We start from the raw sequence: 56501 nt of genomic DNA, 5'->3' as shown, positions 1-56501 counted from the left end.
GCGACCACAACGCAGCGTTTGTCGCGCCCGGCCAGCACCCATGCGTTTTGCTCAATCGCCAGCAGGTCGATGCGGCGTTGCGCGGCAGGATGCGCGGCAATCGGGGCAGCCGTGTCGCCCGTTCCGACGCAAAGGATCAGCGGCAGACCCTGGCCCTCAAGCCGGTCCAAGACGCCGCCGAGGTCATCGCTGACGCAGATGTCATTGCCGAGATAGGCCACCAGCGGCTGCACCTCATCTTCCGGCTCCACCAGCGAGACCATGTCGCGGTCGCGCACGATTTCGACGCCCAAGGCCCCGGGGCCGCGATCCAGCTTTTCGATACGCACGAAGACGCGGGCCGCGCGCGGGTCAATCAAGATATCCTCGGCAACGCGTTCCGCCAGCGTTTCGAGCAGGTTCAACCGCTCGGACGACAATTCGCGGTCGATGGCTTCGGTGATCGTGTCGTAGCTCATGATGCGGTCTACATCATCATCCAACCCATCGGGCAGCCGCACCTCGACCACGATGTTGAAGCAGATGCGCTGCGTGGTGCCGCGTTCGGCCTGAAACGCCCCGATTTCCACCTCGCGGATATGATCACGCAAAGAGATGCGGTCGCGGGGCTCATCGGCCATGGCCTCGGACCGTTCGGAGGGGTGGGCAAAGGCCAGTCTGATTTCGGATGTCATGTGCCTTGGCCTCGCTCAGTGTCTGTGCGGCATCTGTAGCGCTCTCGGCGCCCTATGTCGCCGAGAAAGCCGGTCTGAAAGCTGCCAAAAGCGACGTTACGCCGGTTTGTAGAACAGGTGCACACCCATCTTCGCGGTGCGGCGGAATTTGCGGGCCCAGGAGGGGCGCACGGCGGTCGTGTGGTAGTAAAGCGCCCCACCCGCCAGCTTGCGCGGCGCGCCGTCCAGCATCATGCGGGCGATCTTGCCGACGCGGGCGAAGGCCGCTGGCTCGCTAACCGTCTCTGGACGCCCGTCGCAGGTATAGGTGAATTGGCAGGCGTATTTGCGCCCGGTTCCTTGATTGATCACGGCGCAAACACTGTTTGGGAAACGCGAAGAGCTGACCCGGTTGAGGATCACCTCAGCCACGGCGATCTGGCCTTTCAGGGATTCGCCACGCGCCTCGAAATACAGCGCCTCTGACAGGCACCGCCATTGCGCATCGCCCGTGGCCCGGGGCCGCGCATTCAATTCCGACAATTGGTAGGTCAACGCCCCTGATCCGCGTGGCGCCGCGCCTTCAATTGGCGTCGCGATCTTGGCCACCCGCGCGCTGCGCAACCTGGTTTTTCCGGTGCGATCCGCATTGATCAATTTCAGGAAAGCCGGGCTGATCACCGTGTCTTCCTGGACCGCCGACACATTCGGGTTGGCCGAGGTCGAGCCGACGCCGCTCAGAATTTCATCGGCAAAGGCTGGCATCGCGCCAAAAGCCGCGACCGCAAGGGCCGCCATCACAGAGGTCTTGGTACTCATCACACCGTCCTAATCTTTGTGGTCAGCGCCAAGTTGCGCCGACCTGCAGCCCCCCAAACGGGTGCAATTCACACATAATTAAGGTCTCGGGGGATATAGGGGCCTCGGCGGCAGGCGTCTAGCCACAGGGCCAAAACGCCGCACTTCATGGACAAAGCTCCACCATATCTGGTGGCTGTCACCTATTCAGGAACAAATGACCCGTCTTCGGGGAATTCAAAATCCTCTTCGACGGCTTTGGGATCGCGAATCGCCAGATGGGCCGCCGCCAATCGGGCAATCGGCACCCGGTAAGGCGAACAAGACACGTAATCGAGCCCCAAGCTGCGGCAGAACGCGATGCTGTCGGGGTCACCGCCATGCTCCCCGCAAACCGACAGCGTCACCTTGGAACGCACCTTGCGCCCCCGCTCAACCGCCAATTCCAGCAGCTCGCCAACTCCGTCGCGGTCCAAAGCGTGGAACGGATCTTCGGGGAACACGCCTTTCTTGACGTAGTCCGACATGAACCGCCCCGCATCATCGCGCGACAGCCCATATGTCATCTGGGTCATGTCGTTGGTGCCAAAGCTCAGGAACCCGGCATGGGTGGCAATGTCACCTGCCCGCAGCGCGGCGCGCGGCGTTTCAACCATGACACCCAAGCGGTAATCCAACGTCTCGCCGGTTTTCGTCATGATGTCAGCGGCAACCGCGTCAATGCGCGACTTCACCAGTTCCACCTCACGCTTGGCGGAGACCAGCGGGATCATGATCTCTGGCACCACCTTCGGGTTGTCGTCGGTTTGCGCCTGCAAGGCGGCCTCAAAAATGGCACGTGCCTGCATGTCGTAAATTTCGGGCACTGTGATGCCCAGACGGACGCCGCGCATCCCCAGCATGGGATTGAATTCCTTAAGCCCGTCAATACGTTGCTGGACTTCCTTCGCACTCAGCCCCATCGCCTCTGCCATCTCGCGGATGCCACCACGGCTGGAGGGCAGGAATTCGTGCAATGGCGGATCGAACAGGCGCAGGCAGACGGGGCGATGCGACATGATCGTAAACAATTCCGCAAAATCGTCGCGCTGCATGGGCAAAAGCCGCGCAAGCGCAGCGGTGCGATCTGACCCGTCTTCGGCAAAAATGGCCTCGCGCAGGACGGTCAGGCGGTCTTCGGCAAAGAACATGTGCTCTGTCCGGGTCAGTCCAATGCCTTCGGCCTCAAACTTGCGGGCCACAGCGGCTTCGGTCGGCGTATCCGCATTTGCGCGCACGCCGATGTCGCGATGCTCATCTGCCCAGCTCAGCAGCGTTTCCAGCGGCCCGCCGATACCAGCCTCAACCAGCTGCACCTGCCCCGCAAGCGCCTGCCCTGCAGTCCCGTCCAGCGTGATGATATCGCCGGCCGCAAAGACGCGGCCATCCTTGGTGGTGAGCATTTTCGCCTTGGGATCAATGTCCAGGTCAGACGCGCCGGACACGCAAGGCAGCCCCAATCCGCGAGCAATAACAGCGGCATGGCTGGTTTGCCCGCCGCGTTCCGTCAGGATGCCACGGGCCGCGTGCATGCCGCGAATATCCTCGGGCGAGGTTTCGCGACGCACCAGGATACAAGCCTCCCCCTGCGCGGCGGAGGCTTGTGCGGCGAGCGTGTCGAACACAAGCTTGCCGGTCGCAGCGCCGGGGCTGGCGGCGATGCCTTGCGAGATCACGTCCCGTTTGGCGTCCACATGCACCTGTTGGTGCAACAAATCGGGGATCGCTTTCGGCTCAATGCGCAGCACCGCGTCGGCTTCGCTGATGATGTCGTCTTTTGCCAAGGCCACGGCGGTCGCCACCGATGCGCGCGCGCTGCGCGGGGCGACCACGGCGTCCAGAATGCTCAGCTTGCCGCCTTCCAGCGTGAATTCGATCTGCATTTCTTCGCGCAAACCTGTGCGAGAAACACCCCCCAAGCGCTTGAGTTCCTGATATATTTCCGGCTGGTTGTCCTGCAGGCTTTCGCCGCGCGGATCGGAGGTCAGGTACATCGCCCGCCCCTCACCGCTCAGCGCATCGCGGCCCTGCGATTGCGGCAAATACCGCCCCATCCGCTTGGGCGCGCCGTCTTCGGGGTTGATGAACTGGATGACGCCGGAGCCGCTTTCGCCTTTGCCCAGACCGAAGGCCATGCGTTGCACAACGAGGCCCAGGCCGGCGTCTTCGGGGGCGCCTTTGGACATGCGCAGCAATCGGGCGGAGGTGCCCTCCCACGCGCGGGCCATGGATTTCAGCACCTCGAACAGCTGCACTTCGATGTCCTGGGGGAACTCCTCCTCCATTTCGTGCTCATAGGCCTCGTAAGCTTTTTCTACTGTTAAATCAGGGACATCGAACATGTCCTCGTCCAGACGGGAGACCTCGATCGCGTAGGATTGGATGAATTTCAGGTGCAGTTTCCGGGCCGCATCTGCGCCCAAACGGGAGGCGAAAAAGGCCTCGTTGGTGCGGTTCATGCCGATGTTGAGCACGGTGGACGGGCCACCCCATTCGGGTTTTTCCGTTGAGGCACGGACACTTAGCACGGGCCAGCTGCCGAAATGATCCAGCAGCTGCTTCAGATCAGGGCGCTGCCCAGAGGCGATTTTGCGCACCAAGGGGATGGACAGCGCCACCGTGTCGGGGACCGGCATGCCCAATCTTATCAATCTTTGCAGACACTTAGCACGCGTTCCGTGCAGGCGGCGGCTGATGCCGGCCGTCTGGGTGATCAGCTCAAAATTGATCGAGTCTAGCATCACACACGTCCTTATACTGCGGTGCAGCATAGACGCATAAATGTGTCAATCAACCGTTACATTGCGGAAAGTGGGACTGTGTGTCCCAATGCGCAAAGCGCGTTTTGGGGCATTTTGGGACAAAACATTTTGGCCGTTTCCCCAAAATGGGACAAAACTTTTTTGTTAAAGGTGGGTTAATATTTGGTGGTCGGCGCGTGACCTCGGGGTCCCCGCTTTCGCGGGGATGACAAGGGAGAGGGGCAAGGCGGGGTTAACCCCGCCCTACGGTCCGGTTCAGCCTTCCAGCTTCGTCAGGTCCGCCACGCCGCCGCAGATGACGCGGATGCGGTTGAGCAGGCAGAGGCGATTGCGGCGGACGATCTCCGCATCGGCATTGATTTTGACGGCCTCGAAGAAGGCGTCGATTGGCGCGCGCAGGTCGGCCATGGCGGTCATGGCGGTGGTGAAATCCTCCGCCTCCATCGCGGGGGTGATTTTGGCCTCCGCCGCATCGAGGGCTGCGAAGAGGGTTTTTTCTTCGTCGGTTTCGGCCAGTTCGACTTTGGGATCGAGCTCGTAGCTGACGCCGTCTTTTTCTTCCTCTTTGGACAGGATGTTGTTGGCGCGTTTGAAGCCTTGGATCAGGTTCGCGCCGTCCTCGGTTTTAAGCGTTTCCGACAGGGCCTCGGCGCGTTTGACCAAGAGGGTTAGGTTGTCGTTGCGGGGCGTCGCGCCTTCCGGCGCGCTATCTGAAGTAGAGATGCAGGCGTCGATGACATCATGGCGGATGCCTTTATCCTTTAGAAAGACTTTGAGTCTATCGTGGAAGAAAGAAAGGAGGTCATGACCCTTTTGAACAATAGCATCAGTCGCTTGTTCATATTCAGCGGGAGTATTTTCTTCGTCAACCGAACCCCACGGAATTTCTGAAAGCGCATCAGTTAGCGCAACTAGGAATTCCACATTAGAGCCTGTTAAATCCAATGCGCGTTTGAGAATTGCATTACACGTTTCATCGCTGACCGGAGTAACTTTGGTGAGTATGATCCCGCCCAGATGTTTTTCCGCTACTGGAAGCAAACGAAAAGAGTTTTCATTTTCGAAAATCAGCCGAATGACACCGAGCGCAGCGCGGCGTAGTGCAAAGGGGTCTTTCGAGCCCGTCGGTTTCTCGTCAATCGCCCAGAAACCCGTCAGTGTGTCGATCTTGTCGGCGAGCGCAACCGCGACCGAAACGGGTGCAGTTGGGACGTCATCGGATGGGCCAAGCGGGGAATAATGTTCTTCGGCGGCGTTGGCGACCTCTGCTGGCAGGCCAGCGGCCTCGGCGTAGTAGCGGCCCATGAGGCCTTGGAGTTCGGGGAACTCGTAGATCATCTCGGAGCTGAGGTCGGCTTTGGCAACTTTCGCCGCCTGTTCGGCCAGGTCGGGATCAGCGCCGACGACAGGCGCGATTTTGCGGGCGAGGGCTGCGATGCGGTCAATACGCTCTTTCTGGCTGCCAAGCTTATTGTGGAAGGTGACATTCTCCAACGCGTCGAGCCATGGTTGCATCTTCTCGCCCTTGGCGATGCGCAGGTCGTTTTCCCAGAAGAATTTGGCATCCGACAGCCGCGCGAACAGCACCTTTTGGTTGCCCGCAAGGATGGTCGCGCCGTTGTCTTCTGTTTCGACATTGGCGACGGTGACGAATTTCTCGATCCGGCCCGTCTTGGGATTGCGGACGGAGAAGAATTTTTGGTGCTCTTTCATTGAGGTTTGCAGGACCTCGGGGGGGAGGCCCAGGAAGGTCTCGTCAATATCGCCCATCAAGACGACGGGCCATTCGACAAGGCCCGCGACCTCGGCCAGCAGGCCCTTGTCTTCGACGATCTCCAGACCTTGCGCGAAGGCGGCGGAGGTGGCATCGGCCCAGATGTGGTCGGCACGTTCTTGCGGGTCGAGCACCACGTGGGCGCGTTTGAGTTTGGTGGAGTAATCCTCGAACGAAGAGACAGAAAATGGCTGCGGGGCCATGAAACGGTGGCCCTCGGTCTTGTCGGCGGATTGGATGCCGTCCACGTCGAGCGGCACGATTTCCGCGCCCGCCTCGTCGGTGAGGATGCACAGGATGCGGTGAAGGGGGCGGACCCATTTCAGGTTGCCGGAACCCCATTTCATGGATTTGGGCCATGGGAAATTGCGGATTGCAGCTTCCAACACCTCGGCCACGATATCGGCGGCGGGGCGGCCCGGCTTTTCGATGATGGCGAAGAAGACTTCGCCTTTTTTGCCGAGGTCGCGCCGCTCCAACTGGTCTTGCGAAAGACCTGTGGAGCGTAAGAAGCCTTCCAAGGCTTTTTCCGGGGCGTCCGTCCTTGGGCCTTTGCGCTCCTCACGGACGGCTTTGGACTCGGACGTCAGGTCCTCGACCGTCAGGGCCAAGCGGCGTGGGGTCGAAAAGCTGCCTGCGGAGGCGTAGGTGAGACCTGCCTCGACCAGCCCGTCGGTGACCAGCTTTTTCAGATCCGCCGCGGCACGGGCCTGCATGCGGGCGGGGATTTCTTCGGAGAAGAGTTCGATCAGCAGATCAGGCATATCAGTTGCTTTCTTGCGAAGCTTGGTCAGGGAGGGCGGGACATTCGGGGCCAGTGGGCGTGCCGTCATAGCGTTTGCGGCCACAATCATTCAGCTGGTGCCACACGAAGCCGCGCCCGTCCTCCATGATGGCGACGATGCGATCGACGCCGTACTCAAAATTTTCCGCGCCGAGGAACGCGAGGGCGGTTCCGGCCTCAAGGGCCTCGCCGATTTCGGTGGCATCAAAACAGTCGAACCAGTCGGGGGCGACCAAGGGGATCGCGCCATCCGCCAGCTGGTAGGTTTCGGTCAGCAGGCTGTGCGACATGGGCGTCGTGAAGCAGGCGCGGTAGCGGATGGGGGAGGACGACGCGTCGATGGAGGTGACGTTGTCGGCGATGATCTCCTCCGGCGCGCCGGTGGCCACGGAGGTGAGTTCCACCGTGTCGCCCGTGCGCGGCTCCTCGTAGAAGTGGTAGACCTGCAGGTAATAGAGCGAGATGGCTGTGATGATGGCGACCATGAGAAATCCGATCCCTACGATTTTTCCGCTCATGCTGCTTCCGGCGTCCAGCCACCGGCCTCCGACTGCACGAAGGCGTCGGCGCAGGCTTTGGACAGCGCGCGGACGCGGCCGATATAGGCCTGCCGCTCGGTGACGGAGATGACGCCGCGGGCGTCCAAGAGGTTGAACAGGTGGGACGCCTTGATGGCCTGGTCATAGGCGGGGTGCGCCATGACGATGCGTTTGCCGGTTTTGGGGTCGTCGTATGGCTCTGCCAGGATGCGGGTGCATTCGGCCTCAGCGTCCTTGAAATGCTGCAGCAGCGTGTCGGTGTCGGCCACGTCGAAGTTCCAGCGGGAGTATTCCTCCTCCGTCTGGCGGAACACGTCGCCATAGGTCAGCGCAATCGGGGATTGCGGGTCGTTATAGGGCATGTCCATCACGTGATCGACGCCCAGGATGTACATGGCGAGGCGCTCGAGGCCGTAGGTCAGCTCGCCTGACACGGGTTTGCAGTCGTGGCCGCCGACCTGCTGGAAATAGGTGAATTGGGAGACCTCCATGCCGTCGCACCAGACCTCCCAGCCGAGGCCCCATGCGCCAAGGGTGGGGCTTTCCCAGTCGTCTTCGACGAAGCGGATGTCGTGCACGGTGAAGTCGATGCCGATGGCTTTGAGGGAGCCGAGATACAGGTCCTGCATCTGCGGCGGGCTGGGTTTGATCAGCACCTGATACTGGTAGTAGTGCTGCAGCCGGTTGGGGTTCTCGCCATACCGGCCATCGGTGGGGCGGCGGGACGGCTGCACATAGGCCGCGGCCCATGGCTGTGAGCCCAGCGAGCGCAGGGTTGTGGCGGGGTGGAACGTGCCCGCGCCGACCTCCATGTCATAGGGCTGCATCACCGCGCAGCCTTGCGCCGCCCAGTAGGTTTGCAGGCGCAGGATGATCTCCTGAAAGGAGGTCGGTGTGGTGGTGTCGGCCATGACGGGTCGCCCTTCATTACGTTGGGGCTTCAATAGGCAAACCGCGGGGGGCGGTCAACGCGGCAACATGTGCGTTATCCTTGGCTTTTCGGGGGTGCGCTTGGCGGCGCAGATGATAACTTACGGCTCAAGATTCGCGACCAGCTGCTTGCGTGCGCGGACGTCACAGGGATTTGGGTATGTTTCGAGCAATTATTGCGTCTTTTTTTCTATGCGTGACCGCCAGCGCCGTCTGGGCGCAGCAGACCTGGGTGCAGGTTGAGGCGCATCCCTCGCTGCGCACCGCCGAGGACCGCGCCCGCGCCTACACCACCGCCTTTTCTGAAGTTGTGGGCTACCGACTGCCCGGCGGCTGGTACGCCCTGGCGCTTGGCCCCTACCCGACCCCCAACGAGGCGCGCTCCCGCCTGCTGGAGCTGCGCCGCGGCGGGGTGATCCCGCAAGACAGCTACATCTCGGACGGTGCGACCTATCGCAACCAGTTCTGGCCCGTGGGCGCGGCCATTGGGTCCGTGACCCCTGAAGCGCCTTCCGCGACACCTGAAGAGCCCGCCGTGCAAGACCCCGTGGCCGAAGCGGAACCGGCCGCACCGGTAGAGCTGGACGAAACCCCGCGCGAGGCCCGCGTCAGCGAACGCACGCTTGACCGCGGCCAGCGCGAAGCGCTGCAGGTCGCCCTGAAATGGTTCGGCTTCTACACCTCCGGCATTGACGGCGCGTTTGGGCGCGGCACCCGCGCCTCCATGGGCCGCTGGCAGGAAAGCAAGGGCTTTGACGTCACCGGCATCCTGACCACCAAGCAGCGCGCGGTGCTGCTGCAGGATTATGAGAGCGCCCTGGCCGCGTTGGGGTTGGGCACCGTGGACGAGCAAAAGGCCGGCATCCAGATCACCATGCCCGCGGGCCTGGTGGAATTTGACGGCTACGAATACCCGTTCGTGCAATACCGCGAAAAGGACGGCAGCGGCGTGCAGGTGCTGCTGATCAGCCAGGCGGGCGACGAGGGCACGCTGGCGGGCCTTTACGAGATCATGCAGACGCTGGAAATTGTGCCGCTGGAGGGCGAGCGCCGCAAGCGCCGGTCCGACTTCACCCTGCGCGGCGTCAGCGACACCATCCAAAGCTACACCTACGCCAAACTGTCCGGCGGCTACGTCAAGGGGTTCACCCTAGTCTACCCCGCCGCCAAGGCCGGCGACATGGAGCGGGTGATCAAGATCATGCAAGACAGCTTTGCCACCAGCGAAGGCACCCTGGAGCCCACGGATGGCGACGAAGAGGCGCAATCGGTTGACCTGCTGTCAGGGCTGGAGCTGCGCAAACCCAAGCTGTCGCGATCCGGCTTCTACGTGGACGGCCGGGGCCGCGTGTTGACCGTGGCCGACGCCGTTCAAAGCTGCGAGCGCATTACCCTGGACGACACCTATGAGGCCGAACTGCAAACCACCGCCGACGGGCTGGCGCTGCTGACCCCGAAGGACAACCTGGTGCCGCTGAACTTTGCGCGTTTCGCCACCGGGCTTGGCCGGTTGCGATCCTCGGTCGCCGTGTCGGGCTATTCGTTCGAGGGCGCCTTGAGCGCGCCCACGGTGACCTACGGCACGCTGGAGGACATCCGCGGGCTGACCGGCGACGACCGCGTGCAACGTCTGGACGTGGGCACGTTGGACGGCGACATTGGCGGCCCGGTTCTGAACATGTCAGGCGCCGTGACCGGCATCCTGCAACCTGTCGAGGCCGGCGGCCGCGCCCTGCCCGAGGGCACCATGTTTGCCACCAAATCCACCGAGGTGGCCCGGTTCCTGTCCGAGAACGGCGTGACGGCGGCGGCCTCCGACGACCAACCCCGGCTGGCGGCGGAAGAGCTGCTGGTGGCGGCTGCGGATATGACGGTTCTGGTGAGCTGCTGGTGAGGGCGCGCCGGACCGCTGGTTTGCGTCCAGGCCCGAGATAAGCCGGGACCGTCGCTGACCCGAGGGGATGCGATGCAACATCCATGTCCGGGCACTTTATCCCCGCCATGGTAGCGAGACGTTCCATCGTTTGGCGCGGTTTGCCAAATCGCTTCCCCGTGGGGCGGGTCAGCGATGGGCCCGGCGCCTACGGCTTGAATCCGGGCCTGCCTGCGCGTCGATCAAATGGCGGCTTGTCCGCTATAGCTGACGTTGGGAGCGCTAGTCGCCACTATGGATATCAGGTGTCACCCTAATCAGCGTCGGTCGGTCGGCCTTGAGCGCAGTTTGCAGGTCTTCCTGAAACGCTTTGATTGTTTGCGGGGCCTTTGCATACGCCCCGAAGGCCTCGGCCAGCTTCAGGAAGTCGGGGTTTTGCTGGATCACCGCATTTGGCGCGATTTGGGCGCGGACCATGGAGGCCTCGATCTCGCCCAGCTTGCCATTGTCCCACAAGATGATCGGCAGCGGCAGCGTCAGCTCGACCGCCGTGGCCAGCTCCATCATCGTGTATTGGAAGCCGTAATCGCCGATGATGCAGACCGTGGGCAGACCAGGACGCGCAATCGCCCCGCCAATGGCGGCCGGCAGCGCGTAGCCCAACGTGCCGAACCCGTAAGGGTGATGCCAGTGGTGGGGGCGGTCCATGGGCGTAACCTCCTTCGCCACATAGGCAAATTGGGTCATGTCGGAATAATACATCGTGTCGGCCGGGACCGCGTCCTTCAGCGCGTCGCAGAGCGGCACGATGCCCGGGCGTTCGGCGTCGGTTTGCGCGCGCCAGCGGGCTTTGGCTTTGGCGACCTCCTCCGCGGTCCACGTGGTGTTGAGCGGCCCGTTCGGCAGCCCTTGGGCCAATCCGGCAGCATCACCGCAGACAAAGATGTCGCCGCGTTGAGCGTCGCTTAACACTTCTGGGTCAATATCGATTCTGATGAGTTCAGCACGGTGACCCAAATGATCACGCCACAAATCGACCTCGCTGAGGGATGTCCCCACAGCCACCACCAGATCGGCGCTGCCGATCACCTCGGCGCTTTCCGGTCGCGCCAGATACGACCCAAAATGCAGCGGGTCATCAGCGGGGATGACCCCGCGCCCGGCATAGGTGGCGAAGGAGGCCCCACCGAGCGCGCGGAAGGCTTCCAGCCAATCGGGCTTTTGGTCGGCCGCCATCTGGTCGCGCTGGGGCGCGGCACCACCGCCGAAGATGAAGATCGGGCGGCGGGACGCGGCAAGACGATTTCGCAGCGTTTCCCAGACTGCCGGTTCACCTTGAGCGGGTAGCGCCCGCGCGGGCGGTCTTGCGGGGGCGGCTTCGGCCAACCCCTCCAATTGCCGGATCGGCACCTGAATGTGTTTGGGCCGTTTGCGGGCGGTCTGAAACTCGGTGAAGGCGCGGTCGACCAGCTGGTAGGCCGCCTGGGCACTCAGCGCAGTGTGGGACCAGTCGCAAACCGTACCGGCAGCGATTTCCTGATCCTTCATCTGATGCAGCTGGCCTTGCTTGGCCGCCACCTCGTCCAGACATGACGAGATCACCAGCATCGACACGCTGTCGCTATAGCCCTGCCCCATCGGCGTCATGATGTTGCACAGGCCCGGGCCGGTGATGACATAGCAGACCCCCGGCCGCCCGCTGGCGCGCGCATAGCCGTCGGCCATGAACCCCGCGCCCTGCTCGTGACGGGCGAGCACGTGGATCAGCCCGGCCTCCTCGATCCCGCGATACATTTCCTGATTGTGGACGCCGGGGATGCCAAAAATGTGGGTCACCCCGCGATCTTTGAGCATGTGGGAGATTTGAGCACCGAGGGGGCGCGTTTGCTGCGCCGCCGGGTTGGATGTTTGAGAAGGGGTGGCGGTCATGCGGGCGATCTCTTTGCTGTCGGGTGTGTTCGCGGTGTTGCGTCGATCAAGAACGGAGCGGGGCCGCAATTCAAGCGGTTTCGACGGGCCGCCTGCAAACAGGGCGCGCTTTCCATGCCTTCGTGATTGCTTTGGATCACGAGACCCCGCTCAGATGGCTTTGCGGATCCCGGTCGGTGTCACCCTCCCCCGATTGGCACATGGCCCAACGATGGGTTGCCTTTGGTGCATGATAGCGGGGACGCGGAGGTGTCGCAAAGAGCGGTGCTCATTCGCGCTTGTGTGGGCGAAAAGCCCGGTCATGGCCGCCAGAAATTGGCGGTGAACAGCACGTAGACGGCGAGCAATTCCAGCCGCCCGATCAACATGCCCGCGCATAGCAGCCATTTGGCCGTGTCGTTCAGCGTCGAAAAATTGCCGGCGGGGCCAATGATGTCGCCCAACCCGGGGCCGATATTGGCCAGCGACGTGGCGGCGCCGGACACGGAGGTGATGAAATCAAGGCCGGTCATGCCCAGCAAGATCGCCAGCACCCCCAGCGACACCACAAAGAGCACGAAAAAGGTCATCACCGATGAGATGACGTCGTCAGGCACCGCGCGGCCCTGATACCGCGGGTTGAAGATGCCGTGGGGCGTGTGGATGCGCCTGATCTGCGCCTTGATCGAGGAAAAGAGCAGCTGGAACCGGAACACTTTGATGGAACATGACGTCGACCCCGCACAGCCGCCGATCAGCCCCATCAGGAAGAACAACGCCACGGCGAAAGAGCCCCAAACCTCGTAATTGGCGGAGGCATAGCCGGTGCCCGTCAGGATGGAGACGGCGTTGAACATGGCTTTGCGCCAGGCCCGCTCCCCCTCGGCGTAGCCGGTTGCGATTTGCCACAGCGCCAGCATCACCACCAACACCAGCGCGATTGCGAAGAAGGTCTGGATCTGGCTGTCGCGAAACAGCGGCTTGGCGGTGCCCGCCAGCAGCTGCACGTAACGCACGAACGGCAGCGCTGCGAGCATCATGAACACCGCGCCCACATATTCGGCATTGGCCCCATAGGCCCCGAATGACGCGTCCGAATTGGCAAACCCGCCGGTGGCAATCGTGGTCATCGCATGGGTGACCGCATCCAGCACCACCATGCCCGCCGCGAGATAGGCCAACATGCAGGCCACGGTCAGCCCCAGATAGATAACGGAGATGTTGCGCGCGATCTCCCCCGCGCGGGGGAGAATTTTCCCGAATGTGTCAAAGCCCTCGGACCGGAAGATTTGCATGCCCCCGACCCGGAGTTCCGGCAAAAACACCATGGCCACGATGATGATCCCGATGCCGCCAAACCATTGCATCAACCCGCGCCACAGCTTCAGCCCCTCGGGCAGGTTGGCAAGGCCGGTAAACACCGTTGACCCGGTGGTGGTCATGCCCGACATCGCCTCGAAAAACGCGTCGATGAAGCGGGCATCGGTCGCGCCCATCACGAAGGGCAGCGCCCCAAATAGGGGCAGCGCCAGCCAGACGCCGGTGGTCAAAAGGAAGGTCTGCTGAATGGTCAGCCCCGCCCCCATGCCGTTTGACGTGGAAATGGCCAGCAATGCCCCCGTCACCGTGGTGATGATCGCCGCCTGCGCAAACGCGGGCCAATGCCCGTTGGCGGCGGCCATATCCACCACCATTGGCACCAGCATCGAGACGCCAAGGCAGGCCACCAAGAGGCCGATCACATAGCCCACCGGGCGCAGGTCAAACATGGGGCAAGGGTTGGCGCGGTCGGGCTTTGCTGTCAACGCCAGCCGCCCCTTCAGGACAGATTAATTTCCCCCCGAAAATCGCATTTCCGCCGCAAAAACGCCCCGTCGGGGGGCGATGCTTGCCAAATTGACACAAAGTGAGGGCAGTATGAGTGAATCGGATTATGTAGCGTCAAACGACTTTCAGGCGCGGCTGGCGCGGATCAGCAACGGTGAGGTGCACAGCGCCGACGGGCTGATTGTCCCCGAACGCCGCGAGGTGAAGGACGTCAAACTGACCGGCGGCCTGCTGGGAAACGCACTCTACCCGCTCAGCATTGTTGGGGCCTTCCTGCTTGGCATTCTGGCGGTTTTCTTCAGCCGCTTCGCCCGCATTCACCTACTGGGGACGGCCGATCCTGACACCGACATCATGCTGGCCTTCGCCGCCGACGGCGCCATGGCGCTTGCCATCGGCTTCATGTTCAAACAGGCGTTCCGCATGAAAGGCGCGGAATGGATCAGCGCGCAGACCATGGGCGTCACGGTGATGGTGGCCAGCATGCACAACCTCATTCACCTGCAACCAAAGCTGTTTTCGCAGATATTCACCCCCGACTACGTGGACGCGATCCTATCCTACACCGAATTCCGCACCTTGATGGCGGCCGGATACGTCCTGCCTTTCTAGCAAATTGAAGAAAACTTTATTTTAGGGTTTCGTTATTTAACAAATGTGCTAAATAAAGTGGCATGAGCATGTTACCGCCCCTCTTTGCCGCGCTGAGCGACCCCTACCGGTTCGAGATCATCGAACGGCTGATGAAAGACGGCGAAACGCCCGCAGGCGCGATCAGCGACATGTTTGACATATCCGGCCCCGCCATTTCCCGGCACCTGTCGGTGCTGCACAAGGCCGGGCTGGTGACGCGCCGCATCAACGGCCAGCAGCGGCTGTATTCCGTGCGCCCCGAAGCAATCCGCGAAGTGTCGGATTGGACCATGAACCACCGCGCATTTTGGGAAGCCAGCATGGACCGGCTTGAACAAGCGCTACTGGAGGACAAGATATGACCGACGCCGTCACGTTGCAGCGGGTGATGCCCGCCTCCGCCACCCGGGTGTTTGAAATGATCAGCCAGCCGCAAAACATGGTGCGCTGGTGGGGTCATGACGGGATGATCATCCCCGAACATGACCTGAATTTCTCGCGCCCAGGCCCGTGGCATTCGGTGATGGAGCTGCCGGATGGCACCCGCAAGATGGTGTCGGGCGAGGTCACGGAAGTCGACCCGCCGCGCTTCATCGCCTTCACCTGGGCCTGGCATGACGGCGGCCCGGGCGGGCCGCGCGGCACCGAGACCCGCGTGACAATCGAAATTTCTGAGGCAGGCGACGACAGGGCCAACATGATCCTGAGCCATTACGGACTGACCACCGACACCGCCCGCGCGGGTCACACAAAAGGCTGGCTGTCCATTTACGACAAACTGGAAAAAGGGCTGGCCTGAGCGCCGCCCGCAACTTGGAGGATTTTATATGCCCAATTTTGTTTTCGCCTTTCACGGCGGCCACACCCCCGAAGGCGAGGAAGAACAGGCCAAGATGATGGCCGAATGGGGCGCATGGTACGGCGAACTTGGCCCCAACATCGTCGACCCCGGCAACCCGGTGGGCATGTCGAAAACCGTGTCAAAAGACGGCGTGGCCGACAATGGCGGCGCGAACCCGCTTTCGGGCTACTCGGTGATTTCGGCCGACAGCATCGACGCCGCCACCGAATTGGCCAAAGGCTGCCCGATGGTCAAACACGGCAACGGCTCGGTCGAGGTGGCCGAGGTGCACCACATCGAGATGTAGCGCGCGCTACCCATTGCCGGGGCGCAACCGCCGCCCCGGCCCTTTTTTTGTTTTGATCTATTCAGGCCTCGTCCAAGGACAGTTAAACATGCGAAAATTAGCGATTTTGACCTTCGTCACCCTTGATGGGGTGATGCAAGGCCCTAGCACTGCGGAGGAGGACAGGTCAGACGGGTTCGCGCTTGGCGGATGGGCAAAGCCCTATTGGGACGAGGTGATGGCACAGGTTCAAACCCACGCCATGGCCGAGCCTTACGACTTTCTGTTTGGCGGCAACACGTTTGACATGTTCTCCGCCCATTGGCCGAAGGAAGACCAATCGGACCCTGCGGCAAAGGCCATCAACGGCTCGCAGAAATACGTGGTGACATCGCGCGAAGAGCCGTTGGGCTGGTCCTACGCCCACAAGGTGCAGGGCGACGATATTCCAGGTGAGATCGCCAAGCTGAAGGCCGAAGACGGAAAGCTGTTGCAGGTGCATGGCAGCTGCGCCCTGATCCAGCTGCTTTTGAAACACGATCTGGTGGATGAGCTGCGGCTGTGGACCTTCCCCACCATCCTTGGGTCCGGCCGCCAATTGTTCAGCGGCGGCACCGTGCCCGCCCAATTTGAGCTGACGAGGGCCGAGCCCACCCCAAACGGCGTCCTCATGAGCCTCTACAAGCGCGCACGGTAGCGGTTCGGGATTTCCTGCGAACGGTGCTCAGACCATCTTGACCAAGCTGGGCGAGAGGCGTATTCCCCCTTTTGTGGCGATTTGTTACCGGATTGCGGGCCACGTTAAACATGCCGCTAAAGAGGACGGACCGCCGCGCTAGACGCATAAGCCTCCCCCTTTTCCCGGTGGAGGCTTTTTGTTTTGGGGCTTGAGACCCCATTGAAGGATACGAACTATGACTGACTGGTCCCCCCGCACCAAGGCCGTTCACGCTGGCGTAAGGCGTTCGCAATATGGTGAGGTCTCGGAAGCGATCTACCTGACGCAAGGCTTTGTCTACGACACCGCCGAACAGGCCGAGGCGCGCTTCATCGAAACCGGCGACGACGAATATATCTACGCCCGTTACGGCAACCCGACCGTGCGCATGTTCGAGGACCGCATTGCGGCATTGGAGGGCACGGAGGACGCGTTTGCCACGGCGTCCGGCATGGCTGCGGTGAACGGCGCGCTATGTTCGATGCTGAAGGCAGGCGACCACGTGGTGAGCGCGCGCGCCTTGTTTGGGTCCTGTCTGTACATTCTCGAAGACATCCTGCCGCGTTACGGCGTTGACGTGACATTTGTGGACGGCACCGACCTGGACGCGTGGCGCGACGCGGTGCGCGACGACACGAGGGCGGTGTTTTTGGAAACCGTCGCCAACCCGACATTGGAGGTCATAGACCTCAAAGCCGTCGCCGAGATTGCGCATGCCAAAGACGCGTTGGTCATTGTGGACAACGTCTTTGCCACGCCGGTGTTCGGCCACGCGGTGCGCGACGGGGCGGATGTGGTTGTCTATTCGGCCACCAAACATATTGACGGGCAAGGCCGCTGTCTGGGCGGGGTGATCTGCGGCACCAAGGACTTCATCCGCAAGGTGGCGGAGCCCTATCTAAAGCACACCGGCGGCGCGCTGTCGCCGTTCAACGCCTGGGTGATGCTGAAAGGTCTGGAGACCGTGCATCTGCGCTGCGGCGCACAGGCGCAAACTGCGCTGAAAATTGCCACGGCTTTGGAAGGCCATGAAAAGCTGGCAAATGTCGCCTATCCGCATCTGCCGTCACACCCGCAATTTGGCGCCGCCAAACGGCAGATGGAACAGGGCGGCACGGTCATCGCGCTGGACATCAAAGGCGGCAAGGCGGAAGCGTTCCGCTTCCTGAACGCGTTGCAAATCGTGACCATTTCCAACAACTTGGGCGACAGCAAATCGCTGGTGACCCATCCGACCACCACCACGCACCAGCGGTTGAGCGACGCGCAACGGGCCTCGCTGGGGATCACCGACGGGCTGGTGCGGCTGTCCATCGGGCTGGAGGACACGGATGACCTTTTGGCCGACATAAAAGCCGCCTTGGACATGATCTGACAGGCGGGTAACGTCGTATAAATATTTTATGAGTTGGAAATCGGGCGTCGAGGCCCCATGTTTCTAAATGCGCGAACCAAAGGGGGGACTTCGATGAACGTCCACACGCCGGAAATTGACCGCTTGCCCACACGGGAAGAAGCAGAAGCAGCCTTGAAACTTCTCCGCCTGTGGGCCGAGAAGTCTTCTGACATTGAAGTTGCGGATCTAGACCCGCTTGTTGGCCGTCTGGTCCCTGGTCAGGAACTGCCCAACTACCCTGCCCTTGCGCGCGCCTACCCCGAAGAATTTGAGGTGGATGACGCCTATAAAGCGTCCATGCCCGACTTGCAAAACGGGCCGTCCTCGCTGATCCGCGGGGCCAAGCAGCATATTGAACATGTGGGCATTTCCAATTTCCGCCTGCCCATTCAGTTTCAGACCCGCGACACGTCTGAAAATGGGGGCCCGTTGCGGCTGGAAACGTCGGTCACCGGCACCGTGTCTTTGGAGGCCGAGAAGAAGGGCATCAACATGTCCCGCATCATGCGCAGCTTCTACAAGCAGGCGGATGAGACGTTTTCGTTCGGGGTGATCGAGAAGACGCTGGACGCCTACAAATCCGACCTTGAAAGCTTTGACGCCCGCATTCAGATGCGGTTCTCCTTCCCGATGAAGGTGCAGTCGCTGCGCTCGGGCCTTGAGGGGTATCAATATTACGACATCGCCTTGGAAGTGGTGGATGTTGCCGGGGTTCGGAAAAAGTTCATGCATTTGGACTATGTCTATTCGTCCACCTGCCCCTGCTCTTTGGAATTGAGCGAGCATGCGCGGCAGTTTCGCGGGCAATTGGCCACGCCGCATTCGCAGCGGTCGGTGGCGCGCGTCTCGGTCGAGATCATGTGCGACAAGGACTGCCTGTGGTTTGAGGATCTGATCGACCATTGCCGCGCGGCGGTGCCCACGGAAACGCAGGTGATGGTGAAGCGCGAGGACGAGCAGGCCTTTGCGGAATTGAACGCCGCCAACCCGATCTTTGTCGAAGACGCGGCGCGGTCCTTCTGCGAGCAGCTGCAATCTGACGACCGCATCGGCGACTTCCGCGTGATCGCGTCGCATCAGGAATCGCTGCATTCCCATGACGCCGTGTCCGTACTGACCGAAGGGGAGACCTTCGCCGCGGAAAGCATTGATCCCAAACTGTTTTCCACCCTGTTCCATGTGGGGTAGCACGATTGCTCACACGGACGGCAGCAGACTTTCCCCGAAAGTCTGACTTCAAATCCTCTTCGAGGATTTGGGCCGGAAGCAGACGCTACGCGTCGTGCTCTTCCGGCTCATCGGCGTATTTCTGGAACAGCCAGCTTTGGCTCATGAAGAACACGAACAGAGCGGCGGGGAAGCCGAAGGTTTCGATCTTCACCCAGGCATCTGTGGACATGGTGCGCCAGACAAACTCATTGGCCACGGCCAGAGCCGCGAAGGCCGCCGTCAGGCGTTTGGTAAAGATCATCCAACCCTCATTGGTGAGCGGCAGAAAATCATCCATCACATATTCCAGCCACGACTTCTTCAACAGCAGCCCGATGCCCAGCATCGTGGCGAAAAAGCCGTAGACGATGGTGGTCTTGATTTTGAAGAACTTCTCGTCGTTGAACCACACGGTCAGCCCGCCAAAGAAGATCACCATGACCGCGGTCATCACCTGCATGCGACTGATCTTGCCGGTCAGCTTCCACAGAATTGCGATGGAGGCCAGCAGCAGCGGCACGAAGGCGGCGGTGACCACGATGAAGCCGTCATATTCCGTGCCGCCGATGGTGTAGGTTTCGTCCTTCAGCCGCGTGTAGGCCACGAAGAACAGCAGCACGGGGCCAAGGTCGAGGGCGGTTTTCAGCCCCTGCGATATTTTCTTTTCTGCCATGTCTGCCTTCTAACCTGCAAATTCCACGACCACCGCGCCGGCGGCGACCAATGCCATCAATGCCAACCTTCTGGGGCCGACCTTTTCACCTAAGATAAGCCATCCGATCAGCGCTGCAAACACCACAGATGTCTCACGCAGCACCGCCGCCTCCCCCACCTTGTCGAGCCGCGTGGCCAGCATGATGGACCCAAAGGAGAAGAACGCCACGAAGGCCCCGATCAGCCCGCGGGCCATCAAAGGCCCCAGCGCCGGGCGGTTGGGGTCTTTCAACCACAGATAGCCCGCCAGCGGCGGCATGAAGAACAACCCGTCGATGAAAAAGAACCACGCCAGAAAGGTGAACGGGTCCGCCGTCGCCCGGATGCCGTAGGCGTCATAGGTGGTGTAAAGCGCCACCGTCAGCCCGGTGGCGACCGCCAGCCACAAGGCCGGGACCAGCGTATCGCGGTCGACCGTGATTGTGCGCAGATTGTAGGCCGCCAGCCCGTAAATCCCGCCGAGCAGCAGCAACACCCCCGCCCATTGGCCCAGAGTGAAGGTCTCCCCGAAGATCAGATAGGCGCCAATGACGGCAAAGAGCGGCCCCGTGCCGCGCACCACCGGGTAGACCACCATGTAGGCCCCTTTGGTATAGGCCCAGGCCTGCAGCAGCTTGTAGGCCACGTGGATAACGTAGGCGCCCGCAAAGATCGGCCACATATGCGGTTCGGGCCAGGGCACGACGAACAGCGCGAAGGGGGCGGCGATCACGCCGTAGCTGAAGTCAATCGCACCGCGCGACAGCCACGGATCATGTGTGCCCTTTTGCAGCGCGCCGAAAACCGCATGAAGAAGCGCCGCCATAACGGCGAGAACAAGGGCCGCCTGATGGCCCGCCGCCGAGCCTTCGAGGGAGGTGATCCAGGAGCTCACTATTCAGGACTTCGCGCGGGTGGCGCGGTTGGATTTTGCATATTTTTGGCAGAAAGAAGCCGGATGCGGCGCGCGCTGCCTTTGAAGGGCGCGCGTTAACCTTAATGTCGGGTTAATGTGTTGTGGCACCGGTCAGGGCCTGCGCGAATTCTTCGGGGTCAAAGGCGGCAAGGTCGTCGATCTGTTCCCCCACCCCGATGGCGTGGATCGGCAGCCCGAATTTGTCGGCCAAGGCAACCAGAACCCCGCCCTTGGCGGTGCCATCAAGCTTGGTCATCACCAGACCGGAGACATCCGAGATGTTCTGGAACACCTCCACCTGATTGAGCGCGTTCTGCCCCGTGGTCGCATCCAGCACCAGCAGCGTGTTATGCGGCGCGGTGTCGTCTTTCTTGCGGATGACGCGCACGATCTTGGCGAGTTCTTCCATCAGGTCGGCGCGGTTTTGCAGCCGGCCCGCCGTGTCGATCATCAGCAAGTCCGCGCCATCGGCTTCGGCCTTGGTCATGGCATCAAAGGCGAGGCTGGCCGGGTCCGATCCTTCCGGCGCGGTCAGCACAGGAACCCCTGCCCTGTCCCCCCAGACCTGCAACTGCTCCACGGCCGCGGCCCGGAACGTGTCACCGGCGGCGATCACCACCTTCTTGCCGGCTTGCTGGAACTGGCTGGCCAGCTTGCCGATGGTCGTGGTTTTGCCCGACCCGTTGACGCCCACCACCAGCACCACCTGCGGGCGTTTGGGGTAGAGCGGCATCGGTTTGGCCACGGGCTCCATGATCTTGGCGATTTCCTGGGCTAAAAGCTGCTTGATCTCATCGGTGGACAGCTTCTTGCCAAAGCGTCCCTCGGCCATGTTGGCCGTGACGCGCAACGCGGTCTCGACCCCCATGTCGGCGGAGATCAGCAGCTCTTCGAGCGCTTCCAACATGTCATCATCAAGCTCCCGCCGGATGACGGTTTTCTTCTCCGTGCGCCCCAGAAGCCGGCCAATGAGGCCGGGTTTTTTGGCGGGTTCCTGCGGCGCGTCCGGGGTTTGCAGCAACGCGGCGGCTTCGGGTGCATCAAGGGCTGCGGCCACATTTGCCTTGGCGTCTTTCAGCGCCTGATCCTCGGCGGCGGCTTTTTCTTCCGCCAACTTGGCCTCTTCCGCCAGACGCGCGGCTTCGGCTTCTGCGCGCGCGGCGTCTTCGGCGGCTTCCTTTTCGGCGCGGGCCTTTGCGGCGGCCTCCTCGGCCTGCTGCGCCTTTTCGCGTTCGGCGGCCTGGCGGGCTTCTTCGGCCAGGCGTTCCGCTTCTGCGGCTGCTTTGGCTTCCTCTGCCTCCCGCGCGGCGCGTTCCTCGGCGATGCGGGCTTCTTCGGCTTCGCGGGCCTGGCGGGCGGCCTCTTCTGCCGCGCGCGCCGCTTCGGCGAGACGGGCTTGTTCGGCGTCTTGCGCGTCTTTCGCCTCTTTCGCCAGGCGCGCGGCTTCGGCGGCGGCTTGCGCTTCGCGCTCAGTGGCTTCGGCCAGGCGTTTGGCTTCGGCTTCCTGTGCGAGGCGGGCCTCTTCTGCTTCTTGAACGCGGCGGGCTTCCAGGGCGGCGGCTTCTTTGGCCAAACGGGCCTGTTCCGCCTCTGCGGCGGCTTGTGCCTCGCGGGCTGCCGTCTCGGCTTCTTCAGCAAGGCGCGCTTCCTCGGCCAAACGAGCTTCTTCGGCTCGCTGTGCCTCTTCCGCCAAACGGGCCGCCTCTGCCGCACGCGCTTCTTCGGCGGCGCGGGCCTCTTCGGCGGCGCGCGCTTCTTGTTCGGCCTGTTGTTGGGCAAGGCGGGCGTCTTCGGCGACGAGGACGTCTTCTGCCGCCGTGTCAGCTTCGACAGTGACCTCGACCTCTTCCTCCACACCGCCATCGGCGACAATGGCATCAAGCCCCTCATCCAGCTTCTTGGAGGATTTGAAGAGCTTGTTTTTCAGCTTTTTGAAGAAGGACATGGCCACCCGGAAATCTTGCGTCCCTTCCACCTAATACGCAGGCGACCCGGTGAAAAGGTGTTGGTTGACAGTTTCACCGCTGCGACCCAAGCGTTGGGGTTGTGAAATATTTGGTTTTTCTGTTCTGGGCGCTCTGTGCTGGCCCGGCTTTGGCGGAGGCGCACCGGACCGACGCGCCCGGGCGGCTGTGCAGTGACGGCAGCTTTGGGCCAGTGCAATGCATCCGCGCGGCGCATTTCGTGTTTGACACCTGCCAGATGCTGGAAACCTCCGCCCGGCGGCATTTTCTGGACCCGGGCTTCTTTGCGCGGCTGATCTGGCAGGAGAGCCGGTTTGACCCCAACGCGCTGAGCCCGGCCAATGCGCGCGGGATTGCGCAATTCATTGACAGCACCGCCAAGCTGCGCGGGCTGCAAGACAGCTACAACCCGGCGGAAAGCCTAGAAAGATCAGCGCAGTATCTGGCGTTCCTCACCCAAGAATTTGGCAATTTTGGCATGGCGGCTGTGGCCTATAATGGCGGGGAGGCCCGCGCGGCGGGCTTTCTGGCGGGCACCGGCGGCCTGGCGCAGGAGACGGTGGACTACGTGCAGATTATTACCGGACTGCCCGCCGAAACCTGGCGGGATATGCCGCCCAAAGCGCATGATTTTCGACTGAACAAGGACCTCAGCTTTATGGAGGCCTGTTTCGATCTGGCGCGCAACCGGCGGCTGACCAAGTTCAAAGCCCCCGCCCCCCGCTTCGCGCCTTGGGGGGTGCAGGTGGGGTTCGGGCAGACCAAAGCGGCGTCTGAAGCCTCCGTGACGCGGTTGACGGGGAGCTGCCGCGCGCTTGTTTCAAGCGAAAAGTTGGAGTTTGTGCCGGTCAAAAACCGCGTGTCGGGGCGCAAAGGGTTCCTGATGGCGCGGATTGGGCGATCCACCCGCGACAAGGCGGTTGCGCTGTGCCGTCAGATGCGGCGACAAAATTGCGTGTGCCGGGTGTACAAGAACCCTTAGATTTCCTCCTTGAAGTGCTGCATCACCAGCCGGATCGGGTTGGGCGCCGCCTGCCCCAAGCCACAGATCGAGGCGTCGGCCATGGCGGTGCAGACCTCCTCCAGAAGCGGCTGATCCCAGCTGTCGGCCTGCATCAGCTTGACCGCCTTTTCGCAGCCGACCCGGCAGGGCGTGCATTGCCCGCAACTTTCATCCTCGAAAAACCTCAGCATGTTGAGCGCAGCCGCCTTGGCGCTGTCCTTATCCGACAGGACGACCACCGCAGCCGAGCCGATGAAGGTTCCAAGCGGTTGGAGCGTGTCAAAGTCGAGCGGTACATCATTGATACTGCTTGGCAAAATGCCAGATGAGGGTCCGCCGGGCTGGTAGGCTTTGAAGCTGTGACCCTCGGCCATACCGCCGCAGGCCTCGATGATATCAGTGATGGTTGAACCAGCGGGCAGCAAGTGAACACCGGGGTTTTTGACGCGGCCCGACACGGAGTAGCTGCGCAGGCCCTTGCGGCCGTTTTTCTCGGTGCTGTTCAGCACCTCCGGCCCTTCGCGACAGATGCGGGCGATCCAATGCAGGGTTTCGACGTTATGCACCAGCGTGGGGCGGTCAAAGATGCCGACTTGCGCCACGTAGGGCGGGCGGTGACGCGGGATGCCGCGCTTGCCCTCAATGCTTTCGATCATCGCGGATTCTTCGCCGCAGATGTATGCCCCGGCCCCGCGGCGCAGGTCGATATAGCCTTCTTTGACGAGACCCGCCTCTTCCAAGGCTTTGATTTCGCGCGCCAAAATATGCAGCACGGCGGGGTATTCGTCGCGCATGTAGATGAAGCAGGTTTCGGCCTCCACCGCCCAGGCGGCGATCAACATGCCTTCGAGGAACAGGTGCGGGGTGCGTTCCAGATAGTATCGGTCTTTGAAGGTGCCGGGCTCGCCCTCGTCACCGTTGACGGCCAGATAGCGGGGCCCGGCATTGCCGCGCACGAAGCCCCATTTGGTCCCAGATGGGAAGCCCGCGCCACCAAGCCCGCGCAGCCCGCTTTCCTTGATCTTGGCCTGCACGTCTTCCCAATTGCCATTGGCCCGCAAGTCTTTCAGTGCGGCATAGCCACCGCTTGAGCTATAGGTCGTAAGGTCTTGATAATCTGGGATAGTTGGGTGGGTGTGGTCAGAGGAAATCGCCTCCTGAACCTTCTCAACCGTGGCGTGGTCGATATGGGCGTGGCCCAGTTCCAGCGTGGGCGCGGTGTCGCAACGGCCCATGCAGGGCGCGCGCAAGACGCGGACTTCGGACGCATCCAGCCCGTCTTCCAAAGCGGCTTTCAGCTGCTGCGCCCCGGCCAATTCGCATGACAGCGAGTCGCAGACGCGGATGGTCAGAGCGGGCGGCTTGGCCTCGCCTTCTTTGACCACGTCAAAATGGGCATAGAAGCTGGCGACTTCGTAAACCTCGGCCTGAGACAGGCGCATTTCTTCGGCCAGAGCGCGCAGATGCGCGGCGGACAGGCAGCCATATTTGTCCTGGATCAGGTGCAAATGCTCGATCAGCAGGTCGCGGCGGCGGGGCAGATCGCCCAACAGCGCCTTGACCTCGTCCCACGCGGCATCGTCCAGCTGGCGACCCTTGGGGTGGGACCGGCCCTTGCCTTTGCCCGATTTCCAGACGCCCTTTTTGTCGTCCGATTTGTGATCCAAAGCCATTGGCCGCACCTCTCCCGTCAGGTTTGGCACAAAATAGCCGCGCGCGGGCTTTTCTGACCACGGCAAAAACGACCTAATAGGCGGCCTTCGCGCAGCTTGAGCCCCGCCCGTGCCGCGCAGGTTCCATCATTTTGGCACAATCGTAGGGCAAAAGGCACGTAACGTAATGATCTGAGTGGTTTAGTCGCTGATGCCCCGTTCCTTTCTGGCTTTCGCCGTGGTGACACTATTGCCCCTGCCCCTGCTGTTGGCAGGCGCGTTGTTTGGCGGCTGGGCGCCGTGGTTGGCTTTGGCCTATGTGACGCTTGTCATGGCGGGTATCGACGAGTTTCAGCCCGCGCTGTCCTATGACGGCGAGGCGGCAGAGCAGGACGAGGCCGATTTGCTGTCTCAAATGCTGGCCGGGACCCATCTTGTGTTGCTGCTGATCACCATCTGGTCGCTCGCAGGCGGCGGCCCGGGGCTGTTCAGCCTGTCCGGCATCGCGCTGTTCTTGGGCGCGGGGCTGTTTTTCGGGCAGGTTAGCGCGTCAAATGCCGCAAGCCTTGTGCACCGCCAAGAGCCGCAGATGCGGATGCTGGGCACCGCGCTTTACATCTCTCTCCTCTCAGGGCACCGCGCCACGGTGGAGCCTTACGTGCATCACGTCTATGTCGGCACCAAACATGACCCGATGACCTCCCACGAGGGGGAGAGCCTGTGGCAATACCTGCCCCGCGCCCTGCTTGGCGGATTGCGCACCGCCGTGAAGGTGGAAAAGCACCGCCGCGCCAGCAGCGATTTGCCGATCTGGCACCTGTCCAACCCGCTGCTTCAATACGCAGGTGGCGCGGTCGCCATGCTGCTGGCCGCCCTGCTTGTTGCGGGCCCGGGCGGGCTGGTCGTGTTCATCCTGCTCTGTGCATTCGCCCAGCTGCAGATGACCATCCGCGACTATGTACAACACCACGGGCTGACCCGCGCATTGGACGCCAACGGGCAGTATGTTGCTGTAAACGCAACACATTCATGGAACGCGCCACATTGGCTGTCGGCGCTTTGGATGCTGAATGCGACCCGCCATTCCGACCATCACGCCAACCCCGCAGGCCCCTACACCCAGCGCGCCGCACCGCCGCGCGGGGAAGTGCCAACCCTTCCCCATTCCCTGCCGGTCATGGCCGGGATTGCCCTGCATCCGCCGACATGGCGCAAAGTGATGGAGCCGCATCTGGAGGCCTGGCGCGACGCTTAGGCGCGAGCGACCCGCACGGGGTTTTCAAAGCCGCCCCAGTTTGCAAAGCTGGCCCCATGTTGACCCACGCCTTGTCCCGCCTCGCCCTGATTGCAACCCTTGCCCTGACCGCCGCACCCGTCATGGCGCAGGACGGCGGCAACAAGTCCACGCCGCAATCCGAAAACATCATGAGCGCCGAGACCTTTGAGAGCTTCGTCAAAGGCACCACGCTCTATTTCAACCGGGGCGGGCAGCCATACGGCGCCGAGCAATACAAAAGCGACCGTCGTGTGATCTGGACCTTCCTTGACGGGCGGTGCGAGCGCGGGGCGTGGTACAACGACGGCGCCACCATCTGCTTTGTCTACGAGACCCAGTCAGAGGCGCAATGCTGGAATTTTCTGGAATCCGGTGGCCAGAAACGCGCCCGCGTGATCGGAGCTGATCCCGCCGACGATCTGTTTGTTGTGGGCCAGGACAAGCGCGACCTCAGCTGCCCCGGACCCGGCGTTGGGGTCAGTTACAGCCCCGCTGATTGAGTATTTTTGCCAAAACGAAGCCGGTTAGTCTTCAAATAGCGATGTCTGTTCTGGCGGCTGCGGCTTAGGTTTCTTGGGCTTTGCGGGCGTCGCCCCCATTGCGAACCTACCGTCTTTGAACTGCACCTCGAGCGCATCCGCCGATTTCGCGGCCTTCTTGCTGGTCACAATCGCCTCTCCATCCCAAACGACAGCGTAGCCGCGATCAAGCGTGGCCTGATAGCCGAGCGTTTCGCGCAAGCGGTCGAGGCGGGCCAATTCGTCGTGCCACGCCCCCATCTGGCGTGTAGCGGCATTAGAGGCCGCCCTTGTGGCGCGGGTCAGGCGATCACGCTGGCCGGATATTTCACGCGACAGCCCGGCCGGTTGCAGCCGCAGCTGATCGAGTTTTGCGCGCGCCTGCGCGGCGCGGCGTTGCAAAGCGCTTCCCAACCGGTCCGAGGCGCGGTCGAGCTGCGCTTTCATGCGGTCGGTTTTTTGCGTCAGGATTGACGGGCGCAGCGGCGCGGCGCGGCGTTCGAACTCCACACGTTTGACCTGCGACGCCCCTTTCAGGGCCGCAGGTAGACGGGCCGCGACCGCATCAAGGCGCTGCTCTGCGCGGGCGGTCAATTCGTCGGCACGCGGCAACGCGCGGGACAGGTCGCGCAAACGGTCGCCGCGCCGCCCAATCTGGGTGCTCAGCGCCCGGGTCAGGCGGCTGTCATAGCCGTCCAGTGCCGCCATCAGATCAAGCCGCACCGGCACGGCCATCTCGGCCGCCGCCGTCGGCGTGGGTGCACGGCGATCTGACACGAAGTCGATCAGCGTCGTGTCGGTCTCATGCCCGACGGCCGAGATAAGCGGAATGTCAGATGCCGCCGCCGCGCGGGCGACGATCTCTTCGTTGAAGCCCCACAAATCCTCGATCGAGCCGCCGCCGCGTGCGACGATCAGCAGGTCCGGGCGCGGCAAAGCGCCACCCGGCGTCAGGGCATTGAAGCCGTTGATCGCCGCTGTCACCTGCGGCGCGCTGTCCTTGCCCTGCACCGCCACGGGCCAGATCAGCACCTTGCGCGGGAAGCGGTCGCGCAGCCGGTGCAGGATGTCGCGGATCACGGCCCCTTGGGGCGAGGTCACTACGCCGATGATCTCGGGCAGGTAGGGCAGCGGCTTTTTGCGTTCCTCGGCGAACAGACCTTCGGCCTGCATCGCCTTCTTGCGCTTTTCCAGCAACGCCATCAGCGCGCCTTCGCCCGCGACCTCGATCGTGTCGACATTGATGTTGTAGCGCGACTGACCGCCGAAGGAGGAGACCTTGCCGGTGACGATCACCTCCAACCCCTCTTCGGGCAAGGTGCCGAGGCCTGCGACCTGCCCTTTCCAGGTGTTGCAGGAGATGACGTTCCGGTCGTCCTTCAGGTCGTAATACATGTGGCCGGAGCCCGCCTTCATAACCCTGCCAATCTCACCTCGGACGCGGATGCGGCCAAAGGCCCCTTCCAGTGTTTTCTTCACCGCGCCGGAAATTTCCGAGACGGTGAATTCGGGGGCGTTGGGGCTGGGGCTGTCGTCGTCGAGAAGGTCCATGCGGGTCGCTCTTGTGGTGGCGTTTGGCAAAGCTTAGAACGTGCGCAAACTGAGGGGAAGCGGCGATGAACATTCTAATTCTGGGCTCCGGCGGGCGCGAACATTCATTGGCCTGGGCGGTGAAGCAGAACCCCAAATGCGACCGGCTGATCGTGGCCCCGGGCAATGCCGGGATCGCGGGCGTGGCGGAATGCGCGCAGCTCGACATCATGGACGGCGCGGCGGTTGTCGAATTTGCCGCCGCCCAATCGGTGGATTTTGTCATCATTGGCCCTGAGGCGCCATTGGCCGCGGGCGTGGCTGACGCGTTGCGCGCAGCCGGCGTTTTATGTTTTGGCCCTTCGGCGGCGGCGGCTCAGTTGGAAGCCTCCAAGGCCTTTACCAAAGAGATTTGCGACGCCTCCGGCGCGCCCACGGCGGGCTACGCCAGGTTCACCAACGCCACCGAGGCCCGCGCCTATGTCGAGGCGCAAGGCGCGCCGATTGTGATCAAGGCGGACGGGTTGGCCGCCGGCAAGGGCGTGGTTGTGGCGATGACACTGCAAGAGGCCGTCGCCGCCGTGGATGACATGCTGGGCGGCGCCTTTGGCGAGGCGGGCGCGGAAGTGGTGATTGAAGAGTTCATGGACGGCGAAGAAGCGTCGTTCTTCATTCTCTCGGACGGCACCAACATCCTGCCCATTGGCACCGCACAGGACCACAAGCGCGCCTTTGACGGCGACGCGGGCCCCAACACAGGCGGCATGGGGGCCTATTCCCCCGCCCCGGTGATGACGGATGGCGTTGTGCAAAAGGCGTTGGACGAGATTGTGCAGCCCACCGTTGATGAGATGGCGCGGCGCGGTACGCCCTATCAGGGCGTGCTTTACGCGGGCTTCATGATCAAGGACGGCCAGCCCCGGCTGGTGGAATATAATGTGCGGTTCGGCGATCCGGAATGCCAGGTGCTGATGATGCGGCTTGGCGCGCAGGCGTTGGACCTGATGCTGGCCTGCGGCGAGGCGCGGTTGGGGGAGGCGCAGGTGCATTGGGCCGATGACCACGCGCTGACCGTGGTGATGGCGGCGGATGGCTACCCGGGCAGCTATGACAAAGGCGCGCGGATTGGTGGTCTGGATGCCTTGCCGGAGGACAGCATGAACATGGTGTTTCATGCGGGCACCGCATTCAAGGACGACCACGTCGTGGCCAGCGGCGGGCGGGTCTTGAACGTCACCGCGCGCGGCGACACATTGGCCGAGGCGCGCGAAAGCGCGTACGCGATGGTGGACAAGATTGACTGGCCGGAGGGCTTCAACCGCACCGACATCGGCTGGCGGGCGCTAGGATAGCGGCGCGCCTTCGCAGATCACCGGGTCCTGGCTGATATCGGTGATCGTCTGAACCTGGAAGGATTGGGTCGACATGACCATCAGCTGACCGTCCATATCAAAGGGCATCCAGCAATTGTCGGGGTTCGGAAAATCCTCGTAGAGAAAGCACATCAGCTCCCCCTTGATGGAGATATCCCCGTAGGAGCATCGCCCGTCTGATTGGGCCCAGACCGACTGTTTGGGACTGAGGAATTGCTCAACCCACGCGACGGAGCCAGATCTTTGATGGAAGAAGGTCAGGGTGTTGCCGTTGGCCCGGTCCAGAAATTCCTGCGGGGTGATCTTGTCTTGCGCAGCGGCGCTTGTGGTGACCAGTGCGCCCGCAAGCAGTGCCGCCCCGCGCGTCACTGGCAGGCCAAGGCCGCTTTGAAGCTTGCGGGGCCAGCGAATGGCCCGATGTCGTCGGCTGACAGCTCTGATCCGTCAAACCGGATGGCCGCAAGTCGCTGCCAATTGGCGGTCGCCACCACCATCTCGGGCCGCCCTGCGCAGTCGCGCACCCCGCCGGAGATGAAGTCTTCCCCGATGCGGTGATTGGTGAGCCCGCCCAGCGCTGCCACCTCGCTGAGTGCGCCGTCTTGGAACCGCCACAGCCGCAACGTCTTGGCCAGATGCGGGCGGTCGATATAGCCCAGCTCAATATGGCCATCCCCGTCAAAATCGGCAGCGCCGATGGGCGCGAGCCACCGGTTGCGGGTGCCGATATGCGGGGTGGAGGCGATCTTGCCAGTGTCGTCATATATGGCGAGCGCCGCGCCGGTGTTGGCCTGGCTTTCGACCACCACCACTTCGACATCGCCGTCGCCGTCCACGTCCACCAAACGGGGCGCAAGGTCTTCAAACACCCGGTCCTGGGGCAGCGCCATCTTGAACGTCAGCCCGTCCATCCGATCCGTGTGGATCAACAACGAGCCGTATTCAATCGCATCGCCCAGCACGCCATGCGCGTAACGCGTGGTTGGGTCGGCATATTCTGCTCCCAGAATGTCGGCTTTGGCGCCTGCGCCGCTGGCAACCAGTGCTGCGGCCAGCACCGCGCGGCGGGCGGATGGGACCAACAAGCACCGCGCCAGACGCCGCGCCTTGTCCGGAAGAGATGCGATCAAATCTGCTTCTCGGGCATCTGCACCACAAGACCGTCCAGCGCGTCAGACACTTTCAGCTGGCAGGTCAGCCGGGATTTGGTCGCGTCTGGCTCGTAGGCGAAGTCCAGCATGTCCTCTTCCATCGCCTCTTTGGCGGGCAGCTTTTCGACCCAGGCCGCGTCCACATAGACGTGGCAGGTGGAGCAGGCGCAGGCGCCGCCGCAATCGGCCTCGATGCCGGGGATGTTGTTGTCGCGCGCGCCTTCCATCACGGTCAGACCGTTGGCGACGTCCACGATATGCTCTTTGCCGCCATGTTCGATATAGGTGATTTTTGCCATTACGTATGGTTCCTCGATGCAAAACTGTTGGCTGCGATTTAGGGCAGTTCTTGCGGGTTTGCCAACCCCTGATGCGGTCCGGCCTGCGGCGCGAAAGTCGCACCTTTGCGTGAGGCCGTGTTATGAGGCTTTGTAGACGCGCCCGCAGATGCTAGAAAATGCGGCGAAACCGGCGCTTAGACCGGCAAGTTGAGAGCAGTATGATCCGGACCATCACCCTTACCGGCGCTTTGGCGCTCTTGGTTGGCTGTCAGACCACTGGCGGGCCGGATGTGACCCGTTTCATCAAGCCAACCGTGATCCAGCCCACCGACATGACCCCGCCCTCTTCCGAGCCGGGGGTATGCTGGGGCCATGAACCCGGCCCGAAGGTCACCGAAATCGTGAGCCAGACCATTTTGGTGCAAGAGGCCATCTATGACCACGCTGGCAAGGAAATTTCACCCGCCATCTACCGCAAGGTGCGCGCGCCCAAGACCATCAATGACGGCACCGGCCGCTGGTTTGAACGGGTCTGCGACGCGCAGGCCACGCCGGCGCTGATCGAAACGCTGCAGCGCGCGCTTGCCGCGCGGGGGCATTACCGCGGTGATGTGACCGGCGTTCTGGATGGCTCAACCCGCCGGGCGGTCCGCGCCTACCAGCGCGTGCAAGGCCTCGACAGCGACGTGCTGAGCCTGTCCGCCGCCCAGCAGCTTGGCCTGATCGAGATCGAATTGGATCCGGAGGTTGTCGAGGGCTAAGCCACGGCCCCGGCGACACAAAAAAAGGGGCGCCCGCAGGCGCCCCCATTTATGGAATTGGCCGATATCAGTCTTCGAGGGACAGCGCCAGGAAGCGCGGGTCACCCTGGCGGCGGATCAGCATCAGGAACGATTTCCGACCGGCATCCTTGGCCTCTGCAATGCGGTCCTCAAGATCACCGAGCCCTTCGACCTTCTGCTGGCCGGCCTCAACGATCAGATCACCGGCGCGCAGGCCTTTCTCAAACGCGTCGCTTTCGTCGGCAACTTCCTTGACCACAAGGCCGGACATATCCTTGTCCAGCCCCAGTTGATCGCGAAGCTCGTCATTTAGCACCGCGACGGTCATTCCCAGAATGGTCTTTTCCTCCGGGTCGGCCTTCTCGATCGCGACGGGCACGGCGGTCGCCTCTGCCTCTTCGCGGCGGCCAAGGGTGACGGCCAATGTGACGGTCTCACCCTCGCGGATGACATCCACGTCGACGGCCTTGCCAACGGCAGTGCTGCCGACAATGCGCACCAGCTCGCGGGTGTTGCTGACGTCGTTGCCGTCAAAGATCATGATCACGTCGCCGGCCTTGATACCTGCGTCCTTGCCGGGGCCATCTGGCACATCCGTAACCAACGCCCCCTTGGCAGAGGCCAGATCCATCGCTTCGGCCACATCCTCGGACACATCCTGGATGCGCACGCCCAGCCAGCCGCGGCGGGTTTCGCCGAATTCCTGCAGCTGGTCGACAACCTTGGTCACCACGTTGGACGCCATGGAAAATCCGATACCGATAGAGCCGCCTGTGGGCGACAGGATCGCGGTGTTCACACCGACAACCTCGCCCTCGACGTTAAACAGCGGGCCACCGGAGTTGCCTTTGTTGATCGCCGCATCGGTCTGGATGAAGTCATCATAGGCCCCGGACAATTCGCGTTCGCGGGCCGACACAATCCCGGCGGAGACAGAGAACCCCTGCCCCAGCGGGTTGCCAACGGCAAGCACCCAGTCGCCGACACGCATCACGTCGCTGTCACCAAACGGCACGAACGGCAGCGGCTCGTCGCTTTCAACCTTCAAAAGCGCGATATCCGTCTTCGGGTCGGTGCCAATCAGCTTGGCCTTCAGCTTGTCGCCAGAGAAGAATTCGACCTCAATCTCGTCGGCCTTGTCGATCACGTGGTTGTTGGTGACGATGTAGCCATCGGCCGAGATCACAAAGCCGGACCCCAGCGCGGAGGATTGGCGCGGGCGTTGCCCACGGTTCTGGCGGTCGAGGAAATCCTTGAAGAAATCTTCCAACGGGGACCCTTCAGGCACCACCGGCGCCGGGCCCTGATCCACACCGGCCACGTTGGTCGATGTGGTGATATTCACAACGGACGGGCTGACCTGTTCGGCAAGATCAGCAAAGCTTTCGGGCAGCTTGGCATTGGCGGCAATGGTCTGCGCCATGGCAAGGGCCAGTCCCAGGGCCAGCACCTGCAATGCGCGCACGGGCTGCACCTGTCTCAAAGTTTGGGGTATGACGTGAGCGTTCAATTCCAGCTCCTCCGGTTTTTCGTTTCTTGGTGTGGGCAGGTGCACATTGCATGTGCGCCCGCGCTCGATACTTCCAAAGTGGGCCATTTCACGCAGATTGCAACGGTTCCACCCCTCGCCTGATGTCAACAGGACGTGAGCGCCCTGTAACAGCTTTGACCAGACCATAGCGCTGTTGCGCAAATCATCAAAGCACCGAACGGTGCATTATCCCTTAACGCGCGCCGCCTTGAATTTGGCATCTGCCTCCGGCGAGCCGTCGTGAAAGCTGCCGAACCACTTGTCCAGCGGCACCGCACTTTCCCCGAAATTCACGGTGTGAAACCGGTGATGCAGGTAATGCATCAGCTTTTCCTTCTTCACGGCCGCCTCGTCACCAAACACCAACTCGTCAAAGCCTGAATGGCTGACGGCGGGCCCCAGCGCCGTGGTGACCCCGTTAAACATCATATGAAGCGGGTGCGACGGCACCACCAGGTGGATCGCCATGCAGCTGAAATAAAGCACATGCTCCACCGGGTGCATCGCCATGCCCGACCAAGGCCCCACATTGACATTCTTGTGGTGCAGGTAATGCACAGAGCGATAGAGCGGCGGCCAGTGGATCAGCCGGTGGATCCAGTAAAAATGGAAGTTGCGCCAGAACGGCATGAGCAGCAGCCACGCCACGAACCAGACCGGGTTTTGCGCCAGAGATGAGAACGGAAGCGCGCTATTGGCATAGCCCCACCACAGCCCCACCTCAAACAGCGACCAGACGATGACCCCGACCATCGACCAGAAGACATTGTCATGGACCTGATTGTTGAACAGGAAGCGCTTGTCGCGCTCTGCAGGCCAGTTGCCGTTATATTTGGCGCGCCGCCCCTGCTTGCGCCACCGGTAGAGCCACAGATGCAGGCCGCCGGTGAATGCGCCGACCATCACGACATTGCGCAGTAAGATCTCAAGAGCCCAGCCAAGCTGCAGGTTTTGCATCCGCGACATGTCGGGTGTGAAGAAAAGATACGCGATGACGGTCATGGCCAGATACAACCCAAACCACGGCACCAGAAACCCGGGCACGCCAAAGAACCAGCGCGCCAGCACCTTCGGGGTCGTCGGCCAGTCAAAGAGCGGCATGAACCGCACCGGTTTGTCGGGTCGCCATTCGCCGCGCCGGTCGCGGTGCTGGCCGTGCTCGTCAATGGTGGTGGTCTCGTCAGCCATGCCCCACCTAACGCGCCCGCGCGGCAAAGCGTCAAGTCACCAAATATTAAGGTTAACGCGCGCTCCCGACATTCAAATCACCGCCTTCCGGCTTCGTTTTGGCAAAAATACTCAAATCCCGCGGCCCAACTCAGTTGCCAAACGCCCCTTTGGCAAGCCACACCAGAAACACCCCGAACGCCACGCAACCCAACCCCAACAGGCGCCGCGTCTCTGGCGGGATGTCGGCAATGGCCTTGATCAGCTCTTCCAAACGCGAAGGGGCCAGTGCGAACACCAGCCCCTCGACGACCATCACCAAACCGATGGCCAGCAGAATATGGGTGATCATTGACCCGCGGCGGTGCCTTGGTCGGACCGCAGATAGTCAAAGAACGGATCGTTCGGGCTGATCACGAAGGAGGAGTTGCTGCCCAGCAGCCCCCGCTCATACGCGTCCAGCGACCGGCGGAATTCGAAGAACTCCTGATCTGCCCCGTAAGCTTCACCAAAGATACGGTTCCGTTCAGCGTCGGCCTCACCACGGGTGATATCGGCCACTTTCTGCGCCTCGGAGACCAGCTCGACCACGGTACGATCCGCTTGCGCGCGCACACGTTGCGCCGCTTCTTCACCACGGGCAATCTCGTCCGCCGCTTCCCGTTCCCGCTCAGCGCGCATCCGGTTAAACGTGGCTTCAAGGTTCTGCTCTGGCAGGTCGGTGCGTTTCAGACGCACATCCACAACCTGCAGGCCCAACGGCTTGGCCCGCTCCCGGGCCTGCGCCGTGATCTGCGCGATCAACGCGCCGCGATCAGCCGACAGAATGGTGTTCGATGTCACACCTTCGGAGCCCAGAACCTGACGGATCACCGGGTTCAGGATGCCGGACAGGCGCGATTCTGCGGTCGCAAGACCACCCACACCCACCGCTTGCCGGAACTGAACCACGTCAGAGATGCGATAACGCGCAAACGCGTCCACAACCAGACGACGGTCGTCCGACGGCGTCACCTCGGTCTGAGGGGTGTCCAGCGCCAGAATGCGGTCGTCGTAACGCACCACTTCCTGAATGAACGGAATTTTGAAGGCCAGACCAGGGTCTTCCTTCACCGATTTGATCTGCCCGAATTGCAGCACCAGTGCCTTCTGGCGTTCATCCACGATGAACACGGAGGACAGGATCAGCAGCAAAATACCAAAGAGGACGACTAGTCCCATAATACCACGGCTCATCAGTTGTTCCCCCCTGTTGCGGGTTTGCGCAGCTCGTTGAGCGGCAGGTAAGGCACGACGCCCTGGCCGCCCTCACCGGAGTTGTCGAGAATGATTTTGTCAGTCGCGCCGTATACGCGCTCGACCGTTTCCAGCCACAGACGCTTGCGCGTCACTTCAGGGGCTTTCTGGTATTCTTCCAAAACGGCGGTGAAGCGCGCGGCCTCACCTTCGGCCTGGTTGACCTGCTGGGCGCGGTAGGCTTCCGCCTGCTCAAGAAGCTGGGCGCTGTCACCACGGGCTTTCGCAAGCTGGCGGTTGGCATAGGCATCCGCCTGACGTTGCAGCGTGTCACGCTGCTGCTCGGCCGCTTGCACTTCGCGGAACGCGTCAATCACCTCGCGCGGCGGGTCGGCCTTGTCGAGGTTGAGACGCACGATGTTCACGCCTGAATCGTATTGGTCGAGCGTCAGCTGGATCAATTCCCGAACCTCGTCGGCGATCAGCTGACGGTTCCGGTTGAGGATCGGCGCCAATTCAGAGCGCGCGATCACTTCCCGCATGGCTGATTCCGACACAGACCGAATGGTGTCCTGCGGCTCGGCCAGGTTGAAGAGAAACTTGGCGGGGTCGTTGATGTTCCAGACCACCTGGAAATCAATATCCACGATGTTTTCATCCGTGGTCAGCATCAGCCCGCCGTCGCCGCGCGCGCCGACACCGATGTCTTCGGTCTGCTCCCGCGTCACTGGCAGAACCTCTGCGGTCACAACCGGCCAAGGCGCAAAGTTCAGCCCCGGGTTCCCGGTGGAAGAGTACTCGCCAAGGAACAGCTCAACGGACTGCTCTTCCGGTGCAACCGTGTAGAAGGATGTGAACACCCAAGCCACAACCGCCACGAGGCCGCCCAGCAGATAGACGCCTTTGCCGATACCCGGCCCGTCGCCCTGCCCGCCGCCAGCACCGTTTCTACGGTTGCCGCCGCCTTTGCCGCCCATCAGGACGCGCAATTGCTCTTGGCCTTTTTTCATCAGCTCGTCGATTTCAGGGATCTGCGGTGACCCGCCATTGCCGCCCTGCTGGCCTCGGCCCGGTTCCCGGTCGCCGCCCGGGCGCTTGTCATCGTTATCCCCATTGCCGCCGCTTCCGCCGCCGCCCCAGGGTCCGCCATTGTTACCGGCCATTAAAGCTCCATCCCTTTTTCAGATATCTCGTATTCCGTGTTGCCTTGTAATTGGGCGTTTTTTCGTAGAAATCAAGCCGAACGCATCGGGGTCTTCATCGTTACCAGCTCTTCTGACATGGTCGGGTGCACGGCGCAAACCTGATCGAACTGCGCTTTGGTTGCGCCCATCTTGACCGCGATGCCCGCCAGCTGGATCATTTCGCCCGCCGCCGGTGCGACGATATGGCAGCCCAGCACCACGTCCGTTTCCTTGGAGACCACCAATTTCATCAGCACCCGGTCCTCGCGGTCGATGAAGGCCTGCTGCATCGGGCGGAAGGAGGTGCAGTAAATGTCCACCGGCTCTTGGTCGCGCGCCTCTTCCTCGGTCAGCCCTACGGTGCCGAGTTCGGGCTGCGTAAACACCGCCGAAGGGATCAGCTCGTGATCAACCTTGGTCGGGTTGCCTTTGAACACGGTTTCCACAAAGGCCATGCCTTCGCGGATTGCGACCGGCGTCAGGTTCACGCGGTTGGTCACGTCGCCCACAGCGTAGATCGAGGGCTGCGACGTCTGGCTATACTCATCCACGATAATCTCGCCGCGGCGACCCAGCTTGGCGCCGGTGTTGTCCAGCCCCAAATCCTCGGTGTTGGGGGTGCGGCCGGTGGCGAACATCACCTGATCAAAGACCTGTGTGGTCCCGTTGGAGGCTTTCACCCAGATCGGGCCGCCCTTGCCTTGGCCGTATGTGTGGCGCAGCTCCGCCTCTTTATCTTCCGTCAGGCCTTTCGTGGCGTCGGAGGCCGTCATAAGGGACGTGTCGTCCACATCCGCTTCGCGGCGCATTTCCACAATGTTGGTGCCCACGTGCAGGTCAACGCCCTTCTTTATCATCATTTCGGCCACCAGCCCGCGCGCCTCGTCATCGAAGCCGCGTAGCACCTGTGCGCCGCGGTAATATTGCGTCACCTCCACGCCCATCCCGTTCAGGATGCAGGCAAATTCGCAGGCGATGAAGCCGCCGCCCACAATCAGAATGCGCTTGGGCAATTCCGGCAGGTGGAAAATGTCGTTCGAGGTGATGCCCAGATGGTCATTGTCCATGCCCGGCAAGGCGGGCTTGCCGCCGGTGGCGATCAGGATGTGCTTGGCGGTCACCTCCTCGCCGGTGCTCAGCGCCACGGTGTGGGCGTCCTTCATCTTGCCGCGCGCGTCGTAGATCTGCACGCCGGAATTGTTCAGCAGATTGCGGTACACGCCCTCCAGCCGGTCCAGCTCCCCGTTCAGTTTGGCCTGAAAGCTGGGCCAGTCGAACCCGCCCGCATGCACGGTCCAGCCGTAATCCTGCGCCTCGGCCATAGCCTCCCGGTAGCTCGACGCAAACACCATCAACTTCTTGGGCACGCAGCCCCGGATCACGCAGGTTCCGCCCATGCGGTCATCCTCGGCGAGGGCTACCTTCGCGCCCTCGGCAGCCGCGACACGGGCCGCGCGGACGCCGCCCGATCCCCCACCGATGACAAACAGGTCATAATCAAAGCTCATCTGCGTCTTCCTTTAGTCTGCAATGTCGACGAACAGGTTGTCGGTTTCCAACACGTCGATCTGTTCGTGCTCAACCGTCCCGTTGTTGATGTCGCGCACTTCCACAGAGCCGTCGCCATTGCCAATCACAACCACGTCACAAATGTCGATGAACAGCCCGTTCTCGACCACGCCGGGGATTTGGTTCAGAACCAGCGACAGCTGTCGCGCGTTTCCGATGCGGCGCAGATGCAGGTCCAGGATGAAGTTTCCCTCGTCGGTGACAAACGGCGTGTCATTGTTCATCCGCAGGCTGGAGCTGCGCCCCAGCACGTCCAGATTCACCAGCGTCTCTTCAACCAGCGCCTTGGTGGTCTGCCAGCCAAACGGGATCACCTCGATCGGCAGCGGGAAGGCGCCAAGGGTGTCGACCTGTTTGCTGAGATCCGCGATCACGATCATCTGGTCGCTGGCCGTGGCCACGATCTTTTCCTGCAGCAGCGCCCCACCCCCGCCTTTGATCAGGTTGAGGTTGGTGTCATACTCGTCCGCGCCGTCAATGGTCAGGTCCAGCCACTTGGCCTCATCCAATGTCACAATCGGGACCCCGACCTGCGCGGCCAGCTCGGCAGTGCGGGTCGAGGTGGCGACGCCCGTGACCTTCAGCCCGTCCTCGCGCACCAGTTCGCCCAGGCATTTGACCATCCAGGCCGCCGTGGACCCGGTGCCAAGCCCCACCTTCATACCGTCCTCGACATAATCCACAGCCCGCTTGGCGGCGACAAACTTGGCCTTATCGATCGGGGACAGGTTGGATGACATGGTGCAGGCTCCGGGTGGTTCGCGGATGTTATAGGCGGATTGCACAAAAGGCGCGAGGGCCAAAACGCGCAAACGGGCGCGCCCTTCGATCAGGCCTCACCCGCAGGCGCGCAGCCCTTTTTCGCCAGTCAGACCGCTGCGCCACCATCCATTGCCGGCCTGCCCCGTTGGGCAGCAGCGGCGCAATTCACGCGTCGCCGCTGACGCGCCCAGACACGGATATGCGGCAGGTCCGTTCAAAGCCGCTTCGCCCTTGGGGTTGTGTCCAAAAAGGGCCAGCAGCCGTAGCCGCTCATATGCGGGCAGTTGCCCCAAACAGGTTGCCCCCAGCAGGATCGTCTCGCTCAGGCAGCCATGCGCTTCGATCACCTGATGCGATTGGCAGGCGAAATGGACCCAGGTGATGCTCGCCTTGCCGAGCATTTTGCGCACCCCGCGCAAATGTTGCAGGGACTTGGCAGGCACCAGCATGGGACGCCTGGCCAACCCCGCACCCTGCGATGGGTGACCAATCAGGATGCGGTGCTGCGAAGAGACGACCAGATCCCTCGCAGGCCGGCCCCGCCCCAGCGCACCTTTTGATATCAGGATGGGGCGCCGCCCGTCAGGCGCGCCGCACAAATTTTGTCTGACGGCATGGGACCAGAGCACGCGGTGCCACGCACCATCGAGCCCCCGCAGCAGGTCCCCCGCCTTGATCTGTTCCGCCGGCACCGACCCATGTTTGGTTTCAATCAGAGTGTCAGATGCAAAACAGGGCGTTGTGTTGGTTTCGTAATAGCTGTGAGACATTGTGTTGTCGCTGCCATTGGACCCGGCGGTGTCCCCGACATTGGCCGCGGCCACGACGGTGTAGCTTTCGCCGGGGATCAGGGGCGCGGACGAGATATAGCCGACGTGAACACCGTCAATCTCGATCCGGTCCAGGTAGATGTTGCCCCCATTCGAATCCTGGATAATGGCATAGTGCTGAACATATACGGTGCCGTTGGCTATCTCCGCGCCGGTGTCGTCATAGGCGGAGCCAACCTGATTGGCGTCATCGCCGACCCCGTCATCATTCTGGTCCCCATCAAGTTGCGTGTCGTCATCCGAATATTCGATCAGATTGCGGTCGGTGCGGAAATCGTAATCGGCGGCGAGTGTGAAAGAGAAAGACGGGTCATCATATGTCAGAGCATCTGGGGCGTAGGTGTGAAACTGATAGTCGGGCATGGCACGTCTCCTGAAAGCAGTTTTTCAGTAAACGCTGGCCGTTAATCATGTCCTGCAGCCACGCCACAAAACCCATAAGGTTTTAGACAAGTCGCCTCATCAGGTGATTGCGGCCAAAACGACGTCCAGGCAGTCTCGTGGCAGGATCACCAACATCGCCCGGCTTTCAAACCGCAACCGCACCGGCCCGGTCACCTCGTTTGAGGTTCCCACAAAAGTTGACGGCGACATGGTCTGGCCATCTATCGGATATCTCAGCCCCGTGCCTGCCCCGCGCAGCTCTGCCATCGGGTACAGGGAAAAGCGGGTTCCGGTGGGCAAATCCAACGCCAGTTCCAGCGGCGACAGAAAGCACAGGTCTTCCTCTGACAGCATCACCACGCGTTTGTCGGGGAATTTGACCAAACTCGTGCAGGCCGCCAATTGATGGTCCAGCCGCCCGCCCGAGAAGCCCAAGGCCAGGATCGCAGGGGCGTCAATCGACCTCAGACATTTGTCAAAATCAGTGCTGTCCTGCTCCGCAACATAATGCAGATGATTTTCATCAATTTGCGCACGCGCGGCGTCTGAGATCGAATCCATATCCCCAATCACCGCGTCCGGCATGTGCCCCGCCGCCAATGCGGTGTCCGCCCCGCCATCCGCAGCCACGAGAATCGGTGCTATCTTAAGCGCTTGTTTTACATGGCTAAAATGTGTCGAACCCCCACCCAAAAGTGTCAAAAATGTGTGGGTTTGAACAATGATCTCGGACATGGGATGATTAATGATCAATCTGGAAACAATGGGCAATGTTTCTTGCAGATAATCACTACCAAAATTCAGTTTTTGTTTGGGAATGGGAAATACTGTGGACTAAATTCGTTGCGTGGGTTGGGGAGAAAGCGAGTACACCGTGGTTGGTGATAGTAAAATTCTGACGGTCTCTTACGGGACCTTCTCTTGTACCCTTGAAGGGTTTGACGAGCCGTTTTCAACAATGAAAGCGATCTCTGAATATTTCCGTGATCTGGCGGAGCGTGACAGGTTCTTTGGCGCTGAGCCGCCGCAACCTGATGCGGAGTATCTGCACCGGATCGCCGAACAGACAATCAAGTCCCGCGTCAATGCCGAGGTGACTGACAATTCCCTGATCCTGCGTCAGGACCATCAACAACAAGACACCGCACCGATTGCCGCGCCCGCTGTGGCAGCAGCGCCTGTGGACGCCCCGGCTCAGCCCGTGGCCGACGCAGCGGCACCGGTTGCGGCCCCTGAAACGGCAGTTGCCGCCTTTGTCGAAACACCGACATCGGACCGCACTGGATTTGGCGAAGGCGACACGATCGCCGAGAAACTGCAGCGCATCCGCGCCGTGGTCTCTCGTGAGACCGCCGAACCGGCAGAGGTAACGTCCTTCTATAGCGAGGACGAGCATGCCGAAGACCTGGCCGCGCCAGAAGCGGAACCGGAAGCGGTCACCGATCCGGGCGCAGACCTGGATGCGGACGATACCGCCGAGGCCGAAGTACCGACCCCGGTTGCCCAAGACGTCTATGAAGATGATGACGGCACCGCTGACGTTCTGAGCAGCATCATGGCCAATGCCGCCGAAGATGAGGTGGACGCTGACGTCGACGCCCCAGTGGCGGAGACAGCGACCGATGATGCGGAGACTGAGGACGAAGTCGAGATGGAAGCGGAAGCTGACGTCGAAGCTGGGGCTGACGTTGACGTTGTTGCGGATATTGAAACTGCCGCAGACGAGCTGGACGAGGCTGATCAAGCAACAGCAGCCGAAGACGTTGCCGCCACAGAGGAAGAGGCAGACCAAGACGCCCCTACCGACGAGGTCGTGGCCGATGCAGAAGCTGACGCCCCGGCTGAGGCCATTGAAGCCTCAAGCGAGGCCGATACGGATGGCGATACTGACGCATCTGCGGACATTGCAGACGTGATGGCTCCCATCGCCAAGCCGCGCCGCCGCATCATCGTGCAGAAGATTTCTCGCGCTGAAGTCGAGGCAGCCAGCACGGCAGCCGAGACCGATGACACTGCCGAAGACGCATCTGCCGAGTTGGATGACGAGGCTGAGGCGGCACTTATGGCCGAACTGGCAGAAGTCGAAGCCGACATGGGTGAAGACATCGTTTCCGATGAGGAAGACGATATGGAAGCCCGTGCCCTCGCCTCCGCTCAGGCGGCGCAGGACAAGGCAGACGCCGAGGCCGCGGAACGCGCCAGAGTGGAAGCCGAAGCCGCCGCCGCTGCAGCAGCAGACGCCCAAGCTGACGCCGAAGCAAAAGCTGCCGAAGAAGCTGACGCATTGGCCAAGGTCATGGCGGAGGCCGCTGAGGTCGAAGCTGAGCAAGGTGAAGACGTCGGCGAAGACGCAACTGACGCGGTCGCCGCCGAGGCTGCCGAAGAAGATGCGGCGACGGCTGAAGTTGAAGCCGACGACGCGGACACAGACGCTGACCATGCTGAAGCGTCAACCGCGCCTGAGGCCGAAACCACACAGGACGAGAACCGCGCAGCGCGCCTCGCCCGCCGTGCGCTCCTGGTCGAGGACGAGGATGCGGCGCTGAACCGCCTGATGGACGCGACCAGCACCCGCCTGTCGGATGACGATGAAGGTGCGGTCCGCCGCGCATCAATCGCTCATCTCAAGGCCGCTGTTGCCGCGACCAAGGCTGATGACAGCATCGCAAAGGCCGCCGCTGATGAGGAAGAGCGTGAGCTCGACCAATATCGCGACGATCTGGCCCGCGTTGTCCGCCCTGGCCGTGCACGTCCACGTGCGGAAGGTGCTGCCACCTCCCGGCCCGCGCCGTTGGTGCTGGTCAGCGAGCAGCGCATCGACGCCCCTGCCCCTCAGGCAGACGCGGCTGCAGCTGCCGATGTGCGCCCGCGCCGCATCACAGCCGGCAACCTCGCCCTGAAAGAGGAAATGGAAGAGGAACTGGACGAAAACCTCTTCGACGATGCCAATGTCGAAAGCTTCAGCCAATATGCAGCGCGTCACGACGCACTGGAATTGCCTGATCTGCTGGAAGCAGCGGCGGCGCATTACGCTTTCATCGAAGGGGCGGAGGAATTCACCCGTCCGATGCTGATGCGCAAAATCGCGTCTCTCACCACTGGCGAAGCGCCCTCGCGCGAAGCAGGGTTGCGCAGCTTTGGCGCGCTCCTGCGCGAAGGCCGCGTCGTCAAAAGTGGGAACGGAAAATTCGTGTTGTCGGGCAAGTCCCGCTTCACACCCGAGGCTCGCGAAGCCGGGGAGTAATTCCCGACTTCATAAGGCACCAACCACAGGACGGGGTACGCGCAAGCGTGCCCCGTTTTGCGTTTGCCCGCCCAAAGCGCGACAGTTACCGCCTTGGAAACGCCCAGAAAATAGGCAGTAGCCAAGGCGATCGACCGCCACATTCAAGGCTTTGACCGGCACGTTCAAAAACGATCCGTCGCGGTGCAAAATTTCGCCATTTCTTGCCGATTGAGACAGGTTACCATGGCCAAACAAAACTAACCTGTTTAGTTTTCAAATTATCGAAACGCGGCATTGGCCGCGTCCCTTACCCAACAAAAACAAACAACGCCCCGATGACATATCGATTGAGGCGAACGGGGACGGCTTGCCGTCCGTGCGAGGCAGTATGGCACGTGATGAAATCACCAACTGGCTAAGCCAGGCCCGGAAATTTCAGAGCAAAGGAGAGCTGGGACGGGCGGAAACCATCCTCAACCAGTTGTCCCGTGCGGCCCCGCTCCAACCCGAGGTGCATCACCGTCTGGCGCTGATTTACATCGCGACGGGGCGGCATCCACTTGCGAAAGCCTCCATCGACCGTGCCCTGACCCAAGCGCCGGGCTCTGCGGCGATCTGGAAAACGACGATACGATTTGCCCGCGACCTAGCAGACCCACAGGCGATCAGCCGATTGCGCGCCGGTCTTGAAGCCGCACCGCTGCCAAAGTCAGACCGGCGCAAGCTTCGTAAATCGTTGGATGCGCCGTTGCGCACGTCACAGCGCCCTGCCCCCTCGATCCCGGAGCTTCGAGCCCAAGGCAAATTGCGCGACGCATTGGCCTTTGCCACGGCGCAGGTCGCGGACCTTCCGACGCCCGCCAATTACAGCACACTCGCGGACAGCCAGCGTGACCTGCATTTGGACGATGCCGCTTTGACGACACTCGAAACCGGCTGCGCGGCTTTTCCCGACGATCCGGCTTTGGCCGAACGCCACGTCATCCACCTGCGCAGCCTCGGGCACGGCGCCGCATATGCCGACGCGCTCCGAAAGGCCCGCGAAACATGGCCCACCAATGCCGCGCTGATGCTGCTGGATGCGAACGCGGCAGCCCCGTCTCACGGCCTGCTTGAGGCCGTGGCGCAGCAGCTTGAAGATCCGGACCTGCCCGCCCCTTCCAAACGCCGGCTTCTGTTCGCTCAGGCGAAGTTGGCGGAAGCCAAAGGCGAGGACTTCCCGTTCCTTGAATATGCGAACGCCCTCACCCGATCCGCATTCCCCTACGACATCGGCCCGGACGAATTGGATGTGCATGCCAACCAGACCGGTTTCTCCAATGGATTTCGGTCCGACATGGAGCAGGCCGCCAATCCTGATCCGCGCCCGATCTTTATCACCGGGCTGCCGAGGTCCGGCACGACCCTGGCGGAGCGTATGTTGGCGACCCGTCCTGACGTCGCATCCGCCGGAGAGGTGGGTTGGATCAACCGCCATATCCGCAAACTTCTTCAAGCGCCTCGCCGCGACGATGATGCCCGCGCGTTCGCCCGACAGATGACCAGCCGGTACTGGACGATGCAGCGGGAGAAATTTCCCGACGCGACCCATATCATCGACAAATCGATCCCCAGCTACGCCTATCTCGGCGCGCTGAAAACGCTGATGCCCAATGCGCGGATCATTGTGATGCGTCGCGACCCCGCAGACACCGCGCTATCCCTGTTTCGCAACATGTTCGTCGAAGGGCGTCACCGCTACACCAATGATCTTGAGGACATTGCGCGCTTCATGCGGCTGTTCGAGGGCCAACTGGCATTCTGGCGCAAGGCCGCGCCCGACAGCTTCACCGAAATCTGGTACGAAGATTTGGTGCAAACACCGCTGGAGACGTCTCAGGCCCTTTATGCGGCCGCTGGCATAGATTGGCACCCGGGTTCATTGGATTTTCATGCCAAAGCGGGCCGCGTTGATACGCTCAGCGCGTCTCAGGTGCGCGCTCCGATCCATACCGGCTCGGTGGGGTTGGCCGCGCGATTTGGCAAGGAGATGGAGCCGTTTACGACGTTGTACGAAAAATTGGGCGCAGACAGGCCTAGTCCTGATCGGGATCAGCCTGCCCAATGCCTTTGAACAGAAATTTGAACGGCAAAGCCCACGCGATGCCCAGCCCCAGGTAAATGCCCAGCTCCATCAAGAAGGAGGGGCGCGGCAACAACCCCACCAGCGTCACCGCCACCACAATATAAAGCGGCAGGCCGACCACCAGCAAAAGCAGCGACCAGCGTTTGCGGGCTTTGTAGCTCAGGGCCATTGCTCGGCTCCTCAATCAGCGAACGGGTCGGTTACCAGAATGGTGTCTTCGCGTTCCGGCGAGGTAGACAATAGCGCGACGGGGCAGTCGATCAACTCTTCCACACGGCGCACATATTTGATCGCCTCCGCAGGCAGCTCCGCCCAGCTGCGCGCGCCCTCGGTCGATTGCGACCAGCCGGGCATTTCCTCATAGATCGGCTTGCACCGCGCCTGCTGCTCGGAGGCCATCGGCAGGTAATCCAGCCGCTCCCCGTCTAACTCATAAGCCACGCAAATCTTCAGCGTCTCGAACCCGTCCAGCACATCCAGCTTGGTCAGCGAAATGCCCGTCACGCCCGAGGTGGCGCAGGTCTGGCGCACCAGGGCGGCATCAAACCACCCGCAGCGCCGCTTGCGGCCTGTGACAGTGCCAAATTCATGGCCCCGCTCCCCCAGACGCTGCCCATCGGCATCGTCCAACTCTGTCGGGAACGGGCCTTCGCCCACACGGGTCGTGTAGGCCTTCACAATGCCAAGCACGTAATCAATCGATGTCGGGCCAACACCTACACCAGTTGCCGCCTGCCCCGCGATCACGTTCGACGAGGTCACAAACGGATACGTCCCGAAATCAATGTCCAACAACGCGCCCTGCGCGCCCTCAAACAAGATGCGCTCGCCGCGCTTCTTGCGTTCGTTCATTTCTTTCCAGACCGGGGCCGCATAAGGCAGGATCTGCGGCGCGATCTCGCGCAGCTGCGCCACCAACTTGTCACGGTCGACAGGCTCAATGCCCAACCCTTTGCGCAGCGGGTCGTGGTGCTGCAACGCGCGGTCGACCCGCGCCTCTAGCGTGGCGTCATCCGCCAAGTCAGCCACCCGCACCGAGCGGCGTCCAACCTTGTCTTCATAAGCCGGCCCGATGCCGCGCCCGGTTGTGCCAATCTTGGTCCCCTTTGATGCGGCCTCTTCCCGTGCCCGGTCCAATTCGCCGTGAATGGGCAGGATCAGGGGGGTATTCTCGGCAATCATCAGCGTCTGGGGTGAAATCTCCACGCCCTGTTTCTGGATCGACGCAATCTCGCTGACCAGATGCCAGGGGTCCAGCACCACGCCATTGCCAATAACAGAAAGCTTGCCGCCGCGCACCACGCCCGAGGGCAGCGCGTTCAGCTTGAACACCTCGCCGTCAATCACCAAGGTGTGGCCCGCGTTGTGGCCGCCCTGAAACCGCACGATCGTGTCGGCGCGTTCCGACAGCCAATCCACGATCTTGCCTTTGCCCTCGTCGCCCCATTGCGCGCCGACAACTACCACATTGGCCATGCTCTTCCCCTCGGTGATGGATTAAACCCGCGCCCGTATAGCCGCGCCTTCCGGCGGGTGAAACCCTCAAATGCCCGCAACAAGGCTTCATGACGGGTTGCACGATGCGCCCGCCCCGACTACATACCCCCAAACACGCATGCCGAAAGTCCGAGGCCCATGGAAAACATCATCCTCACCGTCCACCTGATCATCGCACTGTGCCTGATCGGGATCGTGCTGATCCAACGCTCCGAGGGCGGTGGTCTGGGCATTGGCGGCGGTGGTGGCGGTGCCATGACCGGCCGTCCGGGCGTCACTGCGTTGGGCAAACTCACCTGGGTATTTGGCATCGCGTTTGTGATCACCTCGATCACGCTGACGGTGTTGGCGGCTCAAAACGCAGGCGGCGGCATTGATCTCGATGCGATCGAGCTGGCTCCAGCGGGCACCGACGCACCGCTGCCGGGTGACGCGCTATTGCCGCCCACCACCGGTGACGCGCCGCTGACCCCGCCACGGATCGACGAATAACCCAATAATCTACTATTTATGGGGGTTTGCGCCGCGAGCCCCACATAATCTGGCGTGCCCTGTTGCGGGACGGGCGCGAATCCTTTATGTCTTAAATCCCGTGAGTAAGGGCATTTTGCGGCCCTGAAAAACCAGAAATACACTTGGAACGCGGGGCCCATACACCACATGGCGAGATACATTTTTATTACCGGCGGTGTTGTGTCCTCCCTCGGCAAAGGCTTGGCATCCGCCGCGCTTGGCGCGTTGTTGCAGGCGCGCGGCTACTCGGTCCGGTTGCGCAAATTGGACCCGTATTTGAACGTCGACCCCGGCACGATGTCACCGTTCGAGCATGGCGAAGTGTTCGTCACCGATGACGGCGCGGAAACCGATCTCGACCTTGGCCATTATGAACGCTTCACCGGCGTCGCCGCGCGCATGACTGATTCCGTCTCGTCGGGCCGGGTCTATTCCACCGTGCTCGAAAAAGAGCGGCGCGGCGACTATCTGGGCAAAACCATTCAGGTGGTCCCCCACGTCACCAACGAGATCAAGGAATTCATCGAAATCGGCGATGACGAAGTCGATTTCATGCTGTGCGAAATCGGTGGCACGGTCGGCGATATCGAGGGCCTGCCCTTCTTCGAGGCCATCCGCCAATTCAGCCATGAACGCCCGCGCGGCGAATGCCTGTTTATGCACCTCACCCTGCTGCCCTATCTGGCGGCCAGCGGTGAATTGAAAACCAAGCCCACCCAGCACTCCGTCAAGGAGCTGCAATCCATCGGGATTGCGCCCGACATTCTGGTCTGCCGCTCGGAACATGAAATCCCGCAAAAGGAACGCGAGAAACTGGCGCTCTTTTGCAACGTGCGCAAGGAAAGCGTTATCGCCGCTTACGATCTGAAATCGATCTACGAGGCGCCGCTGGCCTATCACGAACAGGGTCTCGATCAGGCGGTGCTGGATGCGTTCGGCATCACCCCTGCCCCCAAGCCAAAACTCGACGTCTGGGAAGACGTCAAGGACCGCGTCAACAACCCCGAAGGTGAGGTCAAAGTCGCCATCGTCGGCAAATACACCCAGCTTGAAGACGCCTATAAGTCGATCAACGAGGCGCTGACCCATGGCGGTATGAAAAACCGCGTGAAGGTCAGGATCGAGTGGGTGGACGCCGAGATTTTCGACAAGGAAGACGCGGCCCCGCATCTTGAAGGGTTCCACGCCATTTTGGTCCCGGGCGGCTTTGGCGAGCGCGGCACCGAAGGCAAGATCAAAGCCGCGCAATTCGCCCGCGAAAAGGAAATCCCCTATCTCGGCATCTGCCTTGGCATGCAGATGGCGGTGATCGAAGCCGCGCGCAATCTGGCTGGAATTGAAACCGCCGGATCCGAAGAGTTCGACCATGAGGCCGGCAAAAAGCGTTTTGAACCGGTGGTTTACCACCTCAAGGAATGGGTGCAGGGCAACCACAAGGTCAAGCGCAAGGAAGGCGACGACAAAGGCGGCACCATGCGTTTGGGCGCCTATAACGCCACGCTCACCGAAGGCTCCAAAGTGGCTGAGGTCTACGGCTCGACCGCGATTGAGGAACGCCACCGTCACCGCTACGAGGTCGACATCAAATACCGCGCAGAACTGGAAAAACAGGGGCTGATCTTCTCCGGCATGTCGCCAGACGGCAAATTGCCCGAGATCGTCGAGGTCAAGGATCACCCGTGGTTCATCGGCGTGCAATTCCACCCTGAATTGAAGTCCAAACCTTTCGCCCCGCATCCGCTATTTGCAGATTTCGTGCGGGCCGCAAAAGAAGTGTCGCGCCTGGTCTGACGCGGGCAGAGTTTCCCCGAAACTCTGGAGGCAAACTCTCGGTGAGAGTTTGCGCCCCGCCCCGACCACATTAGAAAGAGGCCATGACGGACCCCGCACCTTTCGAAATTTTCCTCACCGGCACCCCGGGCCTCGAAGACATGCTATTGGCCGAGGTGCAGGAACACGGCTTCCAGAACGCCCAAGCCATCCGCGGCGGCGTCACCATTCAAGGCACATGGCCCGATGTCTGGCGCGCCAACCTCGATCTGAGGGGGGCCACCCGGGTGCTGGCCCGCGTGGGCTCCTTCATGGCGTTTCACCTGGCCCAATTGGACAAACGCTCGCGCAAGTTTCCGTGGGGCGACATCCTGCGCCCAGACCTGCCCGTGAAAGTCGAGGTCACGACCAAGAAATCAAAAATTTACCACGCGGGCGCGGCCACCCAGCGCATTGAGACCGCGCTGAAAGACAGCCACGGCATGACACTGTCATCCGACGCCGAGATCGTGGTGAAAGTCCGCATCGACGACAACCGCGCCACCATCAGCGTCGACACCACCGGCGAAAGCCTGCACAAGCGCGGCCACAAGCTGGGCATCGGCAAGGCCCCCATGCGCGAGACGCTGGCCTCCCTGATGCTACGCCAATGTGGCTATGACGGGTCGGAAACAGTGGTGGACCCGATGTGCGGCTCCGGCACCTTTGTGATTGAAGCTGCTGAAATCGCTTTGGGCTTGCAGCCCGGCAGGTCTCGCGGCTTTGCTTTTGAACAGCTTGCCAGCTTTGACCAAACCGCATTCACCGCGCTGAAACGCGACGCGCCGAAAGAGGCGGCGCTGACATTTTACGGCTCAGACCGCGACGCGGGCGCGATCAAAATGAGCCGCGACAATGCCGAGCGTGCGGGCGTCGCCCATCTGACCGAATTCGTCACCCACGCTGCGGGCGAGCTGCAACCGCCCGACGGCACACCGGGTCTGGTCATCGTCAACCCGCCCTATGGCGGGCGCATCGGCAACAAAAAGCTGCTCTACCCGCTCTACGGCACGCTGGGCGAGACGTTGAAAACCCGCTTCAAAGGCTGGCGCGTGGGTCTTGTGACATCCGAGCCGCCATTGGCCAATGCCACGGGCCTGCCGTTCAAGGCCCAAGGCGCCCCAATCCCGCATGGGGGCTTGAAAGTCTGGCTGTTCACCACAGATAAGCTGGGGTAACATATCCCTAAGATCGCGTGTGAAACCCTTGCGATTCAAGATGTTACAAAACCTCCCGCATGCGGGAAACCTTGGAGAGGCCGCCATGCCCAAAGCCTACTGGATCGCCCATGTAGACGTCACCGACCCCGCCGCCTACGAAGATTACCGCGCCGCGAATGCGGAAGCCTTCGCCAAATACGGCGCGACATTTCTGGTCCGAGGCGGCCAGCAAGAGGTCCGCGAGGGCCAGCAAAGAAGCCGCTCCGTGGTGATCGAATTCAAGGACCTCGCCACCGCCACTGCCTGCTATGACAGCCCTGAATACCAGCGCGCCAAGTCTTTCCGCGACCCCGCCTCCTCGGGGGATCTGGTCATCATCGAAGGATATGACGCCTGATGTTTGCAGCCCTGTTGAACCGCCTCACCGCCGACACGCCTGACCAATTGGAGGCCACGGACGCCCGCCTTGCCATGGCCGCGCTGCTTGTCCGCCTTGCCCGAACCGATGGCCATTACGCATCCTCCGAAGCCGCCCGCATCGACCTCATTCTCGCGCGGCATTACCAACTGACGGACGGGGACGCGCAAGCATTGCGCGTGGAAGCCGAGACCCTTGAGACCGAGGCGCCTGATACCGTCCGCTTCACCCGCGCCATCAAAGATCACACCGCCCATGAGGACCGCACCCGGGTCATCGAAGACATCTGGGAGCTTGCCCTGGCTGATGGCTCCCGCTCTGATGACGAAGACAGCCTGATCCGCATGGTCGCGCCCTTGCTGGGCATCAATGATCGCGACAGCGCCCTGGCCCGCCAACGCGTGATCGAGCGGCTCAACGGGTGATCGCCAGCCTGCCCATGTATGACCGACCCGAAACACGGGCCGCATGGAATACCCTGTGGAGCGCCGCCACGAAAGAATATCGCCGGCGGCAAAAGACCGCCCGCCAAACCCTGCCGGACCTCCCCGACGCTCTGAGCTGGGATGCGAATGAGGCGGACCACTGGTTGCGCGACGATCTGGTTTTGTCCCAGACCTGCTCCCTGCCCTACCGGACGCGGTTGCACGGCAAGGTCACCTATTTGGGCACGTTCGATTTTGGCCTGCCGGGCTGCGCGCCGGGGTATTACGCCTCTGTTCTGGTCATGCGGCGGGATGACATGCGGCATGACCCGCAGAATTGGCCATCTTTGACATTGGCCTATAACGCGCCGGACAGCCAATCGGGTTGGGCCGCGCCGTATTTTCATCTGGAGGCGCGGGGGCTGGCTTTCTCCAACGGCGTCGAGACGGGCGCGCATTCTGCCTCCGCCAAGGCGGTTGCCGAAGGGCAGGCAGACATCGCCGCGATTGATGCACAGACGTTCCGGCTCCTGCGGCGTTACGAGCCATTGATGGATCGGCTGGTAGAGATTGGGCAAACCGACCCGACCCCCGGCCTGCCGCTGATCACCCGTCCAGGGTGGGACGCCAGCACATTCTGGGCCTCGCTCAGCCAGGCCATCCGCGACATGCCGGGTGCCGATAGGGCCACGCTGGACCTCAACGGGGTGACGGCGTGTCGGGTGGAACGCTACACGGAACTGCCCGTCCCGCCACCGCCTGAGGCGGTCTTTGCGTGATGCCCTAAAGTCAAGCACTTCCAACCCATTGCAAATCCCTGAAAAATGCGGATTACTCCCGCCTCGGGGACCAACAGAAGCTGCCATACGTGACAACCACCGACGCACCAGTCATTGAGATCAAGAACCTGCACAAGGCCTATGGCACGCTGGAGGTTCTCAAAGGCGTCGGCATTTCCGCCAAGGCGGGCGAGGTGATCTCGCTGATCGGGTCTTCCGGTTCAGGCAAATCCACGCTGCTGCGCTGCGCCAATTTGCTGGAGGACAGCCAGCAGGGCGAGGTGCTTTTCTGCGGCGAGCCCGTGACCTGGACAGGGCAAGACCACAGCCGAAAACCCGCTGATAACAAGCAGATTATTCGCATCCGCACCAACCTTTCCATGGTGTTTCAACAGTTTAACTTGTGGGCGCATATGTCGATCCTGCAAAATGTGATGGAAGCGCCTGTCACCGTGCTGGGCGAAGCCCCCAAAGCCGTTGAACAGCGGGCCCGCGACCTGCTCGCCAAGGTGGGGATCGGCGACAAATGCGACGTCTACCCCGCGCAGCTGTCCGGGGGGCAACAGCAACGCGCCGCGATCGCGCGCGCGCTGTGCATGCAGCCTAAAGCGCTGCTGTTTGACGAACCGACCTCCGCTCTGGACCCCGAATTGGAGCAGGAAGTTGTCAAAGTTATCAAAGACCTGGCCAAGGAAGGCCGCACGATGATCATCGTGACCCACGATATGCGGCTGGCCGCTGACGTCAGCGACCATGTCGTGTTCCTACATCAAGGCCTCATCGAAGAAGAAGGCCCCCCTGATGCTGTTTTCGGATCCCCGAAGACGGAACGACTGCAACAGTTCCTAAGCGCGACTGTTCCGGCCTAACCAATTGAAGCGCAACACATTACTGGGAGTTCAAACTCATGAAAAAACTGATCCTTGCGACCACCGCCCTGGCCCTGTCGGCCGGTTTCGCTTTCGCCGACGGCCACGCGAAAACCATCCGTATGGGGACCGAGGGCGCCTACCCTCCCTACAACTTCATCAACGATGCCGGCGAAGTTGACGGGTTCGAGCGCGAGCTTGGCGACGAGCTGTGCGCGCGCGCCGAGCTGACCTGCGAATGGGTCACCAACGAGTGGGATTCGATCATTCCAAACCTCGTCTCCGGCAACTACGACACCATCATCGCGGGCATGTCGATCACGGCAGAACGCGACGAGGTCATCGACTTCACCGACCCATACACCCAGCCTGACCCATCCGCCTATGTGGCGCTGTCGGCAGATGCCGATCTGGAAGGCGGCGTGATCGCGGCGCAGGCTTCGACCATTCAATCCAGCCACATCGCGTCCTCCGGCGCGACCCTGCTGGAATTTGCGACACCGGAAGAAACCATCGCGGCGGTCAAGAATGGCGAAGCCGACGCCGTGCTGGCCGACAAAGCCTATCTTGAGCCAATTGCAGAGGCCGAGGCCGACCTGTCCATTGTTGGCGAAGACGTCCTGCTGGGCGGCGGCATCGGCATGGGCATCCGCGAAAGCGACACCGAGCTGAAAGAGAAATTCTCGAAAGCCATCCAGTCGATGAAGGCCGACGGTTCGTTGAACGCGCTGATCGAGAAGCACCTGCCGGGTTCGGCAACCTTCTAAACATATCAGCCCCCCGCCCGGCACGTCCGGGCGGGGGGCGCCTTTCATGTTTTCCTACTGCGCCGACCCCTCCTCCATCGAAGGCCTGACATGGCTGAGCTGCTACCTGACCACGGGCAAGCACATGAACATGTATTGGGCGTTCGGGACGGTGCTGCTGCTGCTGGCCATCACCGCGCCCTCGGCGCTGCTGTTCGGATTTGGCGGCGCAAGTACCGCCCGATCCAACATCCCCCCGCTCAGATGGATCGGCAAAAGCTACATTGCCATTGTGCGCGGCGTGCCTGATATCGCCTTCTTCCTGTTCTTCGTCATCGCGCTGGATCAGGCCTTTGAGTGGATGCGCCACCAATGGTTGTGCCCCGACTGGACCGACCCGATCCGGCAGGGCAACGATTTTGTGGTCTGTCAGGCGGCCAAGCTGCCGTTGAATTCCGCTCCGCAATGGGTGCACGAGATTTACGGCTTCTTCACCGCCGTGCTGACCTTCGCCATCGTGTTCGGGGCCTTCGCGGCCAACGTGCTCTTTGGGGCCATGCGGGCGGTGCCAAAGGGCCAGATCGAAACGGCCGAGGCCTACGGCATGTCCCGCCGCCAGACGTTTTGGCGCATTTTGGTGCCGCAGATGTGGGTTTACGCCCTGCCCGGCCTCAGCAACCTGTGGATGGTGCTGATCAAGGCCACGCCGCTGCTGTTTTTGCTGGGCGTCGAAGATATCGTCTATTGGGCGCGCGAGCTGTCAGGCACCAAAACCGCCCGCTTCACCGAATACCCGCATGGCGACTGGCGTATCTGGTATTTTCTGGCGTTGCTGGTCTTCTACCTGTGCTTCACCAAACTCTCCGAAGTCGTGCTTGAGCGCATCATGAAGCGCCTGACCCGGGGTCAGGCCACGTTGGGGGGTAGCTGATGTCGTGCTGGCAGACCGTGCAGGATTACGCCTTCCGCAGCCTCGGTTACGGTGAGCGGCTGCTGCCGCGCGAGGATTTCACCATTTGCCAGCAGTTCACGCTGATCGGGTCGGGCATGTTGTGGAACATCTATTTTGGCGTGTTGGCCCTGATTGCGGGCTTTGTGCTGGCCAATGCCGTGGCGCTTGGCAAATCGGCCAAGAACCCGCTGCTGCGCAAACCCGCGGAATGGTTCATCTTCGTCTTCCGCGGCTCGCCCTTGTTCATCCAGTTCTTCCTCGCCTACGCCATCTTCACCGCGCTGAAGCAAAACGTGCCGGGCACAAGCTGGCTGACCAACGCCTGGGCCGGCGCGCTGTGCGTGCTGTTTCTCAATACCGCCGCCTATTCGGCCGAGATATTCTACGGCGCGCTGCGCTCCGTGCCGCGCGGCGAGGTTGAGGCCGCGGACGCCTATGGCATGACCGGCTGGTCGCGCTTCCGCCGGATCATCTGGCCCACCACCATGCGGCTGGCCTGGCCCGCCTACACGAACGAGGCGATCTTCCTGTTTCACGCCACCACCCTTGTCTTCCTGTCCGGCTTTCCGGCCTTTCAGCAGAAGGGTGACGCGCTCTACTACGCGTCCTATTTTGCCGACAAGACTTTCAACCCGTTCATCCCCTACCCGATTGTGGCCTTCTACTTTGTGCTGCTGACCCTCATCGTGATCGGCGTGTTCGGCTTGGCCAACCGGCACCTGAACCGCCACCTGCCGCAGGAAAAGCGCCGCAGGCTGCGCTATCGCCCCCAGATCATCCGATGACCACCATCCGCTACGCCGTGTGTGACCTCAACGGGCAGGCCCGCGGCAAACGCACGCACAGCGCCGACGCGAAGAAACTCGCATCCGGCGCCGCCCGCCTGCCGCTGACCGTGCTGGGCCTTGATCTGTGGGGCGAAGACATCGAGGACAGCCCGTTGCTCTTTGACGCGGGTGACGCGGATGGGACCTTGTTGCCCACCGATCGCGGCGCGGTTGCGATGCCATGGCTCGCCACCCCTTCCCAGCTGCACCCGATGTGGACCTTCAACGAAGACGGCACGCCGTTTGATGGCGACCCAAGACATGCGCTTGACCGGGTCCTCCGCCGCTATCGGGACAAGGGCTGGCAGGTGATCGCCGCGACCGAGCTGGAATTCTACCTTTGCGATGCAACCGGCGACATGCCCGCCCCGCCGCGCGACCCGGTC

53 protein-coding genes and 1 riboswitch (2 of these 54 only partly in view) are annotated in these 56501 nt (G+C 61.9%); of the genes, 26 read left to right on the top strand and 27 right to left on the bottom strand.

The window, feature by feature from the left end; genetic code table 11:
• The 6 genes from Q0899_RS01705 to Q0899_RS01680 all read right to left on the bottom strand — a co-directional run.
• Positions 1–674 carry the 5' portion of a dihydroneopterin aldolase gene (locus Q0899_RS01705; protein ID WP_299190934.1) on the bottom strand. Its footprint begins 244 nt before the window's first position, so only the first 674 of its 918 coding nucleotides appear in the window; it begins with the start codon at positions 672–674; its stop codon lies beyond the left edge, outside the window.
• Positions 675–770: 96 nt separating this feature from the next.
• Complete coding sequence (locus tag Q0899_RS01700; protein WP_298358728.1) at positions 771–1472, bottom strand: cell wall hydrolase; 702 nt, start codon at positions 1470–1472, stop codon at positions 771–773.
• Positions 1473–1654: 182 nt separating this feature from the next.
• On the bottom strand, positions 1655–4231 hold the full coding sequence (locus tag Q0899_RS01695) for a putative PEP-binding protein (RefSeq protein ID WP_299190933.1): 2577 nt from the start codon (positions 4229–4231) through the stop codon (positions 1655–1657).
• Between the two features lie 276 nt (positions 4232–4507).
• The gene (glyS, locus tag Q0899_RS01690; RefSeq protein WP_299195182.1) at positions 4508–6790 is read right to left on the bottom strand and encodes a glycine--tRNA ligase subunit beta; all 2283 of its coding nucleotides are present in this window, start codon (positions 6788–6790) and stop codon (positions 4508–4510) included.
• Position 6791: 1 nt separating this feature from the next.
• Positions 6792–7328, bottom strand: a complete 537-nt coding sequence (locus Q0899_RS01685; RefSeq protein ID WP_299190932.1) for a DUF6446 family protein — start codon at positions 7326–7328, stop codon at positions 6792–6794.
• A complete protein-coding gene (locus Q0899_RS01680) occupies positions 7325–8260 on the bottom strand; it encodes a glycine--tRNA ligase subunit alpha (protein WP_299190931.1) in 936 nt (311 codons plus the stop codon). The genes Q0899_RS01685 and Q0899_RS01680 overlap by 4 nt, the downstream gene beginning before the upstream one ends.
• A gap of 179 nt (positions 8261–8439) precedes the next feature.
• Here Q0899_RS01680 and Q0899_RS01675 point away from each other — a divergent pair, with 179 nt between their 5' ends.
• Positions 8440–10173, top strand: coding sequence for a serine protease (locus Q0899_RS01675; RefSeq protein WP_299190930.1), 1734 nt, complete (start codon positions 8440–8442; stop codon positions 10171–10173).
• Positions 10174–10434: 261 nt separating this feature from the next.
• Here Q0899_RS01675 and Q0899_RS01670 read toward each other — a convergent pair whose 3' ends face one another.
• Positions 10435–12081, bottom strand: coding sequence for a thiamine pyrophosphate-binding protein (locus Q0899_RS01670; RefSeq protein WP_299190929.1), 1647 nt, complete (start codon positions 12079–12081; stop codon positions 10435–10437).
• 299 nt (positions 12082–12380) lie between these two features.
• Positions 12381–13829 carry a TrkH family potassium uptake protein gene (locus Q0899_RS01665; protein ID WP_299195179.1) on the bottom strand — a complete coding sequence of 483 codons (1449 nt, stop codon included), beginning with the start codon at positions 13827–13829 and terminating at the stop codon, positions 12381–12383.
• 148 nt (positions 13830–13977) lie between these two features.
• Between Q0899_RS01665 and Q0899_RS01660 the strand changes: the two genes are divergently transcribed.
• The 7 genes from Q0899_RS01660 to folE2 all read left to right on the top strand — a co-directional run bounded on the left by Q0899_RS01660 (position 13978) and on the right by folE2 (position 18949).
• Positions 13978–14499, top strand: a complete 522-nt coding sequence (locus Q0899_RS01660; protein WP_299190928.1) for a hypothetical protein — start codon at positions 13978–13980, stop codon at positions 14497–14499.
• A 68-nt stretch (positions 14500–14567) separates the two neighbouring features.
• On the top strand, positions 14568–14882 hold the full coding sequence (locus Q0899_RS01655; protein WP_366941471.1) for a metalloregulator ArsR/SmtB family transcription factor: 315 nt from the start codon (positions 14568–14570) through the stop codon (positions 14880–14882).
• Positions 14879–15319 carry an SRPBCC domain-containing protein gene (locus Q0899_RS01650; protein ID WP_298292348.1) on the top strand — a complete coding sequence of 147 codons (441 nt, stop codon included), beginning with the start codon at positions 14879–14881 and terminating at the stop codon, positions 15317–15319. The genes Q0899_RS01655 and Q0899_RS01650 overlap by 4 nt, the downstream gene beginning before the upstream one ends.
• 28 nt (positions 15320–15347) lie before the next feature.
• Positions 15348–15668, top strand: a complete 321-nt coding sequence (locus tag Q0899_RS01645; RefSeq protein WP_298292349.1) for a YciI family protein — start codon at positions 15348–15350, stop codon at positions 15666–15668.
• Between the two features lie 88 nt (positions 15669–15756).
• Positions 15757–16344, top strand: a complete 588-nt coding sequence (locus Q0899_RS01640; RefSeq protein WP_299190927.1) for a dihydrofolate reductase family protein — start codon at positions 15757–15759, stop codon at positions 16342–16344.
• Positions 16345–16407: 63 nt separating this feature from the next.
• Positions 16408–16485, top strand: a riboswitch (SAM riboswitch).
• A 76-nt stretch (positions 16486–16561) separates the two neighbouring features.
• Complete coding sequence (metZ, locus tag Q0899_RS01635) at positions 16562–17740, top strand: O-succinylhomoserine sulfhydrylase (RefSeq protein ID WP_299190926.1); 1179 nt, start codon at positions 16562–16564, stop codon at positions 17738–17740.
• Positions 17741–17833: 93 nt separating this feature from the next.
• Complete coding sequence (gene folE2, locus Q0899_RS01630) at positions 17834–18949, top strand: GTP cyclohydrolase FolE2 (RefSeq protein ID WP_299190925.1); 1116 nt, start codon at positions 17834–17836, stop codon at positions 18947–18949.
• Positions 18950–19034: 85 nt separating this feature from the next.
• Here folE2 and Q0899_RS01625 read toward each other — a convergent pair whose 3' ends face one another.
• From Q0899_RS01625 to ftsY, 3 genes are all read right to left on the bottom strand, one after another.
• A complete protein-coding gene (locus tag Q0899_RS01625) occupies positions 19035–19643 on the bottom strand; it encodes an inner membrane-spanning protein YciB (protein WP_298292356.1) in 609 nt (202 codons plus the stop codon).
• A gap of 9 nt (positions 19644–19652) precedes the next feature.
• Positions 19653–20558, bottom strand: a complete 906-nt coding sequence (locus Q0899_RS01620) for an EamA family transporter (protein ID WP_299190924.1) — start codon at positions 20556–20558, stop codon at positions 19653–19655.
• 112 nt (positions 20559–20670) lie between these two features.
• Positions 20671–22065 carry a signal recognition particle-docking protein FtsY gene (gene ftsY, locus Q0899_RS01615; RefSeq protein WP_299195176.1) on the bottom strand — a complete coding sequence of 465 codons (1395 nt, stop codon included), beginning with the start codon at positions 22063–22065 and terminating at the stop codon, positions 20671–20673.
• Between the two features lie 560 nt (positions 22066–22625).
• On the opposite strand from ftsY, the gene Q0899_RS01610 reads away from it, so the two are divergent.
• The gene (locus Q0899_RS01610) at positions 22626–23525 is read left to right on the top strand and encodes a lytic transglycosylase domain-containing protein (RefSeq protein ID WP_299190923.1); all 900 of its coding nucleotides are present in this window, start codon (positions 22626–22628) and stop codon (positions 23523–23525) included.
• Here Q0899_RS01610 and Q0899_RS01605 read toward each other — a convergent pair.
• Positions 23522–25219, bottom strand: a complete 1698-nt coding sequence (locus Q0899_RS01605) for an NAD(P)H-dependent oxidoreductase subunit E (protein WP_299190922.1) — start codon at positions 25217–25219, stop codon at positions 23522–23524. The two genes, Q0899_RS01610 and Q0899_RS01605, sit on opposite strands and share 4 nt — an antisense overlap.
• Before the next feature lie 190 nt (positions 25220–25409).
• On the opposite strand from Q0899_RS01605, the gene Q0899_RS01600 reads away from it, so the two are divergent.
• On the top strand, positions 25410–26453 hold the full coding sequence (locus Q0899_RS01600) for an alkane 1-monooxygenase (RefSeq protein ID WP_299190921.1): 1044 nt from the start codon (positions 25410–25412) through the stop codon (positions 26451–26453).
• A 56-nt stretch (positions 26454–26509) separates the two neighbouring features.
• Entirely contained in the window at positions 26510–26974 is a 465-nt protein-coding gene (locus Q0899_RS01595; protein WP_299190920.1) for a hypothetical protein, read from the top strand.
• A 24-nt stretch (positions 26975–26998) separates the two neighbouring features.
• On the opposite strand, the gene xseA is transcribed toward Q0899_RS01595, so the two are convergent.
• Positions 26999–28543 (bottom strand): exodeoxyribonuclease VII large subunit, encoded by a 1545-nt coding sequence (gene xseA / locus Q0899_RS01590; RefSeq protein ID WP_299190919.1) that lies wholly within the window; start codon positions 28541–28543, stop codon positions 26999–27001.
• 65 nt (positions 28544–28608) lie between these two features.
• On the opposite strand from xseA, the gene purD reads away from it, so the two are divergent.
• Positions 28609–29874: a phosphoribosylamine--glycine ligase gene (gene purD, locus Q0899_RS01585; protein WP_299190918.1), complete on the top strand. Its 1266-nt coding sequence runs from the start codon at positions 28609–28611 to the stop codon at positions 29872–29874.
• On the opposite strand, the gene Q0899_RS01580 is transcribed toward purD, so the two are convergent.
• The 3 genes from Q0899_RS01580 to Q0899_RS01570 are packed head-to-tail and all read right to left on the bottom strand — an operon-like array spanning position 29866 to position 31342.
• Complete coding sequence (locus Q0899_RS01580; protein WP_299190917.1) at positions 29866–30264, bottom strand: hypothetical protein; 399 nt, start codon at positions 30262–30264, stop codon at positions 29866–29868. The genes purD and Q0899_RS01580 overlap by 9 nt on opposite strands.
• Positions 30261–31022: an FG-GAP-like repeat-containing protein gene (locus Q0899_RS01575; protein WP_366941473.1), complete on the bottom strand. Its 762-nt coding sequence runs from the start codon at positions 31020–31022 to the stop codon at positions 30261–30263. Before Q0899_RS01575 ends, Q0899_RS01580 begins: the two co-directional genes overlap by 4 nt.
• The gene (locus Q0899_RS01570; protein WP_299190916.1) at positions 31019–31342 is read right to left on the bottom strand and encodes a 2Fe-2S iron-sulfur cluster-binding protein; all 324 of its coding nucleotides are present in this window, start codon (positions 31340–31342) and stop codon (positions 31019–31021) included. Before Q0899_RS01570 ends, Q0899_RS01575 begins: the two co-directional genes overlap by 4 nt.
• Before the next feature lie 200 nt (positions 31343–31542).
• Here Q0899_RS01570 and Q0899_RS01565 point away from each other — a divergent pair, with 200 nt between their 5' ends.
• Positions 31543–32085, top strand: coding sequence for a peptidoglycan-binding domain-containing protein (locus tag Q0899_RS01565; protein WP_299190915.1), 543 nt, complete (start codon positions 31543–31545; stop codon positions 32083–32085).
• A gap of 67 nt (positions 32086–32152) precedes the next feature.
• On the opposite strand, the gene Q0899_RS01560 is transcribed toward Q0899_RS01565, so the two are convergent.
• The 9 genes from Q0899_RS01560 to Q0899_RS01520 form a co-directional block, all read right to left on the bottom strand.
• Complete coding sequence (locus tag Q0899_RS01560) at positions 32153–33529, bottom strand: Do family serine endopeptidase (protein ID WP_299195172.1); 1377 nt, start codon at positions 33527–33529, stop codon at positions 32153–32155.
• A 294-nt stretch (positions 33530–33823) separates the two neighbouring features.
• Entirely contained in the window at positions 33824–34825 is a 1002-nt protein-coding gene (locus tag Q0899_RS01555; protein ID WP_299190914.1) for a sterol desaturase family protein, read from the bottom strand.
• Between the two features lie 130 nt (positions 34826–34955).
• Positions 34956–35156: a DUF2065 domain-containing protein gene (locus Q0899_RS01550; protein WP_298358780.1), complete on the bottom strand. Its 201-nt coding sequence runs from the start codon at positions 35154–35156 to the stop codon at positions 34956–34958.
• Complete coding sequence (locus Q0899_RS01545) at positions 35153–36040, bottom strand: protease modulator HflC (RefSeq protein WP_298292380.1); 888 nt, start codon at positions 36038–36040, stop codon at positions 35153–35155. Before Q0899_RS01545 ends, Q0899_RS01550 begins: the two co-directional genes overlap by 4 nt.
• A complete protein-coding gene (gene hflK, locus Q0899_RS01540; protein WP_298292382.1) occupies positions 36040–37203 on the bottom strand; it encodes an FtsH protease activity modulator HflK in 1164 nt (387 codons plus the stop codon). Before hflK ends, Q0899_RS01545 begins: the two co-directional genes overlap by 1 nt.
• A 71-nt stretch (positions 37204–37274) precedes the next feature.
• On the bottom strand, positions 37275–38732 hold the full coding sequence (locus Q0899_RS01535) for an FAD-dependent oxidoreductase (RefSeq protein ID WP_299190913.1): 1458 nt from the start codon (positions 38730–38732) through the stop codon (positions 37275–37277).
• Positions 38733–38744: 12 nt separating this feature from the next.
• Positions 38745–39533, bottom strand: coding sequence for a ribose-5-phosphate isomerase RpiA (rpiA, locus tag Q0899_RS01530; protein ID WP_298358786.1), 789 nt, complete (start codon positions 39531–39533; stop codon positions 38745–38747).
• A 96-nt stretch (positions 39534–39629) separates the two neighbouring features.
• The gene (locus Q0899_RS01525) at positions 39630–40748 is read right to left on the bottom strand and encodes a Hint domain-containing protein (protein WP_298292389.1); all 1119 of its coding nucleotides are present in this window, start codon (positions 40746–40748) and stop codon (positions 39630–39632) included.
• A 99-nt stretch (positions 40749–40847) separates the two neighbouring features.
• A complete protein-coding gene (locus Q0899_RS01520; protein WP_298292391.1) occupies positions 40848–41504 on the bottom strand; it encodes a thiamine diphosphokinase in 657 nt (218 codons plus the stop codon).
• Between the two features lie 139 nt (positions 41505–41643).
• On the opposite strand from Q0899_RS01520, the gene Q0899_RS01515 reads away from it, so the two are divergent.
• Together Q0899_RS01515 and Q0899_RS01510 are read left to right on the top strand one after the other, a co-directional pair.
• Entirely contained in the window at positions 41644–44013 is a 2370-nt protein-coding gene (locus Q0899_RS01515; RefSeq protein WP_299190912.1) for a hypothetical protein, read from the top strand.
• A 370-nt stretch (positions 44014–44383) separates the two neighbouring features.
• Positions 44384–46108 carry a tetratricopeptide repeat-containing sulfotransferase family protein gene (locus tag Q0899_RS01510; protein ID WP_299190911.1) on the top strand — a complete coding sequence of 575 codons (1725 nt, stop codon included), beginning with the start codon at positions 44384–44386 and terminating at the stop codon, positions 46106–46108.
• Here Q0899_RS01510 and Q0899_RS01505 read toward each other — a convergent pair.
• On the bottom strand, positions 46071–46289 hold the full coding sequence (locus tag Q0899_RS01505) for a DUF2842 domain-containing protein (RefSeq protein WP_298292397.1): 219 nt from the start codon (positions 46287–46289) through the stop codon (positions 46071–46073). The two genes, Q0899_RS01510 and Q0899_RS01505, sit on opposite strands and share 38 nt — an antisense overlap.
• Positions 46290–46300: 11 nt before the next feature.
• A complete protein-coding gene (locus Q0899_RS01500; protein WP_299190910.1) occupies positions 46301–47596 on the bottom strand; it encodes an adenylosuccinate synthase in 1296 nt (431 codons plus the stop codon).
• 159 nt (positions 47597–47755) lie between these two features.
• Between Q0899_RS01500 and secG the strand changes: the two genes are divergently transcribed.
• The 11 genes from secG to Q0899_RS01445 form a co-directional block, all read left to right on the top strand.
• Entirely contained in the window at positions 47756–48109 is a 354-nt protein-coding gene (gene secG, locus Q0899_RS01495) for a preprotein translocase subunit SecG (protein ID WP_298292402.1), read from the top strand.
• Positions 48110–48277: 168 nt separating this feature from the next.
• On the top strand, positions 48278–49921 hold the full coding sequence (locus Q0899_RS01490) for a CTP synthase (protein WP_298358804.1): 1644 nt from the start codon (positions 48278–48280) through the stop codon (positions 49919–49921).
• 83 nt (positions 49922–50004) lie between these two features.
• On the top strand, positions 50005–51117 hold the full coding sequence (locus Q0899_RS01485; protein ID WP_299190909.1) for a class I SAM-dependent RNA methyltransferase: 1113 nt from the start codon (positions 50005–50007) through the stop codon (positions 51115–51117).
• Positions 51118–51202: 85 nt separating this feature from the next.
• Positions 51203–51496 carry a DUF1330 domain-containing protein gene (locus tag Q0899_RS01480; RefSeq protein WP_299190908.1) on the top strand — a complete coding sequence of 98 codons (294 nt, stop codon included), beginning with the start codon at positions 51203–51205 and terminating at the stop codon, positions 51494–51496.
• Positions 51496–51942, top strand: a complete 447-nt coding sequence (locus Q0899_RS01475; protein ID WP_299190907.1) for a TerB family tellurite resistance protein — start codon at positions 51496–51498, stop codon at positions 51940–51942. Before Q0899_RS01480 ends, Q0899_RS01475 begins: the two co-directional genes overlap by 1 nt.
• The gene (locus Q0899_RS01470; RefSeq protein ID WP_299190906.1) at positions 51939–52721 is read left to right on the top strand and encodes a PhnD/SsuA/transferrin family substrate-binding protein; all 783 of its coding nucleotides are present in this window, start codon (positions 51939–51941) and stop codon (positions 52719–52721) included. Before Q0899_RS01475 ends, Q0899_RS01470 begins: the two co-directional genes overlap by 4 nt.
• A gap of 89 nt (positions 52722–52810) precedes the next feature.
• The gene (locus tag Q0899_RS01465) at positions 52811–53590 is read left to right on the top strand and encodes an amino acid ABC transporter ATP-binding protein (protein WP_299190905.1); all 780 of its coding nucleotides are present in this window, start codon (positions 52811–52813) and stop codon (positions 53588–53590) included.
• A 38-nt stretch (positions 53591–53628) separates the two neighbouring features.
• Positions 53629–54357 (top strand): transporter substrate-binding domain-containing protein, encoded by a 729-nt coding sequence (locus Q0899_RS01460; RefSeq protein WP_299190904.1) that lies wholly within the window; start codon positions 53629–53631, stop codon positions 54355–54357.
• Between the two features lie 46 nt (positions 54358–54403).
• Positions 54404–55267, top strand: a complete 864-nt coding sequence (locus Q0899_RS01455; RefSeq protein WP_299190903.1) for an ABC transporter permease — start codon at positions 54404–54406, stop codon at positions 55265–55267.
• On the top strand, positions 55267–56073 hold the full coding sequence (locus Q0899_RS01450) for an ABC transporter permease subunit (RefSeq protein WP_298292419.1): 807 nt from the start codon (positions 55267–55269) through the stop codon (positions 56071–56073). The genes Q0899_RS01455 and Q0899_RS01450 overlap by 1 nt, the downstream gene beginning before the upstream one ends.
• Positions 56070–56501 carry the start of a glutamine synthetase family protein gene (locus Q0899_RS01445; protein ID WP_299190902.1) on the top strand. Its footprint extends 870 nt past the window's final position, so the window shows 432 of its 1302 coding nt (coding positions 1–432); its start codon is at positions 56070–56072; the stop codon falls past the right edge of the window. The genes Q0899_RS01450 and Q0899_RS01445 overlap by 4 nt, the downstream gene beginning before the upstream one ends.

It is taken from the genome of uncultured Litoreibacter sp. (assembly GCF_947501785.1).
In the GTDB taxonomy this organism is placed as follows: domain Bacteria; phylum Pseudomonadota; class Alphaproteobacteria; order Rhodobacterales; family Rhodobacteraceae; genus Litoreibacter.
This window is presented reverse-complemented; position numbering and strand designations above follow the sequence as displayed.

What these genes read in the sequence shown, in the direction of transcription:
- Q0899_RS01700 (WP_298358728.1), bottom strand. Translation starts at nt 1,472, where the DNA reads ATGAGTACCAAGACCTCTGTGATGGCGGCCCTTGCGGTCGCGGCTTTT.
- Q0899_RS01695 (WP_299190933.1), bottom strand. Translation starts at nt 4,231, where the DNA reads ATGCTAGACTCGATCAATTTTGAGCTGATCACCCAGACGGCCGGCATC.
- glyS (WP_299195182.1), bottom strand. Translation starts at nt 6,790, where the DNA reads ATGCCTGATCTGCTGATCGAACTCTTCTCCGAAGAAATCCCCGCCCGC.
- Q0899_RS01685 (WP_299190932.1), bottom strand. Translation starts at nt 7,328, where the DNA reads ATGAGCGGAAAAATCGTAGGGATCGGATTTCTCATGGTCGCCATCATC.
- Q0899_RS01680 (WP_299190931.1), bottom strand. Translation starts at nt 8,260, where the DNA reads ATGGCCGACACCACCACACCGACCTCCTTTCAGGAGATCATCCTGCGC.
- Q0899_RS01675 (WP_299190930.1), top strand. Translation starts at nt 8,440, where the DNA reads ATGTTTCGAGCAATTATTGCGTCTTTTTTTCTATGCGTGACCGCCAGC.
- Q0899_RS01670 (WP_299190929.1), bottom strand. Translation starts at nt 12,081, where the DNA reads ATGACCGCCACCCCTTCTCAAACATCCAACCCGGCGGCGCAGCAAACG.
- Q0899_RS01665 (WP_299195179.1), bottom strand. Translation starts at nt 13,829, where the DNA reads ATGTTTGACCTGCGCCCGGTGGGCTATGTGATCGGCCTCTTGGTGGCC.
- Q0899_RS01660 (WP_299190928.1), top strand. Translation starts at nt 13,978, where the DNA reads ATGAGTGAATCGGATTATGTAGCGTCAAACGACTTTCAGGCGCGGCTG.
- Q0899_RS01655 (WP_366941471.1), top strand. Translation starts at nt 14,568, where the DNA reads ATGTTACCGCCCCTCTTTGCCGCGCTGAGCGACCCCTACCGGTTCGAG.
- Q0899_RS01650 (WP_298292348.1), top strand. Translation starts at nt 14,879, where the DNA reads ATGACCGACGCCGTCACGTTGCAGCGGGTGATGCCCGCCTCCGCCACC.
- Q0899_RS01645 (WP_298292349.1), top strand. Translation starts at nt 15,348, where the DNA reads ATGCCCAATTTTGTTTTCGCCTTTCACGGCGGCCACACCCCCGAAGGC.
- Q0899_RS01640 (WP_299190927.1), top strand. Translation starts at nt 15,757, where the DNA reads ATGCGAAAATTAGCGATTTTGACCTTCGTCACCCTTGATGGGGTGATG.
- metZ (WP_299190926.1), top strand. Translation starts at nt 16,562, where the DNA reads ATGACTGACTGGTCCCCCCGCACCAAGGCCGTTCACGCTGGCGTAAGG.
- folE2 (WP_299190925.1), top strand. Translation starts at nt 17,834, where the DNA reads ATGAACGTCCACACGCCGGAAATTGACCGCTTGCCCACACGGGAAGAA.
- Q0899_RS01625 (WP_298292356.1), bottom strand. Translation starts at nt 19,643, where the DNA reads ATGGCAGAAAAGAAAATATCGCAGGGGCTGAAAACCGCCCTCGACCTT.
- Q0899_RS01605 (WP_299190922.1), bottom strand. Translation starts at nt 25,219, where the DNA reads ATGGCTTTGGATCACAAATCGGACGACAAAAAGGGCGTCTGGAAATCG.
- Q0899_RS01600 (WP_299190921.1), top strand. Translation starts at nt 25,410, where the DNA reads ATGCCCCGTTCCTTTCTGGCTTTCGCCGTGGTGACACTATTGCCCCTG.
- Q0899_RS01595 (WP_299190920.1), top strand. Translation starts at nt 26,510, where the DNA reads ATGTTGACCCACGCCTTGTCCCGCCTCGCCCTGATTGCAACCCTTGCC.
- xseA (WP_299190919.1), bottom strand. Translation starts at nt 28,543, where the DNA reads ATGGACCTTCTCGACGACGACAGCCCCAGCCCCAACGCCCCCGAATTC.
- purD (WP_299190918.1), top strand. Translation starts at nt 28,609, where the DNA reads ATGAACATTCTAATTCTGGGCTCCGGCGGGCGCGAACATTCATTGGCC.
- Q0899_RS01570 (WP_299190916.1), bottom strand. Translation starts at nt 31,342, where the DNA reads ATGGCAAAAATCACCTATATCGAACATGGCGGCAAAGAGCATATCGTG.
- Q0899_RS01565 (WP_299190915.1), top strand. Translation starts at nt 31,543, where the DNA reads ATGATCCGGACCATCACCCTTACCGGCGCTTTGGCGCTCTTGGTTGGC.
- Q0899_RS01560 (WP_299195172.1), bottom strand. Translation starts at nt 33,529, where the DNA reads ATGGCGCAGACCATTGCCGCCAATGCCAAGCTGCCCGAAAGCTTTGCT.
- Q0899_RS01555 (WP_299190914.1), bottom strand. Translation starts at nt 34,825, where the DNA reads ATGGCTGACGAGACCACCACCATTGACGAGCACGGCCAGCACCGCGAC.
- Q0899_RS01550 (WP_298358780.1), bottom strand. Translation starts at nt 35,156, where the DNA reads ATGATCACCCATATTCTGCTGGCCATCGGTTTGGTGATGGTCGTCGAG.
- Q0899_RS01545 (WP_298292380.1), bottom strand. Translation starts at nt 36,040, where the DNA reads ATGAGCCGTGGTATTATGGGACTAGTCGTCCTCTTTGGTATTTTGCTG.
- hflK (WP_298292382.1), bottom strand. Translation starts at nt 37,203, where the DNA reads ATGGCCGGTAACAATGGCGGACCCTGGGGCGGCGGCGGAAGCGGCGGC.
- Q0899_RS01535 (WP_299190913.1), bottom strand. Translation starts at nt 38,732, where the DNA reads ATGAGCTTTGATTATGACCTGTTTGTCATCGGTGGGGGATCGGGCGGC.
- rpiA (WP_298358786.1), bottom strand. Translation starts at nt 39,533, where the DNA reads ATGTCATCCAACCTGTCCCCGATCGATAAGGCCAAGTTTGTCGCCGCC.
- Q0899_RS01525 (WP_298292389.1), bottom strand. Translation starts at nt 40,748, where the DNA reads ATGCCCGACTATCAGTTTCACACCTACGCCCCAGATGCTCTGACATAT.
- Q0899_RS01520 (WP_298292391.1), bottom strand. Translation starts at nt 41,504, where the DNA reads ATGTCCGAGATCATTGTTCAAACCCACACATTTTTGACACTTTTGGGT.
- Q0899_RS01510 (WP_299190911.1), top strand. Translation starts at nt 44,384, where the DNA reads ATGGCACGTGATGAAATCACCAACTGGCTAAGCCAGGCCCGGAAATTT.
- Q0899_RS01505 (WP_298292397.1), bottom strand. Translation starts at nt 46,289, where the DNA reads ATGGCCCTGAGCTACAAAGCCCGCAAACGCTGGTCGCTGCTTTTGCTG.
- Q0899_RS01500 (WP_299190910.1), bottom strand. Translation starts at nt 47,596, where the DNA reads ATGGCCAATGTGGTAGTTGTCGGCGCGCAATGGGGCGACGAGGGCAAA.
- secG (WP_298292402.1), top strand. Translation starts at nt 47,756, where the DNA reads ATGGAAAACATCATCCTCACCGTCCACCTGATCATCGCACTGTGCCTG.
- Q0899_RS01490 (WP_298358804.1), top strand. Translation starts at nt 48,278, where the DNA reads ATGGCGAGATACATTTTTATTACCGGCGGTGTTGTGTCCTCCCTCGGC.
- Q0899_RS01485 (WP_299190909.1), top strand. Translation starts at nt 50,005, where the DNA reads ATGACGGACCCCGCACCTTTCGAAATTTTCCTCACCGGCACCCCGGGC.
- Q0899_RS01480 (WP_299190908.1), top strand. Translation starts at nt 51,203, where the DNA reads ATGCCCAAAGCCTACTGGATCGCCCATGTAGACGTCACCGACCCCGCC.
- Q0899_RS01475 (WP_299190907.1), top strand. Translation starts at nt 51,496, where the DNA reads ATGTTTGCAGCCCTGTTGAACCGCCTCACCGCCGACACGCCTGACCAA.
- Q0899_RS01460 (WP_299190904.1), top strand. Translation starts at nt 53,629, where the DNA reads ATGAAAAAACTGATCCTTGCGACCACCGCCCTGGCCCTGTCGGCCGGT.
- Q0899_RS01455 (WP_299190903.1), top strand. Translation starts at nt 54,404, where the DNA reads ATGTTTTCCTACTGCGCCGACCCCTCCTCCATCGAAGGCCTGACATGG.
- Q0899_RS01450 (WP_298292419.1), top strand. Translation starts at nt 55,267, where the DNA reads ATGTCGTGCTGGCAGACCGTGCAGGATTACGCCTTCCGCAGCCTCGGT.